Source organism: Microcoleus sp. SVA1B4 (assembly GCF_036700545.1).
Lineage (GTDB): Bacteria > Cyanobacteriota > Cyanobacteriia > Cyanobacteriales > Microcoleaceae > Microcoleus.
This window is the reverse complement of record NZ_JAUBPB010000042.1, coordinates 10,765-60,327: the sequence shown is the minus strand read 5'-3', so window position 1 is coordinate 60,327 and position 49,563 is coordinate 10,765. Positions and strand designations below refer to the sequence as shown.

Here is a 49,563-nt window from a genome sequence, read left to right as displayed (position 1 = left end):
GGGATTTTAAAATCCCAAAAGCCTTTCGACCCCAATTATTTGACTGCTACCCCTTGACAGGTCAAGACAGTATCTACGGCTAATTGAGAATGCTGCAATATCTCAGTTTAACCGGATTTTTAAATTAGCAATTAGCAATTACCCAATTAGGAAATATGCTGACTTCTACTAATTTTAGCGGCTTGTTAAATGAGCGGTTTTTCCAAAATTTATTGCCTGTTCCGGCGAGTAATGTTCTGAAGCTGGGACAGATGACGCCAGATTTTGAATTGCCGGATATTAATAATGGCAAATTGGTGCGGCTGTCGAATTATCGGGGCGATAGACCGGTGGTTCTGGCTTTTACGCGGATTTTTACAGAAAAGCAATATTGCCCTTTCTGTTTTCCTCACATTAAAGCTTTGAATGAAAACTGGGAAAAATTTGCCGATCGCAATATAGAATTATTGATGGTTGCCAGTACCGACGATCGCCAAAGCCAAATTGTGGTTAGAGATTTAGGCTTGAAAATGCCTCTGCTTTCTGATCCAGGCTGTCAAGTTTTTCGGGATTATCAAGTCGGTCAGGCTTTAGGTGCTCCTTTGCCCGCTCAGTTTGTTTTGGATGCAGATGGAAAACTCCTCTTCAAACATTTGTTTTCTTTCATAGACCACAATGCTAGTGTGGAGACTTTGTTGAAATATGTCGGTAAGGAAACCGCTGCTGTGTCCTAATTAGGAGTTTTTCACCGCTGATGCACGGGGGTTTAGGCCCATCAGCGGGATTTTTTCACCGGTTGACACTAGCTGCGACAGGTCTTTAGTAATAAATACTTATTGTGCCAATTTCGATGGCGGAATGTTGCCATGTTCGCTCGACATTAATCTAGGCTATAGCTTGAAGGTACTTAGTACAAGTTTAAGCCAATGTCGTCTCCCAAAGATCGATCGAGCAAAATTGAATTGAGCATCTTAGCGTCGCATCCTGAGTTGTTGACAGGTTTAGATGCGTGGCTGCGGCTAGGTTTACTTTCGCCCGCTGAAGTTGAGGAATTGTGCCGACAGTATTTAGTCTGCCCACTCAGAGATCCCGCTGTAGATTTTTCTGAAATTGAGAACCCGCGAGATCCTATTGCCGATCCAAAAGTACCTGCCTTATCAACACAAAAAGCAGTACCTAGCAGCCGTGAAAGCGTTGCTAGACCCACAGAAACTACTCAAACCCCTAATTTTATCGCTCAAATTTTGCACTCGCTAATGGCAGAAATTAGCGTGATGTGGCTGTTGTTTTTAGGAGTGTTCATGGTAGTTGTCTCCTCTGGAGTCTTAGCTGCCAGTCAGTGGGAAAGATTTCCTGCCGCCGGACAATATGGAGTTTTATTAGCTTATACTTTAACCTTTTGGGCGATTAGCAGTTGGGCAAACAGACAGCAGAATTTGCACTTGACTGCTCAAACTTTGCAAGAAGTGACGCTGTTGCTAGTGCCGATCAATTTTTGGGCAATGGATACTTTTGGATTGTGGCGGTATCCTTGGGATTGGGCGGTAGCAATTGCAGCGGCACTTATTTTGACATGGATAACTGCCCGGATTATCAAATATCAATATCAAAGCGGTTCAGGAAAAAACATCACTCGATCGATCGCCCTAAATCACTTGGGATTGAGTTATTTGCACTCTTGGTGGGCATTTGCCGGCTTTGCCCTTACTGCGGTTTATGTGGGTACAGTGGGAACTGCTGCTACTACAGTTTATCAAATTCAGCAACAACGATTGCAATCTATCCAAGGTGGGGGAAATACTGAAACATTCCCCGCTGGTTTCAGTTTGAGCAGAGATTTTCTGACTTACAAAAAAGCAGCTTTAGTAGCTTATTCGTTAGGGATTCTACTGGGTCGAGCGATATTTGTCAAGGATGTAAATATCGCTGAAATGGGTTTAGCTTTGGCGATTTGTGGCGTGCTTTTAGCATGGCTGGATTGGCAGCACCCCCTCACATCTGGGACTATTGAAAACAATATATCCGACCAGCCAAATCCCGGCAACTTTTTTAAATGGCAATTAGTGGGAGGGGGTTTGTTGGGTTTGGGGTGGCTGGTTTGTTTTCGCGACATTCCGCTACAGGCGATCGCCGTTAGCGGATTGGCTGTTTGGTTTTTTTATAACCGTTTAGTGCGGTTTTGGCAAAAGTTTGATTTGCTAATGCTGGAGGCGGTGGGACTTCAGAGTATTTGGCTGTTTTGGCGAGTGCTTCCTTTAGGGATTAAAACACAACTTGTGGCATTTTTAACTCAGCTTACCAACTCTCAGGAAACTCCTTGGGCTTTTTGGGGTGTTCTGCTGTTGCCTTATTTAATGTTAATGGTAAGTGTGGCGCAGTGGCTCTACCGCAAGCGAAAGTTTCAACTTGCCAGTTTTGGGGAAAAGGTTGCTCTCGGTTTGGGGAGCGTTTTAACTGTTATTAGTTTTGTCAATCCGTTTTGGCGATCGCTCAATTTATTAGTCTCTACTTTAATTTTAGGTTGGATCGCTTGGAAATACGTAATTCCCGATAATTCCCGGCGAGTTTCGAGGCCGGATTCTGCGGCTGAACAACCGGGAAATCCGGCAATTTTGGTTCCCATAACTCACATTATGGGTTTAGGCGCGATCGCATCTGCAATTGACTTATTTTTCCCAAACCTGACACCCAATATTTGGTCGGCAATATTATTAATATTCATGGCGAGTGAATGGGTATTTTTTGTCGGGATGAAAGCGGCAAATTTCCGAGAAAACTCTGCATTTTTTCGCTGGCATCCTGCATGGTTTCAAAGTTCGTGGTATCTGGGCTTAGTATTAGCAGGAGTCAGCTTTGTCTTGTTGCAAAATTATTTGATTGCGGGTACTGCCACTCATCGCCCTCAGTGGAGTTTACTCTGGCTGGCGACTCCTTTGGCTTTGACTGCTGTTGCTAAATATACTGAGGTTCCTCACAAACGAGTTGCTAGTACCTTTAGTACGATCGCCCTAATATTTGCCCAATTTCTAATTTTTACTTTTCCGGGATATCGGTTAATTGGTTTTGGTTTTGCCGCCGGATTAATGTTGGTCAATACTTACTATTTAGTAGAGCTACCAGCGGCTGCGATTGGAGTGGGATTTGGCTTGAGTTTCGTAGCTGCGGCGATTTATGAATTAGGTTTTGTTTCGGGTTGGGATTGGGGAATTGCCGGGGCGATCGCTCTTTTGTGTCTGTGGTTGCTTCGCAGCATGATTGTTCGTTTTTCCAGCCGTTTGCCTGAATCTTCTCAATTAGCTCAAATTTACGATCGAGCTTTAGATGGGTGGGCAATCTTACTCGCAGGCTTACTGTTAACAACTATTACTTTTTATTCCTATGAACTCTACGCAGCCAGTAGCTTGAGTTTCCCGCCCTCGGCTGAAGTTTTGGCTGCTATTTTGGTGATAATGGCTGCGATTATTTTCCGAAGTTTACGGCAACTTTCCCCTCTGGCAATTTATGCCTTGGCTTGGAGTTTGGAGTTGTTGACAGCAGTGGGTTTAAGTTTTGTCGATCGCACTACAATTAATTTGGCAGTTGCTAATATCGCTCTCGGATTGTTTACGCAATTGTTGGGGGATTGGTGGCGGCGCCGTCACCCCCATCCAACAATCTTACCTAGCATTCATGTTATACCTTTGGTTTATGGGGTATTGGGTTTAACTTTCCGATCGCACACTTTGACAAATTGGACTGGTTTAACTGTGTTGGGGGCGTCTTTAATTGCGATCGGCATTGGTAGGCGGGAACCAGAATTCAAACCTTTGGTTTATTTAGGATTAATTGGCGTTTCCGTTGCTGCTTACGAATCGCTACTATATCAAATTTTTCAAACACCAGGAGGAGCTTTTGGAGACGGCTTAATTGTCCTAGCCACTCTCGGCACAAGTTTAACATATATCTATCGCATTTTATCTCCTTGGCTCAGCAATTATTTACATTTAACTAACGCAGAGTTAAAAATATTTGCTCACCTGCACTGGGTTTTGAGCAGTTGGCTGCTGATTTCAGCTTCTGCGAATGATATTAAGTCCGGTATAAGTTTAGGATTAGTCACTGGTGCTTTATTAGTTCAATATGCTTTCTTGCAAGGGCGAAATAATCTCGATCGCCAATGGGCAGAAATTTGGATTTACTTGGGCTGGCTAGAAGCCTTTGGCATCCGGCTTTATTGGATCAATACGCCTTTAGTTAAGTATATTTCCGGGCCGCTGGGGCCTTGGAAAGTTGCCCTCGCTTCTCTATTTGCCTATTTCATTTACATTTTGCCTTGGGAAAACTGGGGTTGGTCAAAAAAACCTTGGCAGGTAATTGCTTCGCTGATTCCAATAGTTACTATTTTGGAAAGTCCGGCTAAGTTTTATCCGATTAGCTTGCTGATAGCTACTACCTTCTATTTTTTCCTGGCTTGGGAAAGGGAGGAAGTCCGTTTTACCTATGTAAGTGTGGCGATAATTGACTGGATAATGCTGCGGTGGTTCTGGCAAATAGGATTGACTCAGCCAGAGTTTTATGTTACTCCTTTAGGACTTTCTTTACTTTACATTACTCAGTTCGTGAAGCGTAGCTATCCCGTAGGGAATCGCACTCTCAAATTACCAGCACAAAAACCGCTGCGCCACACTCTGCGAATGCTTGCAACGGCGCTGATTTGCGGGATGCCTCTTTTGACTCAGCAAAGCCACGGTTTAGTGGCGGCAGCTTTTAGTTTGGTGGCGATTGCAGCGGGTTTGGCGCTGCGAGTTCGGGCGTTTTTGTTTGTGGGAACGGCTGTATTTTTAATCAATGTTTTCTATCAGTTGGTGGTTCTGATTTTCGATTATCCGCTGATTAAATGGGCAATTGGTTTGGCTTTTGGCATTGCATTTATCTGGATTGCTGCTACTTTTGAAACTCGGCGCGATCGCATTTCTGCTGTTGTGCAGCATTGGGTTGTGCAATTACAATCCTGGGATTAGATTCATCGATAAGTTGCTTTTTTTAACTGGTATTTTTTAATTAAAAACCCGGTTTCTCACAGAAACCGGGTTTTCAATCAACAGTATTTATCCGTTGTTAGAGCCGATTAATGGCTCAATGCGAATTCGGGCAATTTCGGCTCAGATGAACCATCGGGCACTACCTTGACCTGACCGTTTTCATCCACATCAACGATCGCCTTTTGGCCGTCTTTCAGCTTCCCAGACAGCATTTCCTCAGCCAGTACATCTTCCAACAACCGCATGATTGCGCGGCGCAAAGGTCGAGCACCGTAGCTGGGATTGTAGCCTTCTGTAACTAACAAGTCCTTGAACCGGTCTGTCACCGACAAAGTAATACCCTGTTCGGTTAAGCGGCTGAAGACTTGCTGCAACATAATGTCCGCAATCTGCTTCACTTCTTCCCTGTTCAACTGGCGGAAGACGATAATCTCATCCAAGCGGTTGATAAATTCGGGACGGAAAAACTGTTTCAGTTCTTCGTTTACCAAGCTGCGAACGCGGTTGTACTGAACGTCTGCTGCACTGTCAGCAAACTCGAAACCGAGACCGCCGCCGCCTTTTTCAATTACTCGCGAACCGATGTTTGATGTCATGATCAGTAGTGTATTCTTAAAGTCTACTGTCCGACCTTTAGCATCAGTTAAGCGGCCGTCTTCCAAGATTTGCAGCATCATGTTGAAGACATCTGGGTGAGCTTTTTCGATTTCGTCGAACAAGATGACTGTGTAAGGACGGCGCCGGACTGCTTCTGTTAGTTGGCCACCTTCGTCGTACCCAACGTAACCCGGAGGCGAACCGATGAGTTTGGAAACCGTGTGGCGTTCCATGAATTCGGACATATCTAACCGAATCATGGCTTCTTCTGAACCGAAGAAATATGTTGCCAGGGCTTTTGTAAGTTCCGTTTTGCCGACGCCTGTGGGCCCGGAAAAGATGAAACTGGCGATCGGGCGATTCGGATTTTTCAAGCCTACCCGCGCGCGACGGATAGCCCTAGAAACTGCGCTGACAGCTTCTTCTTGACCGATCAAGCGCTGGTGCAAAGTATCTTCCATGTGCAGCAGCAATTCCGATTCGGATTCGGTCAGCTTGCTGACTGGTACTCCCGTCCAATTAGCCACGATGTGGGCGATGTCTTCTTCGGTGACAATGGGAGAAGTTTTGAGTTGGCTTTTGTTGATCGTAGCTTCGGCGATTTCGGCTTCAATTTCTAATTCGCGATCGCGCAATTTTCCAGCTTTGTCGAAGTCTTGCTCGCGCACTGCTGCATCTTTTTCTTTTGTTACAGCAGGCAGTTGCTTTTTGAGCTCTTTAACTTCGGGCGGGGTTTGCGAATTCATCACGCGGACGCGGGAACCTGCTTCGTCAATTAAGTCGATCGCCTTGTCTGGCAAAAACCGATCGTTAATGTACCTGTCTGACAGTGTGGCCGCTGCTTCTAAAGCTGCGTCGGAAATTGTCAGTCTGTGATGCTGTTCGTAAGCCGATCGCAACCCGTACAATATTTCTATGGTTTCAGCCACGCTCGGTTCACCGACTTTTATCGGTTGGAAGCGCCGTTCTAAGGCAGCGTCGCGCTCGATGTGTTTGCGATATTCGTCCAAGGTAGTGGCGCCGACACACTGCAATTCGCCTCTAGCAAGGGCGGGTTTGAGCATATTGGAGGCGTCCATGCTGCCTTGAATTGCGCCTGCACCGACTAAGGTGTGAATTTCATCGATTACCAGAATGATGTTGCCTGCAGCGCGAATTTCGGCCATGATTTTCGTCAGCCGTTCTTCAAATTCGCCTCGGAACTTTGTACCAGCAATCAGCGAACCCATATCGAGGCTGATTACTTGTTTGTCTTCTAAAATTTCCGGGACGTTTCTATTAACAATTCGCTGGGCTAAGCCTTCGGCGAGGGCTGTTTTGCCGACTCCCGGTTCGCCTACTAACACTGGATTGTTTTTCGTGCGGCGGCCGAGCACTTGGATCACGCGCTCGATTTCATTTTCGCGGCCCACCACGGGATCGAGTTTGCCGGCTGCGGCTAACTTGGTCAAGTTTGTGCCGAATTCTTCTAAAGTTGGGATTTTGCGATCGCCGCTATCTCCCCTACCTCCGGGTACCGCCGCGACTTCTCCGACGGCACGAATTACCTGCGTGCGGACTCTCTGGCGATCGATTCCCAAGTTTTGCAGCACCTTCGCCGCCACCCCTTCATCGTCCTGAATCAGCCCCAGCAGGATGTGCTCGGTGCCAATGTAATTGTGGCCTAACTGCCGCGCTTCGTTCAGGGCAGTCTCAAAAATGCGCTTGACGCGGGGCGTAAAAGGAATTTCTGGCGGGAGGAACCCGGAACCTCTACCGATGATATTTTCGATTTCATTGCGCGCCTCTTTCAAGTTGAGGCCCATATCCAGTAATACTTTTGCAGCGATGCCAGTGCCTTCGCCGACGAGCCCCAGAAGAATTTGCTCGGTGCCTACAAAATTGTGACCGAGGCGCCGCGCTTCCTCTTGGGCTAGCATGATTGCTTTAATGGCTTGTTCTGTAAAGCGTTCAAACATATTTTTTCTATCCTACTGTCTTGGCGAGGGCTGTATCGCTGCTGGTGAGGAGCGATTTGGAACACTACACAAATTATAGATGTAAATTTTTGTGTATTTCCTTCTATAACAATGTATCTTGCTAAAGGGGTAGGGACAGTGGGGAGAGCCGAATAGTAGGGGTGTGGTTGCCGTCAATCGATTTTAGATTTTAGATTTTAGATTAAAGGATTGAAGCATTGATCCCACGGATAAATACGTTCGGCAAGTTTCTCGGATACAGGTTTTTTATTTCTGGACGGATGAATCCAGGGGCTTGTATCCTGGATGCTTGATTGTCAATAATCATGCTATCTGCTGTGCCTCAATTTACTTTCCCACGGCCACTCTGTCAAGCATTCTCTCAAATAAAGCCAGCGAAACTGCTTCGATCGCGAGCGAGGAATGCTTTTGTTTGCAATGACGCGCGGCGATGCAGAGTATTTCGCCCCAAAGCCATTTTATTTTAACAGATTAAGGGACTTCTGGGATCTCCGGCTCGCAATGGCAAAATTGGCCACGTTTTTCAATTGCTATTATTTACATACTTGCCGGAGAAATTACCCGGAGTTTAGCCGCCTGTTTTTTTCTGCTTTTAACTTTTTTAAGCCTGACAATTTTATCTTCTTTTAAAACAATTTTATGGTATATGACTGCGAATAGATTCGAGCAGGTGCACGAGGTTTCCATCGTCTCCCACCATAACTCGATCTAGCAAAGGTAGGGTGCGTGACTTTAAATAGATTCGAGCAAGTGCACAATGTCTAAACAGTCACGCACCATAACTCGCTCTTCACCTGTGGCTCGCATACTTGCCGGAGAAATCATAAAAAACTTAAGAAATGTACTTTTTTGGTGCTTTTGCCTTTTTAACTATTACACTTCGCTACTTTTAAAGCCATCGTGAAAGCAACTGTTCAATTACTTTCACAAAGCCGATCGCAATTTGGATCAATGGCCAACCCACCAAACAAATTAACACCGCCCAGCGAGTTTTAATATCCAAACCTTGGCGAACCGCCACAATTACAGCTAGCAAACTCCACACAGCTAATATCCGCTCAATTCCTTCTCCCAGCAAAGGAATTAGCGTTAAGAAATTCAGCACTTGGGGCGCGTAGGCAAAGCCGATCGGAACCAGCAACTCCTCATAAGTTACGTGACCCGGTTTCAGCCACTCCCCGATTTTAAAGATAGTGAAAGTCCAAAAATAATAACCCCCCGCGACTGCCAAACCATCTATCAAAAGTCCTAGAAATAATACTGATGGCTCAGTTCGGTTGATCAACAAGATGGCAGCACTACCCAACACGCGGGACAGCGCAGCTAAAATTACAATTGTTAAAGCTATTCGCTTAGTTCTGCGAGTGTAGGGAGTTTTTTCGTAAAAATTGCCGTTCAAAGAAAGTGCGTTCCAAAGCGTTGCGCCCAAACCTGCAATTGAATCTTCTCCTTTCACGTTGAACTCCTGCTCCTCAAGATAGTTGACAACTTTTACAAAATAAGCTCTAATACAGCAGAATTACCGAAGTATTTCTAGGTAATTAAGTAATTAATTGGCATTCTACCAGATTTTATTAAATGCTAAGATTGATTTTACGGATACTTGCATGGCTGCGCGGGGGAAGTTTAAATTTGTTGCTTATCGCCGGTGTGATCCTGATAATTTGGGGCATTCTTTCGCCGGTGGGAACTGTTATATGGTGGCTGAATCAAAGTGCCGAAACTTTTGGTCTCAAGAAAAATCCGCCGGAGATATTGCCACAGAACAACGGCAATCTAGAAGCGCGTAAGTCTTCGCCACTCAATTGTTATATCATCTTTTTAACGGGAGTTGGCGATTTTTCGGGGGACGAATTAACCCCTGGTGAAGAGTTGTTTCTCAAGCGTTTAGTTAAAAGTCATCCGCAGTGCGTAGCAGTGGGCGATGTTTTTCCTTATTCAGCTTCTAACAAAAGTTTAGGAGGAGAGCGCTGGCTAGCTCCTTTTTGGCGGTTTGCAGAACAGGCAAAAAAAGGGCCGATTGCGGGGAATATATTCATTAAAATTCGCAATCTATGGAGGTTTGCAATTTCTCTAGATTATCGCTACGGCTTTGCATACAATCAGGGAATAGCTAATGCAATTATCGAGCGGATGAATGCTCAATCTCCCATTTCAGTTAATTCTCAAAAACCTGTGAAAGTTATTTTAATTGGCACTAGCGGCGGAGCACAAGTTGCTTTGGGTGCTACTCGCTATCTTAAAGAATGGCTGAAGGCAGAAATTACGGTTGTTTCGGTTGGGGGCGTGTTTTCGGGAGAAAATGGTTTTGCAGAAGCCGATCGCATTTTCCACTTTCGCGGCACTCGCGATTCAGTTGAGGATATTGGCGGCATAGTTTTTCCCAGTCGCTGGTACTGGTACGCGACTTCTCCTTTCAATCAAGCTCGTTTGCAAGGCCGCTATGCAGCAGCTTTTAGCGGCCCTCACAAGCACGACGGCGATGAGGGATATTTTGGGGAAAATCTGGCGGCGGATGGTAAAAAGTATGTAGATATAACCCTGGACAAGATTAATCAATTGCCTGTTTGGTCTGAGGGCGCGTCTGATTGATAAATTCTTGCGTATTCGATAGCCATTAGTTATTAATTGTGTCATTGTTGGTTGTGCGTTGCTTGAAGCTTGGCCTTGTTGCCTTCCAGTCTCTACATCCAATGCCCAATGCCCAATGCCCAATTCCTAATTCCTAATTCCCCATTCCCTATTATCAATGTCTAGACCAACATTATATATTGCCATCACGAATCACGGATTCGGTCACGCTGTCCGAGTTGCGTCCGTAGCTGCAAAAATTCAAGAATTAAATCCAGATATTTTACTAATTATCACAACAACAGCACCTCGCTGGCTGCTAGAATCTTACATTAGTGGCGACTTTATCCACCGTCCCCGCGCTTTTGATGTGGGTGTGGTGCAAGCTGACAGTTTGAATATGGATAAAGACGCGACGCTGGAAAAATTACGGGAAATTCGGAAAAAGCAAAATTCCCTAATTGCCAGCGAAGTTAATTTTATCAAGCAAAATCGGGTGGGTTTGGTGCTGGCAGATATTCCTCCTTTGGCAACGCGAATGGCGGCAGCGGCTGGGGTTCCTTGCTGGATGATGAGCAATTTTGGGTGGGATTTTATCTATCGAGATTGGGGCGGGGAATTTGTAGAAATGGCAGATTGGATTGGTGAGTGTTTCGGAATGTGCGATCGGCTTTTTCGTCTTCCTTTGCACGAACCGATGCCAGCTTTCCCAAATATTCAAGATGTTGGCTTAACTGGCGGCAACCCTCGCTACAGTAACGATAAAGTTCGGGAAGTATTCGGAATCGAAACACCGCTGGAAAAAACTGTATTGTTGACTTTTGGGGGACTGGGTTTAGAGGAAATTCCTTATCAAAATTTACAGCAATTTAGCGACTGGCAATTTATTACTTTTGATGCGGGAGCACCCGATTTGCCGAATTTGATTTATGTCAAAAATCAGGACTTTGCAAAATCTTTCCCGATTTTACCGCGTCCGGTTGATATTATGCCTGTCTGCGGGCGCTTAGTTTCTAAACCCGGATACAGCACTTTTGCGGAAGCTTTGCGCTTGGAAATACCTGTTGTTTCTATCATGAGAGAAGGTTTTGCAGAAGCTGCGGTGTTGCTGGAATGGCTTCAAAATTATGCGGAACATCAAATTGTGACGGCGACGGAGTTTTTTGAGGGGGATTGGAAGTTTTTGCGACAACCGCTGCATCCGCCCCGTTTGTCGGGTAAATTGGATAAAAATGGTACCGAGGCGATCGCCCAAGCTGTTGTAGACTATTTTTATTAGACCTCGACCGAATAGTAAGTTTTGAACAGGCATCCTGCTTGTTCCACAATAATTATTGGAGAGGTCTAATATACCAGTAGTAGTGGTAGTAGTGGTAGTGGTAGGTTGGGCCCGTGGAACGAAACCCAACATCCAATTAATGAGTGTTGGGTTTCGTGCCTCAACCCCAACCTACATAATAAAAAAGGAAGAAGTAAGATGTAACAATAGGAGAATATTTTTGCAATAGTTTCTTTGAAAATCCCAAATCTCAAATCCCACATCCCAAATCCTATGACTCATTACCAACAAATATTCAAAATTAAAACTACAGGGAAGTCTTTGTGTAAAATTACCGATCAGATAGAAGATGCGGTGGCGACTTCAGGTATTAAAACGGGACTTTGTAGTTTATTTTTGCGCCATACTTCTGCTAGTTTGGTGATTCAAGAAAATGCTGACCCGGATGTACTTAAGGATTTGGCTAACTTTTTAGCTAAACTGGTACCGGAGGGCGATCGCTACATTCACGATGCGGAAGGCCCAGACGATATGCCGGCGCACATTCGCACGGCGCTGACTCATACTTCCGAACAAATCCCGATCGATCGCGGCAGGTTGCTGTTAGGAACTTGGCAGGGAATTTACCTGTGGGAACACCGCCAGCGGGGTCACATTCGCGAATTAGTTGTTCACGTCAGCGGCACTTGATCGGAATTTGTACCTCGCTGATTTTAGTTGCTTCCGGCGTCATCGGGGAATTGTAAAAAAAACGGCGCGGCGGCCCGACTATTTCGTATTCAGGATGTTCTTGAAGCCAATCTTTGAGTTTCTGGAGGTTATTTTCGTAGCTTTCCCAAGTGTAGGCCCCGCCCACGCCAATGCTGACAACCGTCATCGGCGAAGTATCCGTGATTTCTACAGCGGAGTTAACGCTGCTGGGGGCGATATTTGGTGTGGGATAGAGGAACGAAACTTCAGCTTGGGGAACAGCATCGATTGCCTCGGAAGTTTCCGTATAGCGCGCTTCTACTGGCGTTGTCATCGCAATTTGGTTGTTGCTGATGTGTTGAAATAAAGGATTGAAGGCGATGCCAGTTGCTTGTCGCAAATCGCCCGCGTGGGTGTAGGTGACAGCGCGGTACTGAGGATATTGCTTCACTTCTATCACCCCAATCTGTGCGGGTTCAGGGAATCCAGTAGGTAATACCATTTGAGATTTAAAAGTTGAGATTTTACATTGAAGAATGGGGAAAGACTGACTCCGCAAGGGTTTGGAACTTGCTTGCAGTTGCATGGTTTTTGGCAACTGATATAAATAGGCTGAGATTGTTTGCAGACAATCGTTCAGGTGGCACAATTAGTTTAGCAGTTATTTAAGGCGCTGCTAACTATCGATCGCCTAGAATTAGTTGAGAGATTATTAATTAACCTCGTAATAATACGGACGGCACTGACTAAGCAGAGAAACATTAATCTAGTTGTGCTTGAAAAATTAGCGTTTTTCAGGTGTTTGCTATTTGTGTCGGAAAATATTCGGCTGTTGGGCCCATCGATCTGTGCGTTCTCAGTTATTGGGACGCTTATCGCGTTCAGTAACGCCTATCAATTATACCGCTTTCAGGGAATGACGTATGAAAAAGATTCTAGTGATTGAGGACGAGCAAGTAATTCGGGAGAATATTCTCAAACTCCTCAAAGCTGAAGGTTTCGACGTGACGGGTGCAGAAAATGGATCGCAAGGTTTATATGCGGCGGTGTCAAATCTTCCCGACGTGATTATTTGCGACGTGATGATGCCAGAACTTGACGGGTATGGGGTGCTGATGGCCTTGCGCTCTAATCCTGTTACTGCTACAGTACCTTTTGTTTTTCTCACCGGTAAAGCCGATCGCTCTGAAATGCGGCAAGGTATGGAATTGGGGGCAGATGATTACCTGACTAAACCTTTTAGTAAAGCTGAACTTGTGGGCGCGATATCGAGCCGCTTGAAAAAACAAGAAGCTGTTGCTGAACAGTACAATACTTTGCGATCGCAAAGCAGCGAATTTATCCAAAAGACTGCCGACAAACTAGAGCAGATCAAAACTCGTTTGTGCAACGCACTGGAACGAGAAGAATTCCAAGTTTACTATCAGCCGCAGGTCAATGTCCAGACTGGTAAAATTATGAGCGCAGAAGCTTTAGTGCGCTGGGTACATCCAGAAAAAGGGCTGATTTCGCCCGCAGAATTTATTCCCCATGCCGAAGAAACTGGCTTCATTGTAGAGTTAGGTGAGTGGGTTTTGCAGACAGCTTGCAAGCAAATGCAAGTTTGGCAAAATGCTGGTTTTTCGGGGCTGCGGGTAGCGGTGAATCTGTCGCCGCGCCAATTTCACCAACCGGATCTCAGCAGCAGAGTTGCCCAAATTTTAGCAGAAACTGGTTTGGAAGCGAGCAGTTTAGAATTAGAGCTGACAGAAAGTTTGATGGTAGAGGATGCCGAAAGTGCGATCGCGACTTTGCAACATTTGAAAAATTTGGGAGTTTGTATATCTCTTGACGATTTCGGCACTGGGTATTCTTCTTTAAGCTATCTGACGCAATACCCATTCGATACTTTAAAAATAGACCGATGTTTTATCAGCAATATTACCGATGGTTGCACAAATGCAGCGATTGTGAAAGCTATTATTGAAATGGCGCACAGTCTCTGTCTTGAGGTAATTGCCGAAGGAGTTGAAACAGAAGCAGAAAAAGATTTTCTCTGGCGCTATAAGTGCGATATAATGCAAGGATATTTGTTTAGTCCTCCTTTGGCTGCAGCGGATTTTGAATACTTGTTAATGACCGGAAAATAAAATATCTATAAAGTCAATATAGAGCAGATAATTAAGTGCCATAGTCGGGGTAAAATAGGGTTTTATAATCTACCAGTAACGTTGACTAAATCAAATCAAGCAATACAATAAATAAGGAGGTTTACATAGCTGTTAAACTAGCTCGATAGTATTTTTAGCTATTTTGTCCAAATTCCTTGTCATTGTCAAGCTCGGAGAACGGGGCGTGCTGATGCAGTTTGGTAAAGTGCAATAACACTTAGTCGTAGAAGAAAATCACGTAATAACCCCCACAGTTTATACTGTAAAAAAGTTGAGCGTCAGGGTGCAAAAACAGGAAAGTTCCGCTGAAGCTTTTTCAAAAAAATTGCAATATTTTTTCACATCTGTAGCGCTAAACAGGCACATTCTATTAGAATACCAAGCTATTTTTAAACAAATAGATGATGAAAAATAAGTCATTGCTCGCATTATATATCCGGCGGTTGAAGAAGTATTAAAAGGAGTAATGGCTAAATACACGGCTGAAGAAATTATTACTAACGGGGAGAACTTAAAGCCGGAGTTGATATTTTTTTACCTCCAAAAGGAAGAACCGATCCTCCGATTTAGAGCCACAAGACATCGTTACCAGGCACAAGCCTGGTAACGATGTGGCAACAGTGTTTTGTAGGAGATACTCGATAGTATTTTGAGTAAGATGCCGCCACGGATTTAAGCTGAATAAGCAGGGAAAGTCATCGCGTGTTTGGCCTTGACGTAAACTTGCTGATCTTGCTTGAGCTGTAGATAATCGAAGCGATCGCGACTTACGTAAGCTGTTACTACCTGACCCGATTCTAACAATAACTGGGTTTGAATTTCGCGTCCTACATGAATGATGCGGCTGACTTTTGCTAATGCAAAACCAGACTCCGGCTTAGTTTGAATTTCCACGTCATGGGGGCGCCAAAATACTAATTCACAATGAGCCGCTCCATTATTTTGAGCCGCTGTACCGTTGCTCGCGAACAAACCCGCAGCATTCGGCAACACATTGACAGGCCCAATAAAAGTCATCACAAAAGCTGTTGCCGGTTTGTCGTAAATTTCAGCAGGAGTGCCAACTTGTTCGACTCTACCTTGGTTCATCACCACAATTTCATCGGCTACTTCCATAGCTTCTTCTTGGTCGTGAGTCACAAAAACTGTGGTGATATTAACTTCTTTGTGAAGGTTGTGCAGCCACGATCGCAATTCTTTGCGGACTTTAGCATCTAATGCTCCAAAAGGTTCGTCTAGCAGCAGCACTTTCGGTTGAACTGCTAGAGATCTCGCCAAAGCAACCCGCTGCCGCTGACCCCCGGAAAGTTGCGAAGGATAGCGATCGCCCAAACCTTTCAACTGAACTAAATCTAAAAGTTCATCAACCCGCCTGCGAATAGAGTCTTTAGGAACTTTGCGAATTTCCATCGCAAAAGCAATATTTTTCCGAATAGTCATGTGTTTGAACAAAGCATAGTGCTGAAACACAAAACCAATATTCCGTTCCTGCACCGACTGGTGGGTAGCATCCTCGCCGATCAGGTAAATATGACCCGTGTCCGGCGGTTCGAGTCCGGCAATCATCCTTAGCAGAGTCGATTTCCCCGAACCGGAAGGCCCTAAAAGCGCGACTAGAGAGCCGTTTTTTATTTTCAAACTCACGTTGTCAATCGCGTGGAAGGAGCCGAAGTGTTTCGATACGTTCTCAATTGTAATGCTCATGACTTTGTGTACCTATTTTAGGAGTTGATGGTATTAACTCCATATATCTGACCGATTTACAGTAGTATATCCTGAAATTAATATTTTGCAAGGTCTGTAACTTTTTGTATTGTATTTCGAGCCATCCTGATGGGGACGGCGCTTGGAAGTTGACGCTGGCGGGCCGTCTGAGTTAACCCGCGAGGGTTTTCAGATGTGGCTTTAGCCGTAAAGGCGATCGTCGGAGAATAAGCCATGCTGAAATTACGTAGAAACCGGGTTTGATGGACGAAAATACTGCATCATAACCTTTAAAACCTTTAATCCCGGTAAAAAACCCGGTTTCTTTGCCGTCGCTCTATCTATATTTTACCGCTGCCGACAATTCCCCGACTCCCGGCGATATTAAAGATTTCATGTACAAATTGCTCAATCTGAGGTGCGATCGCACACAATTTAGATCACAATAGTTAATTCAGAAGCCCGCCAGCTTCACCTTTGAGAAACGGACAGAATAGTAAATTCTAACCAGAACACCACTATGGGAAAACCAACAGGCTTTATCGAATTCTTGCGCGAACTGCCCTCCGAACTCTCACCAGTCGAGAGAGTCCACAACTGGGACGAATTTCACCTACCGATGGATGAGGACAAACTCCGCAGCCAAGGCGCGCGCTGCATGGATTGCGGTATTCCGTTTTGCCACACGGGCACAATTATCAGCGGCATGGCCAGCGGTTGCCCGATTAACAACCTCATCCCCGAATGGAACGACCTAGTATATCGCGGACTGTGGAAAGAAGCCCTTGACAGACTCCACAAAACCAACAACTTCCCTGAATTCACCGGCCGCGTCTGTCCCGCCCCCTGCGAAGGCGCTTGCGTGCTCGGCATCAACAACCCGCCAGTCACGATTAAAAACATCGAAGCCTCGATTATCGATAAAGGCTGGGATGAAGGCTGGATTGCCGCCGAACCACCCGCCAAACGCACCGGCAAAAAAATCGCCGTCATCGGTTCCGGGCCCGCCGGTTTGTCCGCCGCCGCGCAACTAAATAAAGCCGGTCATTGGGTAACAGTATACGAAAGAGCCGATCGACCAGGCGGCCTGCTAATGTATGGCATCCCCAACATGAAGCTAGACAAAGAACAAGTCGTGATGCGCCGCCTCAAAGTCCTCGAAGACGAAGGCGTGACATTCGTCTGCAACACCGAAGTCGGCAAAGACTTGCCAGCAGAACAACTGCTAAAAGAATACGACTCCGTTGTGCTCTGTACCGGCGCCACCAAACCCCGCGACTTGGGCATCCCCGGCCGGGAATTAAAAGGCATCCACTTCGCAATGGACTTCCTGACTGCGAACACCAAAGCAGTTTTAGACAAGAGCACCAACGGCAACTTCATCTCCGCCGAAGGCAAAGATATCGTGATCATCGGCGGTGGCGACACCGGCACCGACTGCGTGGGCACATCCATCCGCCACGGCTGCAAAAGCCTCGTACAGCTAGAAATCCTGCCCAAACCGCCCTCGGAACGCGCGGCCAACAATCCCTGGCCTGAATGGCCAAAAGTCTACCGTCTCGACTACGGCCAAGAAGAAGCCGCAGCCAAATTCGGCGATGACCCCCGCGGCTATCTCACCACGGCGACAAAGTTCGAGGGCGACGAAAACGGCAATGTCAAAGCTGTGCACACCGTTGAGGTGGAGTGGGCGAAAAACGAGAAAGGGCAGTTTATTCCGAACCACATCCCCGGCACCGAAAAAGTGTTGCCGGCACAGCTTGTTTTGCTAGCGATGGGCTTCCTCGGCCCGGAACAGCCCTTGCTGGATGACTTGGGATTGGAACGTGACGCCCGCAGCAACGTGAAAGCCGAGCACGAAAAATATACAACCAGCATTCCGGGAGTTTTCGCGGCTGGTGATTGTCGCCGGGGACAAAGTTTGGTGGTTTGGGCGATTAACGAAGGGCGGGGCGTGGCCCGGGAGTGCGACCTTTATCTGATGGGGAGCACTGATTTGCCTTAGTTGGTAGGTGTGGGTCGATCGAGATTGTTTAATTTCCCATAATTTACAGCTTATTCCATGTAGATGTAGATCGCGATCGACCGGGTTTCGAGCAACAGAATCAGTAATGATGCGAGAACTGTAAAGAAACCCCTTGACACTCCCCGAGCTGAAGCTACGGGGATTCTTAAGACAACAATTGGAGTCTTAAAGGCGATGCCAAAGCACCTCTACCGATTCCACTTAGATCGAGTCCAAGCATTATCGCTACTTTTCTAGCAATGTTCGCACAACCGTTACAATCTGCATTGATTAACCAACCTTGAGCCGTTCGGTACAAACCGCGTTTAACTCGTTTACCACTAGGAAGCCACCCTTCGGGTTTTTCGCCAAATTTAGGTAGCAAATCCTTGTCAACAAACGAAGCTTTAGAAGAATACGATTCTTCTGTTTCAACGAACCTTAAACCGTATTGCTCGCACAGTTGAGCTATTCTGTCTTTCAGTCTGCCCGTAGGGATTTGTACAAACTTTTGATTAGTTTTGCTTCCCATATTGGTAGACTCTTTTTGTCCTTTATTCCAACCAAAAACAACTGTTCCAATTTTGTTGTCTAAACAGTGCTGAATTACTTTCCTTGCTGCTTTGTTAACAGCGTCTCGCATTTGGCGATTCCGTTTTTCAGTTAATCCTGCCAACCGTTTAGACCAGTAGCCGTTAGATTTCCCCTCCCTAAGAAAAGCAACCCGTTTATTGTATCCTTGGTTGAGGGACTTGAGATGCTTGCCGTCAACAATAAAACTTGTGCCTACATTGCTCACGCAGGTTAGCCAGTTGTCTATTCCGTGGTCAATTGCCAAGCATTTAGCCTGGTCTACATTTGCTTGAACATCCTCTGTTTTGTAAATTAACTCCAAGTAGAAACAGCCATTTCGAGGAAGTATGCGATATTCTCGAATAATCTTAAAATCCAGATTAGATGGCATTGGTAGGAAAAACGCATCTAACCCAAACCACGCCTTAACCTTGCTTCCCAGAGGAAATCGCAGCATCCCATTCTTAAGTTTTACGGATCTTCCTGTAAATGTCACAAGTGCCATTCCGCCTTTACGGTATCCCGGCAATTTAGGACACTGCGTAACCGTTCCATCCTTAACTCCTCTGAGTAAGCCCATAAAAGACTTAAAAGATTCTGCTACCCCTGTTAGAATTTGCTGAGCTGTATCTGAATAGAACGCTTGATAGTGCAAGTTTCTATTTTCATTTCCCAAGACTTTATGTAGCTTGGCACGGTTCGGGATTTTCCCAGTTTTAAAGTATACCTGGCGAGCATAATAGATACCGCAATTAGTAAGCTTTGCTGATTCAGAACACAGATATTCTAAGATTGATTGAGTACCTGAACTAGCTCGAATTAGATGTTGCTGACAGCCGAACATTGCTAAACCCTCCTGTTATTTAGAGTACAGCAAACAACAGAACAATCTATTAATAAATGTTTCGATTCTGAACGCAAAAAGACGAAACAAAGCCGTCAAGCGAAGGACGGGGCTTCAGACCCAATTATTTGGTGAGAGCGCGGTGTACTTCATAAACCTGGAATACGCTGTATTATGCCCGTAGGGGCGGATTCGCCAAGATTTTGATTTAAAAACCCAAAATGTTGTAAACCCGCCCTTTGTACCTTGAAATAGGTAGATTGCGATTTACCGTTGGGTGGGGGCGGGTTTACGAAATTATGGATTTTAGGCAAATATTGTTGGTGAAACCCGCCCCTTGTATCTTAGGAATCAAAAATAAATAAGTTGATGAGTTATCGGTTATAACTGACATCTTGCAGCAATATCAATAAGAGGATTTTTCGTGGGGTCGGGCGGGTTTATAGAACCTATTTGCAAGCTTTAAGGCTGTTGGCGAACCCGCCCCTACGGCTAATTGAGAATGGTGCAAGATATCAGTTATAAGGAAAAAATTTTAAGATTACAATCTTCACTCCTACAGAGATCAACTTACAACTGATTTTTCTCTTTAACTATTCTAATTTACTTTTAAATCGATGTCTGATTCTAATTCACTTGAGTCAGAAATGAAAAACGGTTCTTCCTTACTTGGTATGCTAAATCAATAGCTAAATCAGTCAAATAAATTGAGGTTAAAAATATGTGTCCCAATCTTGCAGAAAGGCATAAATTACAAGAAAATTTCCGAGAAATATTTGAGTAAAAAAAACAAATTGGTTGAGGGCATTGTTTAGAATTGGTATCTGCCAGGAAAGAACTCAACAATATTTTCCAGATACTGTTAAGACTATTACTAATTGGTTTGACGAGATAATTGCTTACTTTGATAATAGGACAACAAGTGGTATTGTTGAAGGTATTAACAACAAGCTTAAGTTAATAAAACCTTCTGCATATCGCTTTATAAATTTTGAAAACTACAAAAATAGATGTTTGCTTACTTGGTATTTTAATTATTAGTTTGGCATACCAAGTAAAGAAGAACCGGAATTATTTATAATGAAATAGCCGTGCTTCTTGTTGGGTAGACAAAGCGTTTTATCAGGTTTAATAGCAGGTGTTTTCTTATTGTGGATTCAAAAAATTACCTAATTAATTTTATAAATTTTCGATAAATTTAATTTTAATCTATTAAAATATCAAAAAAATTTGGGCTATTAAACTACTAAAATAAGATAATTTACTTGCTAATCGCTAATCGCCCCAAAGCAATTAGCAATTAGCAATTTTACTCAAATTATCACATTTTGCTGATAATTCTTTGCAGGATTTCCACGCCTGTTAACGCTTGCCAGCCAAACAGCCCCAAGAGCACAACATTCAGAAAGATGTGAGTGTTTCTCGCTAAATCATTGCCTTTTTGCATCAAAGGTGTCAGCGAGGCAGAAATGGCAATTATTGCCGTCATTCCCAATCCTGCTACTAAGTGCGGGGCGACAAATAGTTTGCCGTTGTTGATGTAGGTGACAGCCATTCCGCCCACTGCACCCGTTACCATCAAGGCTAGCAGCAAAGAACCCATCTGGTGATGCTTGATGTTGAATTTGCCCTTAATTAACTCTTTTTTGACTTCGCCTTCGGCGCTTCTGGTACGTCTGATTTGCAGGCCGAGATACAAAGCATAAAATGAGATGGCCAGCAGTACCCACATTAAAACTGGGTGGAAGAATTGGCTCCAAACTTTCACTGACTGAGGAATTTCGAGATTCATAGTGTTCTGAGGATTAGCAAACATACTTCATAAAACTTAGCATACCAGTCAGGCCGTCTCGTGCGACGGTAAAAATATACGGTATGAGAGACTATTATGGCTGCCACTAAACAAGACGCTGTATTGATTCAAGCCGCCAAGACTGGCAACATTATTCACGTCCAAGCTTTACTCGCTAAGGGTGTTAACGCTAACGCCAAAGACTCTGAGGGGACGACGGCTTTGATGTTTGCTGCCCAAAAGGGCTATACAGAAATCGTGCGTACTCTACTAAACAATGACGCTAATGTCAACCAGGTGAGCAGGCGTTTTGGGCTGACGGCTTTGATGCTGGCGGCGGCTCACAAACAGGCTGACTCTGTGCGACTGTTGCTGGCGGCGGGTGCTGATGTTAATGCTAAAAATGATGATGGAAGTACGGCTTTGATGGCGGCTTCTCTCAAGGGCGATATCAATGTTGTGCGGATGTTACTTGATGCTAATGCTGATGTAAATGTCCGAGATAAAGATGGAGATTCTGCTCTGAAAATAGCTGCTTTATCGGGTCACGAAGCTGTTGTCAAAGCTTTGGTGGATGCGGGTGCGGTTGCTGACAATTCTATGCTGTTTTTAGCTGTCCGTCAAGGTAGCGCTGAAATTGTGCGAATTTTGCTCAAGTGTGGGGCGGATGCTAATGTTAGAAATCTAGAGAGCAAAACTGCTTTGATGCTGGCTGCGACGGCGGGAAATTTGGCTGTTGTCGAGGCGCTGTTGGCTGCTGGTGCTGATGTCGAAATTCCCGACAAAAACGGAGAAACTGCTTTAACTTTGGCTGCGGATTCTGGCAATACTGATGTGGTGCAAACTTTGCTTGGTGCGGGTGCTAATGCGAATGTAAAAAATGGAGATGGGGGCACGGCTTTGATGGCGGCTGCTGCTGGGGGAAATGCGCCGATCGCCCATATCTTACTCGATGCTGGCGCGGATATCAACGCTAAGGATAAAGATGATGAAACTGCTTTGAATTTTGCGGTGGTTGAAGGCTGCGAAGATGTGGTGGAATTGCTCTTAAACCGAGGTGCTAGTGTCGGTGCTAGAAATAGGTTGGGCGATACGCCTTTACTGGTGGCGGCTGTTCACGGCCACAGTGCGATCGTATCGGCTTTGCTGCAAAAAGTAAACTCAAATCGGGATGAGTTTCTGAATGCTAAAAACTTTGGGGAGACGGCTTTGACGCTGGCTGCTTTTCACGGACATACCGAGACTGTGAAGGCTTTGCTTGAGGGCGGTGCTGATCCGAATGTCCCGGCGGATTTGGGGAAAACGGCTTTAATGAAGGCGTGCGATCGCGGTTATATGGCGATCGTCCAATTATTAGTCGAAAAAGGTGCCGATGTCAACGTGCTGGATGATTCGGGCGCAACTGCTTTAATGTGGGCCGCACATCGGGGTTATCCTGATGCAGTAAAGATTTTAATTGATGCTGGTTCAGAACTAAACCACAAAAATCCGGGAAATTATACAGCTTTAATGCTGGCTGAGTTTAAGGGTTATTCTAATGTGGTGAAATTGCTCAAAAGTGCTGGAGCACTGGAGTAAGAATGAAATAGTTTTGAGTAAGGTAATTCTGTAATTCTGAGGGTAGGCTTTGGGAAGTGAAGAATCTCCTACCAAATTCATAAAATAGCGCTACATATCTACCCCCCCCAACCCCCCCTTATTAAGGGGGGGAGTAAAACTTTCTATGTAGCATAACTTTATGAAATTGGTATCAGATATCGGGACTTACCCATTGTAATGGTGTGGCAATAATTTGAGATTCTTCGCTTCACTCAGAATGACATAATTAGGTGATTAGTGCGTCCCGGACAATGAATTATATCATGTCCGATCGATTAACCATAATATCCCGGTCGGGCGGGTTTTTGAGATTGTCAATTATTGGCGATTATGGTTGGTGGAACCCGCCCCTACAAAAATCGCGGTAGCTCGACCCGACATGATATTAACCTCAATTTGCTTTACGTACCCAGCCGTTAATAGTAAAGCGGCTATCAGCAAAAGCTTTTGAGGGACAGCTAACTCGCAAAACTTCGTGCATATAGCGACTCAGAAAAAATACTATGCTGTTATTGCGAGGTTCAACAGTTCTGAATGTCTTGTCTGCAACATAAAAATTGTTCTCGATTTTGCTGTCATAAATTTGCAACTCGCCACCGGAAAAAGCCTTGGGTTCTCGATAGAAATAGTAAACGTAAGTAAAAAATCGGCTGGCGGTATCTGGCGAGCCACTGTCGTTGTGAAGTTTATAAAAGTTGTTGTCATTGTGCATGGTTAACTGAGCTTCTATCTCACCAAGCGGAAATGAGGGAATATTTAATTTTTGCAGCACGTCGGGGAGAATTGCTTTGATGCGATTAACCATCAGTTCGGAAAATTCGGGGAACGAGTGGAGTACCATCGAACGGCGGTAATCTTCGGCATTGGTTGAGGTGCTGGTAGTCACAAATTGTGATTCTTTTGCTAAGACATATTTAATGAGTTTGTTTTTTTCAGCAGGTGTCAAAAAGTTGTCTATTTGGGCGTAGCGAGATATTAAGTCGTCATTTACCGGCGGCGCAGGGGCAGGAATTTCTGCGGGAATTTCTGCGGGAATTTCTACAGGAGTTGCAGGCTGCTGCGGTTGCAGTTGCTGCAAGTAAATTGGGGGTTCTGTGACTAATCCGACTAGGTGTTCGCCGGGAAAAGAAAGGGCGGAACGCCCGTCGTCTATGGGGATTTGAAATAAGGGCGAAAAACCGAGTGTTTGTTGAGTGCGATCGACTAATGTTTTGATCAGGCTGTGCAATAATGGTGTATCAGATTTGAGGGTGACGGTGCATTGATGTCCCCCGGTGAGCAGGATTTTGACTTTTATGTCTTGGGGTTTAATTTGTGGTTGAATTGTGCTAGTCATAATTTTTGAAGGACGCAACTGGGAATTTGGTACGACATAACAGTGTTGATTGGTGTCATAGCCTTCCCGATCCCCCCTAACCCCCCTTAAAAAGGGGGGGACAAGAGTGTAAAAGTTCCCCTTGTTAAGGGGGAGACAAGAGTGTCAAAGTCTCCCGTCTTAAGACGGGAAAGGATTCTTCTCAAAGTCCCCCTTCTTAAGGGGGATTTAGGGGGATCGAGACTTAGAGTAAAACCAGAGATACAAATAATTTCCGACTTAAGTTAAGACCAATAAACACTATTGTATCCCTACAATATGGCACACAATTGAAAATTGCTTTAGGTCTTATTCCTAATGCAAGAAGTGGCGGATATCAGTGAAAACCATTGTGATTCCGAGTTGGTTGGCCGCTTCAATGGAATCTCGATCGCGCATACTTCCTCCCGGTTGGACGATCGCAATTATTCCAGCCTCAGCCGCAGTTTTGACTGAATCATCGAAGGGGAAGAAACCGTCACTGGCCAAAATCGCTCCTTTGCTTTTGTCTCCTGCTTGTTCCAATGCTAGTTTAACCGAACCCACGCGATTCATTTGTCCGGCGCCGACACCGATTGTAGTGCGATCGCGCGTCACAACGATCGCATTTGATTTGACGTGTTTCGCTACTTTCCAAGCAAACAGCAATTCTTCCAACTCTGCAGCCGTCGGCTGTTTCTCAGTAACAACCCGCCATTTGCTAGTTTCTTCTACTACATTATCTGAGTCTTGCACCAGCAAACCGCCTGCAATGATTTTAACAGTTTGTGGCGGCCCTTGAGTCAAATCTGGCAAAATTAATACTCGAACTTTTGCCTTTTTCTTGATAATTTCTTCTGCCTCTGGTTCGCACCCCGGCGCGACAATACATTCTAAAAATGTTTGAGTTAACGCCGTTGCGGTAGCAGCATCAATCGGGCGATTGAGGGCGACAATTCCACCGAAAGCTGAGACTGAATCGGTGTCGAAGGCTTTTTGATACGCTTCAGAAATAGTTGTTCCCAAGGCTGTGCCGCAAGGATTTGTATGCTTCAGAATAGCGGCGGCAGGTGTGTCGGGGAATTCTACGATTAGCCGCCTTGCTGCTTCTAAATCTACTAAATTATTGTAGCTTAATTCTTTGCCTTGCAGGATGGTGCTAGTCGTCCAGCCTGTCGGTGTAGTTCCGCTTTGATACCAGGTGGCGGCTTGATGGGGATTTTCGCCGTAGCGGAGAGTTTGCAACTCTTTTCCTGATAAATTAAACTCGTCTGGTAGCGAAGATTTTTCAGCGGATTGGCTGCTGCTGAGATAAGTTGCGATCGCGCGATCGTAGTTGGCTGTATGTTTAAAGGTTTCTAGAGCGCATTTTTGCCGAAACTCTAAGGATGCTTCGCCACCATTTTCCCGCAGTTCTTTTAAATAAGTATTGTACTGTTCTGGGTCGCACAAAACTGTCAAATGAGCGTGGTTTTTGGCGGAAGCTCTCAACATGGCCGGCCCGCCGATATCTATCTGCTCAATGGCGTCGGCTAGAGTAACTCCTGGTTTAGAAATTGTCTCTTCAAATGGATACAGATTGACTACAACTAGATCGATCGCCCGAATTTGATTTGCGGTTAAATCTGCGAGGTCTTCCGGTACGTCGCGGCGTGCTAAAATGCCACCGTGGATTCGTGGGTGAAGTGTTTTGACTCGCCCTCCCAAAATTTCGGGGGAACCAGTATATTCTGCAACTTTGGTGACTGGGATGCCTGCTTCTTTGAGAGCCGTTGCTGTCCCGCCACTACTAATTATGTCAAATTCAAATTCTTCTACTAGACTGCGCGCTAAGTCGATTAGTCCGGTTTTATTGGATGTGCTCAGAAGTGCTAGACGTGCCATTGGTTTGAAGTTGCGATCGCAAAAATAGATAGGTTATATTCTATACCAAATCGGCCCGCAGGGAGATGATTTGGTCATGGCTAATTATGATTATTTTTAATAATCAAAGATGAGTTCGCTTATTTGTGACCATATTTTTTGTCAAATTTATATAATATTTTATACTGACCAGTGGTTTCTAGATATCTAGAACTTGCGCGTGGAACTGATTATTTTGTGAGTGCGAGGGGGATTGAAGCCATATCCAGCTTGCACAGTTCGTGTCGCTACGTAAGTGTCAATGTTGTTGAAATTACTTAATAAAACTTAATAGATAATTATAGGGCGATCGCTCTTGAATTTTAACGATGTTTTATGATGAATTCTAAAAGTAATGTGCTAGCATCGGGTGTAAATTGCTCTCTCCCTAAATTTCCCGAAAAATAGGGCGATCGCCACACATTAATCTAAACAATAATTTGGTAGGGTTAACATATGTTTTTTCAAGAAGCAGATCCAGAAAATAAGCTCAGTAATATTAGCAGGAATCATAAACAAACTGCTCCCAATCTGACTAATAGAACAGGCTACCAACAGATTTCAAAAAAAAGAATCCAGAATTCACCAGAGACCAATATTTCCGAAGCTTATAGTGTTAGTTTGTGCGAATTGCAGCAGATGGAGCGAGCAATGGAACAGCTAAAGCAGGATTTGAAAGCTAGCGAATCTCGGTTTAGGAATGTGATAGAAAAAAATGCCGACGGCATCGCAATCGTTAACAAGCGAGGACTTGTCTGTTTTGCCAACCAGTCAGCAGAAGCGCTGTTTAACTGCACGGCACAGGAACTTTTAGGTCAAGCATTTTTTGGCAATTTAGTAGTAGAAGTTTCAGCTTGCGACCTGGAGATGGCGACGGATATTATTCCCCAAGTTGGAAAAACAGAAGCACCAGGAACTCGCGTCGTGCAAACAGAAGTTGAAGCTATTCGCAAGCAAAAAGCAAATGCTGTAGTAGAAATGCGGGTGGTGGAAACGGAATGGGATGGAGAAATGGCTTATTTAGCTACGCTACGGGACATTACCGATCGCAAGCGCGCAGAAGAAATGCTTTGGTTGTACGATCGAGCTATCGCAGCTACTAGCACCGGAGTTACGATTTCTGACGCCACTGACCCCGAAAATCCAATTATTTATTGCAATCCAGCATTTGAAAGCATGACAGGTTATCGGCGGCAGGAAATTATCGGAAAAAACGGCCGATTTTTGCACGGAAGCGATACGGATCCGGCGGCAGTAGAAATAATTCGCCAAGCCTTGCAAGCAGAAAGCGAATGCAAGGTAATATTAAAGAATTACCGCAAAGACGGAACCGCTTTCTGGAATTGTTTCTCCATATCTCCCGTGCGCGATCGAATGGGCCAATTAACTCATTTTATTGGCGTACAGAGAGACATCACTGAGCGCAAACAAGCCGAAGAAGCCTTGCATAATTCCGAAGCACAAAGCCGAGAACAAGCAGCTCAACTAGCAGCCACACTGGAGCAACTCAAAGCCACTAATTCCCAATTAGTTCAAAGCGAAAAAATGTCTAGTTTGGGATTGCTACTTGCGGGCGTCGCTCACGAAATTAACAACCCAGTCAGCTTCATTTACGGCAATCTCGCTCATCTGACAAATTATACTCAAGACTTGTTTGATCACCTCGAACTCTATCAACAGCACTATCCTAATCCAGTCGCGGAAATTCAAGAGGAAAGAGAAAAAAATGATCTCGATTTTTTAGCTGAAGATTTACCTAAAATACTATCTTCAATGAGCGTTGGTGTCGATCGCATTTGCCAGATTGTGCAGTCGCTGCGGAACTTTTCGCGGCATGACGATTCACAGATGAAACCCGTTAACCTCCACGAAGGTATCGACAGCACGCTGTTAATTCTCAATCACCGTTTGAAAGGGAACGGAGAAAAGCAGCCAATTCAAATTGTAAAACACTACGGAAAATTGCCGACCGTTGAGTGTTTTGCTGGGCCGATCAATCAAGTTTTTATGAATATCCTCAGCAATGCGATCGATGCTTTAGAAGATGCGAACAGTAGGCAAAATTGTCGAGAAATGCTAGAAAATCCCAGCCAGATTATGATTGGTACGGAAGTTGTCGGCAATTTTGTAGAAATTAAAATTGCCGACAACGGGCCGGGAATAACTGAGGAAATCAAACAGCAGATATTCGATACATTTTTTACTACCAAGCCCATTGGCAAAGGCACGGGAATGGGTTTGTCAATTAGCTATCAAATTATTGTAGAAAAACACAAAGGCGAATTATCTTGTAATTCGGAATTGGGGAAGGGCACGGAATTTATTATCAGAATTCCGATCGCACATTAGCGCGGAATGTGCAATCTGCACCTTACCAACTTGATATATAGGCAAGCAAGCGAGCGGGATGCTCGCACTCCTACAAAACGAGAAAAATCGTTTTTTCTCGTTCCCAGACTCTGGCTGGGAACGCATACTTAAAGGCTCTGCCTCCCCATTCTAGAAACAATTTCAGGGTGTTTTTCTGCTCACTTTACCCGCATAAATAGGGAATTAAAAAACCTCCGCACCCTCCAACTTCTTAAAAGTTTCAACCTTAGCCCTCGCCGCTTCGCCGCAAGTCTTCGGCGTCGGAAACATCTTCCCAGGATTCGCCAAACCTTTCGGATTAAACACCTGACGCACCCACTGCATCGTCTCCAAATCTACCTCCGAAAACATATCCGGCATAAAACACTTCTTGTCAGCACCGATGCCGTGTTCCCCCGAAAGACTTCCCCCAACTTTCACACAAAGCCTGAGAATTTCCCCCCCCAATTCTTCCACTTTTTCCAGCGCACCTTTTACCGAGTTATCGTACAGAATCAGCGGGTGCAAATTCCCATCTCCCGCGTGAAATACATTGGCAATTCGATAACCGTATTTCTCGCTCAAGCCCTCAATTTCTTTCAAAACATAAGCCATTTGCGTTCGTGGAATTACGCCGTCTTGCACGTAATAATCCGGGCTGAGATGACCCGCCGCCGCAAAAGCAGCTTTCCGCCCTTTCCAAATTTTTAGGCGCGTTTCCGGGTCAGTTGCCGTGGTGATATTTCGCGCTCCGTTATGCTTGCAAATATCAGCAATCCGCTGTTTGTTTGTGGCAACTTCCACTTCTAAACCGTCGATTTCTACCAGGAGAATTGCCGCCGCATCGCGGGGATAACATCCAGTTGCCACCACATCTTCCACAGCATTGATGCTGATGTTATCCATGATTTCCATGCCGCCGGGAATAATGCCAGCGCTGATAATATCGGAAACTGATTCGCCCGCTGCTTCTATACTGGAAAAATCCGCTAGGAGAACGCAAATTGATTCCGGCGCTTTGAGAATTCGCAAAGTAACTTCTGTGGCGATTCCTAAAGTGCCTTCGGAACCGACAAATACACCAGTTAAATCGTAACCGGGCATTTCGGGAATTTCGCCACCGACATCGACAATAGAACCGTCGGGAAGTACCAATTTTAATCCTAAAACGTGATTCGTTGTGACTCCGTATTTGAGGCAGTGAACGCCACCAGAATTTTCGGCAACGTTGCCGCCAATCGAACAAATAATTTGACTGGAAGGATCGGGCGCGTAGTAGAAACCGGCGCCGCTAACTGCTTGCGTTACCCAGTTATTAATTACTCCCGGTTGCACGACTACTTGCTGATTTTCTAAGTCTACTTTTAGGATTTTTCGCATCAGGGCAGTGACAATCAGCACGCAGTTTTCTACAGGCAAAGCGCCGCCGGAAAGGCCGGTTCCTGCGCCTCTAGCCACCCAGGGAATTGAGTTGCGATCGCATATTTTGACCAATTGCGCCACTTCCTCCGTAGTTCGAGGCAATACCACCACGGCGGGGCGCTGGCGGTAGCTGGCGAGTCCGTCGCACTCATAGACAATCAATTCTTCGCGACGCTGCACTACGCCATTTTTGCCGACTACAGCCTCGAATTCTTTAATAACGGGTTTCCAGTTGCGTTCTGTTTCTACGGCTATCATTAGTGATTTTTATTAGGGAACTATCAATAATATTGTTGCAAATTTTACTAAGTTTAGCCAATTATTTTTCTAAGGGTTGCAATATTGACACAGGGAAGGATCGGCAGTCTCTCGACCGTCGGGAAATAGTTTTTCTTTAGTATAACCGCAGTTTTTGCATTTATAGATTGCCGATCGCGCTAGCTGAGTCGGAAAATAGCAAAGTTCGCAGGGCAATCCGATTTTCGTCTCAGCTATATCGAATCCCGGCCAAGCGCACTCCGGGCAGAATTGCTTGAATTTTTTAACTAAATCGAGAGTTGCATTTTCGATGTTTTTCATCCGAGTTGGATTGTACATCGCCCGCATATCTGTTTCGATGTGAACTCGACCGGTTGACGATTTTTTTAAGCCTGCTGTCACAGCATCAAAAAGTTGTTTTTCTGTCCTAATGCCCTTGAGAATTTCGCCGTTACCGATGGCAGCGTCGCCAACTATAACCACCAGTGCGTGTTCGGGAAATCCAGCTTTTTTCGCAAAATCCTCTGCTTCTTTTATACTGGAAACTAACTGGTGACTGTAGTTAGTTTCAACGGAGAAAGAGTCCCCAATTAATTCTAAATTGTTGGCTCGATCTAATAAAATTACGATTTCTCTGTTCGCTGGCAGATACGGCATCATTGGATGAGGGCCGAAAGTACCTTCGCTGGCAAAGGCAAGAGTTTCGCCCGCAATTTCTAGGGCTTTTTGTGCTTTCTGGCGTGCTGCTTCTATTTGTGTTCCTAAGCGTTTAACTTCTCTGGTGAAGGTGCCGAAACTGTCTGTGTCAAGTGCCGCAGGTACTAGGATATTTACGCCTAATTCTCGTTCCAAAACGGGAGCCATCACCCGTTCTTTTTGGTGCATGGTAGCAAGAACTGCAGTGCGATCGCTCAATAATTGATTGGGATTCACAGGCTCAGAAATATTAGACATACAGCAGCATTATTTTAGGAAAAAAAACTCACATACACCCTTTCCACCGCCCCACAACCGATAGAAACCCTGACTTAACTTCCGAATATAAATTTTAGAACTCAGTTAAATATCCGTGATATTCACCTGTGGACTTAATTTAAAATTCTCCAATCGTCAATCTAAAATCTAAAATCTAAAATCTAAAATCGTATTAGTTGCCTCCAGTCACTCCCCCAGCTTGACCTCTGAGTACAAAAATTACTCCCGTCATAATTAGCGCCACGCCTACCAACCGCAGCGGCGGCAAAGGCTCGTGAAATATCAGTTTGCCACCTAAAACAGTAAATAGGTAACTAATTGACAGTAAAGGCGAGACTATGCTAAGGTTTGCCCGCGACAAAACTACAATAAAGCCGATCGAAGAAATTGCATACAAAGAAAGACCAGTTACTATCAACGGCTGAGTAGCCATTGCTATAATTTTTTCTATTAAATTAGCAGCGCCAATGGGCCCTAATATTTTAGCTCCTGCCTTCAGACTAAATTGACCTGCGACGCCGCACAATATTGCAGCAAGCAATAACAAAAACACGCTTCTATTCATAAATTTACTAACCTATAGTACAATCAAAAATTGCCGTTCCCAAAAACCTGAAAAACTTTAATTAAGTTTGGCTAGGTTTTATTCACCACTAATATTTTAAGCAGAGATACGGGAAAATCAAGTATGGTCGATCGCGATCGAGAGTGGAACAAATATATGGCAGAGCAGACCAACCCAAGCGGAGAATATACTCTAGAACTATCGATACTCATGCCTTGTCTGAACGAAGCAGAAACTTTAGAAATCTGCATCGAGAAGGCGCAGAAGTCCCTGCGCGAACTTGATATTGCCGGCGAGGTCATCATAGCAGACAACGGTAGCACTGACGGTTCTCAAGCTATCGCTACCAGAATGGGAGCGAGAGTCGTACCCGTAGCAGCCAAAGGCTACGGCAGCGCCCTGATGGGAGGCATCATCGCAGCGCGCGGAGTTTATATTATCATGGGCGATGCTGACGACAGCTACAATTTTTCCAACCTCGGCTTTTTTGTCAACAAATTGCGAGAAGGTTTCGACTTAGTAATGGGAAACCGGTTTCAAGGGGGCATCAAACCGGGTGCAATGCCGCCGCTGCACAAATATTTAGGAAATCCGGTGCTGACATGGGTTGGGCGGCTATTCTTTGCAAGTCCCGTCGGCGATTTTCACTGCGGACTCAGGGGTTTTAGGAGAGACTCAATTTTGAAACTCGACTTGCAAACAACGGGGATGGAATTTGCTAGCGAAATGGTGGTCAAGGCCTCTGTATACAAGCTGCGGATAACTGAAATCCCAACCGTACTTTCTCCCGACGGCCGCAGCCGTCCGCCGCACTTGCGAACTTGGCGAGATGGCTGGCGGCACCTCCGCTTTTTGCTGCTTTACAGTCCTCGGTGGCTGTTTTTGTATCCGGGTACTGCGCTGATGATTTGGGGTCTAATTGTTAGCATTTGGCTGTTGCCCGGTACTCAAAAGATTGGTAGTATCAGCTTTGATGTACACACGCTGCTTTATGGTGCGATCGCAATTATCATCGGTTTTCAAGCAGTAACTTTCGCTTTTTTCACCAAAATTTTCGCCATCAGCGAGAAATTCCTGCCCGAAGACCCTAAACTCAACAAAATATTTCGCTATTTCACCCTAGAGACAGGATTGATTGTCGGAGTCACGCTGATTTTAATCGGAATAGTTGGCTCGTTCTTGTCATTAACTATCTGGAGCGAAACGGCTTTCGGGACTCTCGACCCTTCTAAAACTCTGCGTTTGGTTATTCCCTCGCTCACTTGCCTGACTGTCGGTTTGCAGATGGTTTTGTCAAGCTTTTTTCTCAGCGTGCTGAGCTTGAAGCGTAGGTGATAACATTAAAGTTACTGCCAACATTCCTCAAAACTAAATCGCAATGCAGGGGAAGCTCAGGGCGATCGGAATGCAGGCAATATGGGGGCGATCGCACATTTATTCACTGCTTTTTACGTGATGTTCAACATAAGAACGCAGCACAGCGTTCATTAGAGATTGATAGCCTTTTCCTTGGCTTTTAAACCAATCTAATACATCGCTATCAACTCTTAAAGAAATAGCTTGTTTTGTCAGTGGTGTTACGAGTTTTGCTTTTTCCCAAAAATTCGCATCTAATTCAGGAATATCAGAGGTATCGATTGCAGATTCTGGAATATTCTCTAATTCTTCAAGTCGTTTGCGCGAGATAGTCATAGTAGGTATTTTTTTCTTGACGAGTGGCTTTTCTTGCAGAGATGATGCGGATAGCTCCATTTCTTTCAGTATGCGCTACGGTGACGATAACGACACCTTGTATGGCACCAATACTGATTTCTCGGATTTCTCCGTAGTCAAAACGCTCATCAATGGCATTAAAAACGATTCCGTCAAAGATTTCTTGAGCTTCTTCAAAGCTAATGCCATGTTTTTTGAGGTTTTGGGCGTTTTTATTTTCATCCCATTCAAACTGCATGATTGTGTATATACAAAACGTATATACTTATAAGATAGCATAACCGGATCGCGCTTTGGGAAGATAAGGGCGATCGCACTTCCTTCGATCCTAAATTGCTATAATGACAATCAGCTAAAAAGTCTCCACATAAGGCCTATGTCTACTTATAGCGAGGTACTGAGTCAGGTTCTAAGACTTGCACCAGATGAGCAACTGCGACTCATCTCTAAATTATTAGTATATGTTCGTCACCGGGTTCAGGCTAAACCTAGGCGGAGCATTTTAGAATTAGAAGGGTTGGGTGAAGAAATTTGGAATGGAATTGATGCTCAAGAGTATGTGAATCAGGAACGAGATTCATGGAATGGATAGCTCAGTTACAGATACAACCGTACTAAAGTTGCTATTATTTATTGATAATCCTACAGACTAGGAGATTAAGATGCAAGTCAAAGACATGACAGTTGACCAATTGCGGGACTTAATTCGGCATACCGTGGAACAGTGTTTAGAAGAATATTTGGGCGATCCTGATGCAGGTTTAGAAGTTAAGGAAGAAGTCAAGCTGAAATTGTTAGAGTCAATGAAGCGCAAACAAGCAGGAGAAAGTAGCGTCGAACCTGGGGAAGTTTCTCAAAAACTCGGCATTAAATCGTAATGAGCTATTCGGTTGAGTTGACAGCAGAAGCTCTGGTTAACCAAGAAAGATTGACCCTGGCTGTGCAGGAGCGTATAGGTAATAAAATCAATTGGTTGGCTGAAAATTTTGAACAAATTACTCCTATGCCGTTGTCGGCTAATCTGGCAGTTTTCTTTAAGTTAAGAGTGGGTGATTATCGGGTAATTTATTCTTTTGATGATGATTTAAATGTGATTACTATTCACCAGATTGGACACAGGAGAGAAATTTATGATTAACTGAAGTGCGATCGCGCTTTGGGAAAATTAAGGGCGATCGTATTTCCCCGAATCCAGAATTGAGATATAATAAATAACAAGCAAAAAAATCAACGAAATTTAGTGTAAGTTAAGATAGCTTATGTGGACTATTGAACAGATAGAAAATGCGATTCTCCAACTTCCGCCCAACAAGATTGGAGAGTTGTTAGAGTGGTTTCTAAAGTTGGATTACCAACGATGGGATGTTCAGTTAGAGAAAGATATTGCTGAGGGGAAACTGGATGCTTTAGCAGCCGAGGCGAACGCAGATTGTGAGAGTGGTAATTATCGAGCGATTTAATGCACTATACGAAGGAGAAAGTTTTGGGATTGTTACAATGCTTTGCCATCAAATGTACAAGCTACAGCAGATCAGTGTTATGAGTTGCTGAAGGCAGATCCGTCTCATCCTTCTCTGCATTTTAAGAAGGTTGGTAAGTATTTGTATTTAAGGGCCGGACAAGCTTATCGGGCGTTGGGTATTGAAATTAAAACAGGTATTTTTTGGTTTTGGATTGGTACTCACGCAGAGTACGATCGGCTGATTGGTAAATAAGGGCGCTGGTAAAAAATCCAGGTTGCGATCGCCTACCTGATGACTTAAAATAGAAGAGACATATAGCTCTGTGGTCAAAATGGACAGAATCTCCGTCAACCCTCAAATTCACTTCGGTAAGCCTTGCATAATGGGTACGCGCATTACTGTACAGAGCGTTCTCGAATTACTAAATGAAGGGCTTTCTTTTGGAGAAATTATCCGAGACTACTATCCAGATTTGGAAATGGATGATATTCGAGCGTGTTTGCGTTATGCGATCGCACTGGTGGCGGCTGAAGATGTGCATTTGGCCTTAGCTTAAATTATGAAATTTCTGATTGATCAAGATGTATATGCTGTCACCACAAAGTTTTTGATTGATGCAGGACATGATGTAATTGTTGTCGCTCAAATGGGTTTAACGCAAGCAAGTGATGAAGAAATACTGAGAGTAGCCCAAGCAGAAAATCGCATCCTGGTTACGCGAGACAGAGATTACGGAAATCTTGTTTTTGTGAGGGCGATCGGAACAGGTGTGATTTACCTTCGAGTCTTACCTAAAATGGTGAATGAAGTTCACAAGGAACTAGCAGGAGTTATAGAAAATTACTCTGAAGCAGAACTAAAAGGGGCATTTGTGGTTGTAGAACCCGATGGACATCGGTTTAGAAAACCGCTTATATAGGGTGTTAATTAGTTTGGTGTTGGAAAGCAAAGGGCGATCGTACTTTAGGAAGAAAAGGGCGATCGCGCTTTAGGAAGATAAGGGCGATCGCCTGTGATTCTATTTCAACTACGCAAACATCAAGCGACCTTTCGGTTGAGGAATAGGGCGACCCAGTGCGTTAGCCGTTTCTATCCACTCCTGCATCATAATTTCTAGATTTTGCAGTGCTTCTTGATAATTTTCCCCATCCGCAGCACATCCCGGCAATTCTGGTACTTCTGCAATAAATGCCTGGTCTTCCTCACTCCAGTAAATGATGACTTCGTACTTCATTAGGGAATTTCACCTTACTCAAAAAGGTCGCTAGGGTTCCTGTCCTAATTCTTTGCAAAACTCTAGATAATCATCGATGGAGTTGTGGAATTCTTGGCGAGCTTCTTCAATAGTTTGTGCCTTAAAAGTCACTACGTCATTAATATCGAGGACTCGCCCGAAAATAATTTCCGCTTCTAAATCTACTTCAATGCTAGCACTGTAACCTTTGTAAGTCATCATGGTTGTAATACTTCTTCCTTTTAACAAAACTCTAAATAATCATTCCTAATCACTGACATATTCGATACTCCAATCGTCTTCTGAGATCCCAACTGCTTCTAGAAAACGACGACAAAATTTTCTATGATCCTTCGCAGGTTTGTGTAAATTAACCCAATATCCATTTGTTAACTTCTGCCATTCATTTCCATCACTATTTTTATCCGGGCGATTCTCTTGGAAATGAGGTTTAAGTAAATTTCTAGCCTTTTCAAAGCGATCCGATCTATTTTTAATCACCCACTCACAGCATTGAATTGTAACTTGTCGCCAGGTTTGCTTAGGAAGTGGAATTTCGTCACCACAGATTTTAATCAAGCTTGGCTTACCGGATGTGCGAGTAGGAAATACTTCATGTTCTCCAAGAGATGGCCAAATTTCGATAAACTTAATGCTGAGAAAATTAGCTCGTTCGAGAATAGCTTTTTCATCCCATCGGTTAATAATTTGAGAAAAATAGTCACTATTAATTCGCAAAGCGTGTTCAGCCAGTTTTTGCTTTTTCACCAGAAATGATGAATTAGAAAGTTGTGAATTCCACTCAGGAGTAACTAAAGTTAAATTCCCCAAGGTATGTAAATAATCTCGGTAGATTTGTTGAAATTCACCTCCAAGTTCATTCTCCCAATCTTCGCTTGACGTTTGTGGCAAAATATGCTCAATAGTTGATTTTTGATCAAGGACAGTAAACCCACCTTTTCCCTTAGACAAGTGGCGATTAATTGTTTCTATAACAAGACATATTTTGTGAGTGTTTTTCTCATAAAGTTGACGGCTTTTAATTGATTGTCTAACATCATTATCATTAGGATATTGCTTGGCAATCAAAACTTTTTGCAAAGCTTCTGGCAAAGTGATTTCTTCATCTTCATTTTTCATTGCTTCTACATCTTTCCAAATGGAGGGGAACATTTTATTAAGATAGTTTGTTTGTTTTCCACAAATATACCGACGAACCAAATAATTTTCTAGTGATTTTAAGCATTCGATAAACTCCTCACGATCAATCTTTTGAGATTTATACTCATTATAGAGCGTTAATAAAAACGGATAAGCAGTAGAAAGGTCGAAAGTATTGAGGCGCAATAATACTATTTTAATATTTTCGTTGTCTTCATTGTCAGGTCGCAGTAGTTTGTCATAATATTCAGCAAATTTTAGGAGATTAGCAATTTCTAGGACAAATGCTTGGTCATCTAATTTTTTACAATAATCACGAAATCGTGCATAAATATGGGATTCGGCACAAAGATTTCTCGTTTCCATTGCTAAATAATGCCGAAGAAAAGCCGTTAATTCACCCATCCCTGATTTCCCAACTATTCGTTTTTCTTGCAATAATCCCTCAATTTTTTCCCAATATTTAGTAAAAGCATTTTCTTGCTGAGATGTTGGTAACATCATCGCCATATAGTTGCGGACTAAATCTGCCTGAGTTAACGGTTTGCCTTTGGCATTCAGACTTTCAAAAATATGATAAGGATTTTCATCTTTATTAAGTTCTATGAAAACAAGTTGAAAACAGTTCTGTAATACTGTAAAAAACTTACCAATATCTAGTTCACCTTCTTTAACTTTAGATTCGATTTCGGGAAGAAAATAATTATAAGCTTTAGGTATGCCAGATTCAGTAAATTGCTTATAATTTCCTTCTAAAATAATCGCTTGATAAGCTTGGCGATCGCCATATTTATTGGTTGGTAAAAGTTTAAAATAAACATCACCTTCGCCTTCTTCATCTGAATTGACTACAAATTTATTGATTTTCTTAGCAAGCTTTTGATCGGTGGGCTTGATAATATCCCGCAAAACAAGAAATAGTAAGGATAAGGTTGTCAAACGTTGCTGGCCATCAACCAAGTTAAAAGCTGTCATTATGCCGCGTGTTCCATCATTGATGACTACCAGAGATCCTATAAAATGTTCTGGTTCTTTTTCGGGATCGTATTCATCATAAATTGCGATCGCATCCTTTAATAACACTTCCCATTCAGTTTTTTCCCAACTATATTGGCGTTGAAAGTGGGGCATAACATAATGAATTTCACCACCGGAACTGAAAACTTTGGCAATTTTCCAACTATCTGCTTTCATTGCCAATCACTCCAAATATATCTAAAGATTTGTTCGTCACTTAAGCCACAGGTATCGCTACCAAGTGGAATATTCTAATCATAGTCAAGAGGCAGGCCCAAAAGCCTGCCCCAAACTATCCTACTCTACCCCCTCAATCCGGTCTTCCACCTCCTGATAAAGTTCACGCAGACGATCCAAATTGTTCTCCGAAGTCTCCCAATAACCCCGGCCATTCACCTCAAGCAAAGTGCTGACAATCTTGCGGAAAGAATGAGGATTTAAGTTAAGCAAACGCTTCTGCATCTCCTCATCTTGGATAAACGTAGTGTTGACATCCTCATACACCCAATTATCCACAGCGCCCGCCGTCGCACTCCATCCAGTTGTATTCACCAGACGCTTAGAAATCTCCCGCACGCCTTCATAGCCGTGCGACAACATCCCCTCGTACCACTTCGGATTCAGCAGCTTAGTCCGCGAATCTAAACGCACGGTTTCTGATAGCGTCCGCACCTGCGCGTTGGCTGTGGTGGTATCAGCAACAAAGGATGCTGGTTTCTTCCCATCTGCGCGCAAACTGCCGATCAATTTAGTCGGATCAGAGTCGAAATAGTGCGACACGTCGGTTAGGGAAATCTCGGCAGAATCTAAGTTTTGGAAGGTGACTTCAGCAGTTTTCAAGGATGATTCAAAAATCTGCCGATCTTGTTCCATTGTTCCCGGATTGTCGGAAGAAAAGGCGAAGGATTTGCGAGTTAAGTACATTTCCTGCAACTCGGCTTCGCTTTCCCAAGTGCTGTTTTCCACCGCCAAGTTGACGTTAGATGAATAGGAACCAGAAGCATTGGAAAATACGCGGGTTGCTGCTTGTCGCAGGTTAATTCCCATTTCTTCCGCTTGCTTCAGGGCGTGTTTGCGAACGAAGTTCATCTCTAACGGTTCGTCGGCTTCCGCTGCCATTTTCACGGCTTTATCTAACAAATTCATTTGGTTGATGAACAAGTCGCGGAATACGCCGGAACAGTTAATTACTACGTCGATCCGAGGGCGTCCCAACTCTTCTAAAGAAAGCAATTCGAGTTTGTTTACCCGGCCCAATGCGTCGGGTACTGGCTTCACTCCCACCATCCACATTACTTGGGCGAGGGATTCGCCGTATGTCTTGATGTTGTCGGTTCCCCACAACACAACGGCGATCGTCTCTGGGTAATTTCCGCCGTTATCAACGCGCTGTCTTTCTAACAGCCGATCGACTACAACCTTAGCAGACTTAATCGCCCCTGTGGTGGGGATTGACTGCGGGTCCAAAGCGTGCATATTCTTCCCAGTCGGCAAAACATCCGGGTTGCGAATCGGATCGCCGCCTGGGCCAGGGATAATGTATTCGCCTTCTAGGGCGCGCAACAAAGCGCCTAATTCGTTATCGGCACAAACTTGCTGCAAGCAGAATTCCAGATACTCAAACAGCGGTTTAATCAGTTCTGGATCGACCTTTTTATAACCGGCGGCGTGCAGCGCATCAATCCAAGGTGTTTTCTTGCCCATGTTGAAGAAATTCAACTTAGAAACCAGGGAAACTCTACCCTCAGCATCGGTTTGTTCCTTCACCAAAGCGCTAACAGCATCGCGACAGGCTAAGGTGATGTTTTGCAACAATTCAACATCTGCTAAAATGCCTTTGTCGTTGTTGGTGTAGATATCGTCAATATTCCGATCGAGACTTTGAGCAATAATCCGCGACAAACTGATTAATCCGTCTTCTTCCCGGTCTAAATTGGCAATGTTAACCAAAGTTGCGATCGCCTCTTCAGCAGTCGGTGGCTTACCGATCACGTGCAAACCGCAAGGTAACAACCGCGACTCAATCTCCATCAACTTGCGGTAAACCAAGCCAACTAAATTATCCCGTTCCTCGGCAGTCATATCCGCAGCAACCCCTCGTTCTTGTTCGGGAGGTAACGCGATATCCTTATCCAAATTCACCAAACGGCATTTTTCGACGATCGCATCCACAATCGGCACACCGCGCCCAGTCTCTTTCAAAGTTTGATAAGAAGCAATTAACTCGCTGAGTTCCTGCAAACCTTTGTACAACCCAGCATTTTCAGCCGGAGGAGTCAGATAACTGATTGTTTCAGCATAACTGCGGCGCTTAGCAATTGTTGCCTCACTCGGATTATTAGCAGCGTAATAATAGAGGTTAGGAATCTTGCCGATCAAACTGTCAGGATAACAATCGACAGACATTCCCATCTGCTTACCGGGCATGAATTCTAGCGAACCATGAGTGCCAAAGTGCAGCACCGCATCCGCACCCCAAATGCGCTCCAAATATGTATAGTAAGCAGCAAAACCGTGGTGCGGGCTAGCAGAACGAGAGAATAACAACCGCATCGGATCGCCTTCGTATCCAAAAGTAGGTTGCACTCCGATAAACACATTGCCAAAATGTTTGCCAAAAATCAGCAAATTTTGTCCGTCGCTGTTCAAATGTCCCGGAGGCGGCCCCCAATTTTCTTGCAACCGTTCCGAGTAAGGAGTGAATTCTTCGTATTCAGCTACGGACATCCGGTAAGCAATATTTAATTCGGGACTTTGGTATTGGGCTGTTGCGTCGTGGATGACTTCTTGCATCAGTTTCTCGGCGGAATCCGGCAATTCTGGCAAGTCGTAACCGTTACCTTTTAAGGCTTTCAATACTTCGTAAATCGAGCCGAAAACGTCCAAGTAAGCGGCTGTTCCGACGTTGCCTTTGTCTGGCGGAAAACTGAAAACTGTGATCGCAACTTTTTTATCTAATTTTGGTTTGCGGCGCAGCATTGCCCATTTCATGGCGCGCTGGGAAATGGCTTCGATTCTATCTTGCAGGGCGATCGCCTTGCCAGTTGCGCCATCGCGTCCCGACACAATAATCGGTTCGATCGCACCATCCAACTCAGGAATCGCAACTTGCAGGGCAACTTGAATCGGGTGCAAGCCTAAATCGCTATCTTCCCATTCTTCTGTCGTTTGGAAAACCAGCGGCAAAGCCACCATGTAAGGGCAGTTTAGCTTTTTCAAAGTCTCGATCGCCTTCGGGTGATCTTGTTTCGCCGGGCCGCCCACCAAAGCAAAACCAGTCAGAGAAACCACCGCATCAACAATCGGCAGAGGTGTCACACCTTTTGCCCCGACTTCCAAGAAAAAAGTTTCCACTGGTTTCGAGAAGTCCAAACCGCCGGCAAAAATCGGTACAACTCGCGCCCCCATTGCCTCCAATTCCTGCACCATTGCTACATAGTGCGCGTCATCTCCGGTGACTAAGTGAGTGCGTTGCAACACTAAACCAATGCAAGGTGCGAGGGGATCTTTGAGATCCGCAGAAATATCTGTACGGGCATTAAACCAGGTCAGATATGCTTTTACATCTTCAAACATCGACGATGCCAAAGGATGCCAAATTCCCATGTCTGGGTAGACAACAGGTTCTTGGAAAGTAGGCTGTGACTGGCCTTTGAAGACATATTTATGTGACAGCATCAGCAAGAAGTTTTCCAAGTTTTCTTGGGAACCCCCCAGCCAATACTGGAAACTCAGCATGAAGTTGCGGGCATCTTGGGCTTTGTCGATGGGCAAATATTTCAGCACTTTCGGCAAAGTTTGCAGCAGTTTCAGCATTCCGTCTTGGAAGGAACTCCCGGATTTTTCCTTCCGTTTTTTCATGAATTCGCCGATCGCACTTTTGCTTTGTCCCAACTGTGCCATCGAGAAACTGCCCATTTTATTGAGGCGCATCACCCCTGGCATTGACGGGAAGACGACGGCGACATCCAAGCTGTCGCGCAGCGGTTCCACTGCCGCTACCACTTTTTCTGCCAAATCTTCGATGAAAATTAGAGAAGCAATAAATACATTGGCATCCGCCACATCCCGCTTGAAGGCTTCGTAATTTTCCGGGCTGCGAAGTTCCTCGATCAGGTAGCCGCTGATTTCTATTGCCAAATTCGGATTTTTCTGGTTTATCGATCGAACCGCTGCCGACAGGGCGCTTTGATACTGCGGTTCCAGTACGACATAGACCACCTTCATGAGCGATCGCCCCTGCAAGTTTTCCGGCACGACGTGGCGAATGGTGGGCTTGACGTGAGTGAACATCCGGTTAGGCTCCTTTAAGATGCTGTTTTCGGGAATCGGGAATTTTTTTATCCCATAAGCATTTTTACCAGAAAACGCTTGCCATTAGGCGATTTGAGCCTGCACATGACACAATTCGACAAATTTAGGTCAACTTTTCGTTACATTTTTTTATAAATTCCTTGAGCAAATACTCCAATTTTTATTTACAAAAATTTACTTGACTTTATTGAAAATATGTGTATACGATTAATTATTAGGATAAAAATAATTTAAAATTAACAAAAAATTGAGAAAAAAATCCTGAAAAAAGTTCCCACTTTTGTAGAATTGATCACACTTGCGATAGAGCAATTAACTGAGGGGAAAAAGGTATAATTTTTGAAGGCAGAATGTAGCCTTCGGATAATTGCTGAGTCACAAAAAGTGATATTTGCCAGGAACTTAAAACCATTTTATAACGTCCGTTTGGTGTAAATTCCTGATCGGCGCTCCAGTTCATCGAAAACTAATGAATATTCACGATCAAACTCATCAAAACTTTAGGGGAAAAACATGGCTAACTACGCAATTTTCGACGAACAATTCTACCTGGCTTCATATCCTTGGGTCAAACCAGCCATTGACGCCGGAGTCATCTCATCTGGGAGAGAACACTTTGAAAAATTTGGTCAAGCCGGCAGTCTAACCAAAGTATCGCGTTATTTTGACGAAAATGCTTACCTTGCTGGGAATCAAGACCTCGCAGCCTTTGTCCGCACAGTCAACCCAAACGCACCTTTTGCTACAGGCCTCGATCACTTTATCCAGTTCGGTTACGATGAAGGACAGCGCCGCGCCCAAGTATCACCCGAATACAACGAAAGCTTTTATTTAGCAAACAACTCTGAACTCCAACCGTTTATTCAAAACGGAACTTTCAAATCAGGCTACCAGCATTTCATTCAATTCGGGGCAAAAGAAGGTCGGTTTGGGACTTCATTTTTTGAACCGGAATACTTAAAAGAAAACCCCGACATCGTGCCGTTTGTCAACTCTGGAAACTTGAAAACAGGGCGCGAACACTTTTTCAATTTTGGACAATTTGAGCCTGCCCGCGACGCGACTTTTGTCGGCACCCGTACCAACGATGTTTTAACTGGTGTGGGCGTGGGCGATGTCGAACTTGTGGGAGTGGAAGTAGGTATTGATCCCCAAGGCAATCGGCAGTATGAAAGCTTTGGCACAAATGAATTCGATGTCCTGATTGGTGGTCCGGGAGCTGATAGATTCGTACTCGGAGTTCCTGCTACAGCCGGGAATGTCACCCCGACACCGCTGTATTTGGGTAACGGTCAAGCTACCATTCGCAACTTCGACATAGAAAACGATTTTATCCAACTGCAAGGAACTTCTTTAAACGGCTACAGCCTGACTCCGGTTGGTAGCAATTTGTCAATCCAGCGTTTTGGAGACGTGCTAGGCGTGATTGAAGGAGGAGCAAGCTTGGGTTTAAGCTTCCAAGAATCTAACGGTAATGGTACTTTCTTGATTGGATAGTCATTGGTCACTGGTCATTAGTCATTGGTCATTAGTCATTAGTCATTAGTCATTAGTTATTAGCTAATGCTGATGATTAATGATTTTTTATTGATGGTGAGCGATGGTTTTATAAAAAAGTACGATCGCACTTTACTTTAAACAGCCAACTATGAATTACGATATCTTCGACGAACAATACTACCTTTCGCAATATCCGTGGCTGAAACCAGCCATTGATGCAGGCATCATCAAATCTGGAAGAGAACACTTTGAAAAATTTGGTCAAGCCGCCGGCCTCACAAAAATATCGCGGTATTTTGACGAAGAAACTTACCTTGAGGGAAATCCAGAGCTTAAACCCTTTGTCCGCACTCCTAACAATCCAAATGCGCCTTTTGCTACAGGCTTAGATCACTTTATCCAATACGGTTACGAAGAAGGTCGCACTCGCGTATCGCCTGAGTATGACGAAGCGTTTTATGTAGCAACTAACCGAGATTTGCAGCCGTTTATTCAGAATGGAACGTTTAAAAATGGCTACCAGCATTTCATTCAATTCGGGGTAAAAGACGGTCGGTTGCCTACTTCTTTCTTTGAACCACAATTCTTCAATAACGAGGCCGCTGGGCTGATCATATCTGGAACCTTGAAAACCCCTCGCGAATACTATTTCAAGGTTGGGCAATTCGATCCGACCGGTCGGCCGGTGACTTTTGTCGGAACTTCCGGCAATGACATCCTCACTGGTTTAGGGGTGGGGAAGGTCGAATTAATTGGAGTTGAAGTAGAAGCCCCTAGGGGCCTTCGACGGTATGAAAGTGACGGCAGCAATGAATTCGATACTCTAATTGGCGGTAGCGGTCGCGATACATTCGTGCTCGGCGACTTGTCAGAGTTGCCACTAGGCACGATGGGGGGCTTGTCGAACCTCCAACAGTTCTACATCGGGCCGGGTTTTGCGACAATTCGGAACTTTACCCAAGGTCAGGATAATATTCAGCTAGTAAGGACTTCCTTAGAGGAATTATTGGTGTTTCCCATTAACAATAATCGAGATTTAGCTATTCAAACCAACGGCTTGCCCGTCGTTAAAAATGGAGTTACAGAAATTAGTAGCTTTGACACGCTGGCTGTTATTGAAGGTGGCGGAAATCTCAAGTTGAATCCATTACCAGACTCTAGTTTTTTTAGAGCTTTACTTGGGTAGAAATATCGAAGGTATTCAGGATTTGCCTGATTGCTGCTGGGGAGTGCGATCGCACTTTCCTATGCCAACAACTCGCATTCCGCGATCGCACTTTACGTTCTCCAATAAAAAACGATGAATTACGACATCTTTATAGAGCTTAAATGAGATTTGACTGACAATTGGAAAAAATCACCCGATCAGGTAATTGTCTCAGTTCTGGATTATTGATAAATTGCATAAACAGCTCATTAAAGCCGCAGTAGGAAAACATGGCTAGTTACGCAATTTTTGACGAAAAATACTACCTTGCTCAATATCCTTGGGTGAAACCAGCCATTGATGCAGGAGTTATCCAATCTGGAAAAGAACACTTTGAAAAATTCGGTCAAGCCGGGGGCTTAACTAAAGTATCGCGATATTTTGACGAAGCTACTTACCTTGCGGGCAACCCCGACATCGCTACCTTAGTCCGCACCCCCAACAACCCAAATGCGCCTTTTGCGACCGGGCTAGACCACTTTATCCAGTTCGGTTACGAAGAAGGTCGCACTCGCGTATCCGCTGAGTATGACGAAGCGTTTTATGTAGCAAATAACCGACAGTTGCAGCCGTTTATTCAGAATGGAACTTTTAAAAATGGCTACCAGCATTTCATTGAATTCGGCATCAAAGACGGTCAGTTTGGGACTTCTTTATTGGAACCGGAATACTTACAAAAAAACCTCGACATTCTGCCGTTTGTAGAATCGGGAGCCTTGAAAACTGGTCGCGAACATTACGTCAATTTCGGCAAAAACGAGCCAAATCGGTCTGCTACTTTTGTCGGAACTTCCGGGAATGACATCCTGACTGGTTCCGGGATGGGGAAAGTTGAATTAATTGGAGTTGAAGTAGGTTTAGGTACAGGTAATGGCTTTGGTTCCGGTAGAAATTATGAAAGTGACGGCAACAATGAATTCGATACTCTCCTTGGCGGTAGTGGCCGCGATACATTTGTACTTGGTACACCTTTAGTAGGCAGTAAGGGGAACCCGGCCGGAATCGCACAGTTCTACATCGGGTCGGGTTTTGCTACTATTCGGAACTTTACCCAAGGTCAGGACAGCATCCAGCTAGCAGGGTATGATTTAGAGCAATTCTTGATTGTTCCGATCAACAATAATCGAGATTTAGCTATCCAAACGAACGGCTTTCCCACGGATTTTCAAAATGGAGTTACTCAAGTTAGTCGCTTTGACACGATCGCGGTTATTGAAGGTGGCGGAAATCTCAAGTTGAATCTATTACCAGAATCGCCTTTTGCCACACTTTTAATTGGATAGAATTATCGCACCTATTCGGGAGTGGCATTGGTGTGCTGTTGGTACGATCGCACTTTCAAAAAATGGGCGATCGCACTTGCCTATTCCGGCAACTCGCCGAAGCGATCGCGATATTGAGCTACCAATTCTTCAGCCGTCAAATACCTACTACCTCGTTCGTCAAACCAGTACAAAACCTCCAACGGTGTTTCCCCATCGCTGTAACGACCTCGACCAATGCCTAAACCCACTTCCGGCATCCAGAAAGGTTCACCAATTTGCTGTTCGTACTCGCCATTTACCAAACGATAAACTTCAAACGGTTGATGTTGGTCTCGTCGCCAGTAGTAGGGATTGTAAATCACATAGTACAGCACGCCCAACCGGGCATAAATATCAATTTTTTTATCGTATTCACCGCCGTAAGTTTGAGAAACAATCTCTAGGGCAAAAATCGGGGGAATATTATTTTCTTCCCACAGGACGTAACTAAGGCGCAAAGTATCGCCTTTGAATCTTTCGACACCCAAACTCAAGAAGCCGTCAGGAACAATTGGAACCAGATGACTTACTCACGTCGTGTGATAAACTCCCATATCCACGGCAAAAAACCAGTCGTTCCGCTGCAGCCAGTGAAATTTGAGCAAGAATAACAGTAAGTTGGGAAGAAAGTTTTGATTTTCGTTATCCACAGGAGTATCATCCGAAGAAGGAAGTTCCGCGCTAGTTGGCAAACGCATTTCTCGATCGAATAGTACCATGATAGGAAAAGGGCAAATTTATTCATTAATTGTACCCTCCAGAAACCGGGTTTCTCGAATAAACCCGGTTTCTAAGTTTTTAATATATTATATCTGGCAAAAGTCAAATTCACCCCCCTTAGTCCCCCCTTATTAAGGGGGGAAACAAGAATAATCTTGCCCCCTCCCCTTACTAAGGGGAGGGTTGGGGTGGGGTGCATTGTATTTTGGCAATAGTTCTAATGCCGATCGCGCGCTAGCTTCAAAACCTCAACCGCATCTTTGTGGCCCTCCGAAGACGCCCAAATTAAGGCAGTCCAAGTATTATTATCATACGCTTTGATATCAGCTCCTTTATCGATTAAAAATTCCACAACTTGAGTGCGCCCGCTACCTGCAGCACTCATCAAAGCCGTCAAACCAAAATTAGTTTTAGCATTCACATCCGCCCCCGCCTCCAGCAAAAGCTGTACAATCTCCGTATGTCCGGCAGCAGCGGCACTCATTAACGGCGTCCACCCGTCATTATCCTGACTGTTGACATCCGCACCAGCCGCCAGCAATTTGTTGACGATCGCCGAATTGCCAGCCTCAGCCCCAGTCGTCAAAGCCGTCGCACCTTCCTCATCTTTAGCATTGATATCTGCACGCTGTTCGATCGCACTTTCTACAGCCGCCATATCACCCGTCTTGACGGCATTAATTAAATCTGTCATAAAATCTCCGTTGCATCCTTTCAAATCTTAAATCCTATGGCAGTAGATATTTTAATCCTCTCCAACGGCCCCGGAGAATTGGCAACTTGGGTGCGTCCCGCCGTGCAAGCTTTGCGCGAGCAATTGGGGAATGTGGGCACTCAAGCGCGCATCTCTGTGGTGCTGTCCCCCTGTCCGCACGCCACCGGGAAAGAAGCACAAATCGCATCTTCCTACCCAGAAGTTGACAGAGTGCAAGCACCGGAGCATTTTTTTCCATTCTTATTATCCGGCAAAACTGCTGAAAATTGGGATTGGTATGAAACAGGAGTTGTTTTGTTTTTAGGCGGCGATCAATTTTTTACGGTTGTTATTGGCAAAAGGCTAAAATATCGCACTGTTATTTATGCTGAATGGGACGCGCGGTGGTATCGCTGGATTGATAAATTTGCGGCGATGAAACCGGAAGTTTTTGCTAAAATTCCCCAAAAATATGCTAATAAATTTACAGTTGTTGGAGATTTAATTGCGGAAGTAGCTCGTTCCCAGGCTATGCCTGGAAACGCATATCCAGAGGCTCTGCCTCGTACAAAAATAGAATTAATTGGATTGTTGCCCGGTTCTAAAGCGGCTAAATTAGCTTTAGGTGTACCGTTATGTTTGTCGATCGCCCAATCCATCCATCGCCTTCGCCCTGAAACTCGCTTTGTAATTCCCGTTGCTCCTACCATAGATGTGCAAACTTTAGCACGTTTTGCCGACCCGGAACAAAATCCTTGCCTGAATTTATTTGAGAACGCTAGCGCCGAACTTCAGTTAACAGAACGACCGTTTTTGCAGACAGCAAATAACTTACAAATAGAACTTTGGACGCAGACACCCGCCTACGATTTGCTATCAGAATGCAGCCTGTGTTTAACTACTGTGGGAGCGAATACTGCCGAATTGGGTTCGTTAGCCGTACCGATGATTGTTTTGATTCCGACGCAGCAATTGGATGCGATGAAAGCTTGGGATGGTTTGCCGGGATTGCTGGCCAATTTGCCGTTAGTCGGTTCAGTTTTTGCGACGGTGATTAATTGGCTAATCTGGCAATTGGGAAAGGGAAAGCTTTATGCTTGGCCGAATATTTGGGCACGGGAAGAGATTGTGCCGGAGTTGATTGGGAATCTGGAAGCGGAAGTAATTGCTCAATTGGCGATCGACTATTTGAGCCATCCTGATAAATTAGCACAAATGGGCGATCGTTTGCGTGCGGTTCGAGGAGAATCGGGGGCGGCGAAAAAAATTGCTGAATTGGTTTGTGAAGAAATTGAGGTGCAATAATCAATAAAACCTCGTAGGGGCGGGTTCACCACAAATCTCTGACGGTAATTCATCATTTAAATAAACCCGCCCCCACCCAACGGTAAATCTCAATCTGCATTATTCCCGTATTTTATAAATAAAATAGGAAATAATTTGATTTGTATCGTAGGGGCGGGTTCACCACAAATCTCTGACGGTAATTCACGATCTAAATAAACCCGCCCCCCCAACTCAATCTGCATTATTCCAGTATTTTATAAATAAAATAGGAAATAATTTGATTTTTATCGTAGGGGCGGGTTCACCACAAATCTCTGACGGTAATTCACGATCTAAATAAACCCGCCCCCCCAACTCAATCT

Annotated in this window: 42 protein-coding genes; 22 read left to right on the top strand and 20 right to left on the bottom strand. The window is 44.5% G+C overall.

What is annotated here, in order from left to right; genetic code table 11:
- The first annotated feature begins 155 nt into the window (after positions 1–155).
- A complete protein-coding gene (locus QT987_RS19035) occupies positions 156–713 on the top strand; it encodes a redoxin domain-containing protein (RefSeq protein WP_333242889.1) in 558 nt (185 codons plus the stop codon).
- 192 nt (positions 714–905) lie between these two features.
- Positions 906–4,979, top strand: a complete 4,074-nt coding sequence (locus QT987_RS19030; RefSeq protein ID WP_333242886.1) for a hypothetical protein — start codon at positions 906–908, stop codon at positions 4,977–4,979.
- Positions 4,980–5,086: 107 nt separating this feature from the next.
- On the opposite strand, the gene QT987_RS19025 is transcribed toward QT987_RS19030, so the two are convergent.
- Positions 5,087–7,555, bottom strand: coding sequence for an ATP-dependent Clp protease ATP-binding subunit (locus QT987_RS19025; protein ID WP_333242883.1), 2,469 nt, complete (start codon positions 7,553–7,555; stop codon positions 5,087–5,089).
- Positions 7,556–8,465: 910 nt separating this feature from the next.
- Positions 8,466–9,032 (bottom strand): hypothetical protein, encoded by a 567-nt coding sequence (locus QT987_RS19020; protein ID WP_333242880.1) that lies wholly within the window; start codon positions 9,030–9,032, stop codon positions 8,466–8,468.
- Positions 9,033–9,154: 122 nt separating this feature from the next.
- On the opposite strand from QT987_RS19020, the gene QT987_RS19015 reads away from it, so the two are divergent.
- The 3 genes from QT987_RS19015 (at position 9,155) to QT987_RS19005 (ending at position 12,116) form a co-directional block, all read left to right on the top strand.
- A complete protein-coding gene (locus tag QT987_RS19015) occupies positions 9,155–10,168 on the top strand; it encodes a hypothetical protein (RefSeq protein ID WP_333242877.1) in 1,014 nt (337 codons plus the stop codon).
- A gap of 157 nt (positions 10,169–10,325) precedes the next feature.
- Positions 10,326–11,426, top strand: a complete 1,101-nt coding sequence (locus tag QT987_RS19010; RefSeq protein ID WP_333242874.1) for a glycosyl transferase — start codon at positions 10,326–10,328, stop codon at positions 11,424–11,426.
- A 273-nt stretch (positions 11,427–11,699) separates the two neighbouring features.
- On the top strand, positions 11,700–12,116 hold the full coding sequence (locus QT987_RS19005) for a secondary thiamine-phosphate synthase enzyme YjbQ (RefSeq protein WP_333242872.1): 417 nt from the start codon (positions 11,700–11,702) through the stop codon (positions 12,114–12,116).
- Here the strand turns inward: QT987_RS19005 and QT987_RS19000 are convergent.
- Positions 12,103–12,618: a heme-binding protein gene (locus QT987_RS19000; RefSeq protein ID WP_333054040.1), complete on the bottom strand. Its 516-nt coding sequence runs from the start codon at positions 12,616–12,618 to the stop codon at positions 12,103–12,105. The two genes, QT987_RS19005 and QT987_RS19000, sit on opposite strands and share 14 nt — an antisense overlap.
- A 421-nt stretch (positions 12,619–13,039) precedes the next feature.
- Between QT987_RS19000 and QT987_RS18995 the strand changes: the two genes are divergently transcribed.
- On the top strand, positions 13,040–14,245 hold the full coding sequence (locus tag QT987_RS18995; protein WP_333209458.1) for an EAL domain-containing response regulator: 1,206 nt from the start codon (positions 13,040–13,042) through the stop codon (positions 14,243–14,245).
- A 693-nt stretch (positions 14,246–14,938) separates the two neighbouring features.
- Here QT987_RS18995 and QT987_RS18990 read toward each other — a convergent pair.
- On the bottom strand, positions 14,939–15,970 hold the full coding sequence (locus QT987_RS18990; RefSeq protein ID WP_333242868.1) for a sulfate ABC transporter ATP-binding protein: 1,032 nt from the start codon (positions 15,968–15,970) through the stop codon (positions 14,939–14,941).
- Between the two features lie 520 nt (positions 15,971–16,490).
- On the opposite strand from QT987_RS18990, the gene gltD reads away from it, so the two are divergent.
- The gene (gene gltD, locus QT987_RS18985) at positions 16,491–17,975 is read left to right on the top strand and encodes a glutamate synthase small subunit (RefSeq protein WP_333054045.1); all 1,485 of its coding nucleotides are present in this window, start codon (positions 16,491–16,493) and stop codon (positions 17,973–17,975) included.
- Positions 17,976–18,141: 166 nt separating this feature from the next.
- On the opposite strand, the gene QT987_RS18980 is transcribed toward gltD, so the two are convergent.
- Positions 18,142–19,392, bottom strand: a complete 1,251-nt coding sequence (locus QT987_RS18980; protein WP_333242865.1) for a transposase — start codon at positions 19,390–19,392, stop codon at positions 18,142–18,144.
- Between the two features lie 798 nt (positions 19,393–20,190).
- On the opposite strand from QT987_RS18980, the gene QT987_RS29990 reads away from it, so the two are divergent.
- Positions 20,191–20,433 (top strand): transposase, encoded by a 243-nt coding sequence (locus QT987_RS29990; protein ID WP_445299655.1) that lies wholly within the window; start codon positions 20,191–20,193, stop codon positions 20,431–20,433.
- A gap of 280 nt (positions 20,434–20,713) precedes the next feature.
- On the opposite strand, the gene QT987_RS18975 is transcribed toward QT987_RS29990, so the two are convergent.
- Positions 20,714–21,184, bottom strand: coding sequence for a DUF4079 domain-containing protein (locus QT987_RS18975; RefSeq protein ID WP_333242862.1), 471 nt, complete (start codon positions 21,182–21,184; stop codon positions 20,714–20,716).
- A gap of 96 nt (positions 21,185–21,280) precedes the next feature.
- Here QT987_RS18975 and QT987_RS18970 point away from each other — a divergent pair, with 96 nt between their 5' ends.
- Positions 21,281–22,762, top strand: coding sequence for an ankyrin repeat domain-containing protein (locus QT987_RS18970; protein WP_333242859.1), 1,482 nt, complete (start codon positions 21,281–21,283; stop codon positions 22,760–22,762).
- Between the two features lie 412 nt (positions 22,763–23,174).
- On the opposite strand, the gene QT987_RS18965 is transcribed toward QT987_RS18970, so the two are convergent.
- On the bottom strand, positions 23,175–24,119 hold the full coding sequence (locus tag QT987_RS18965) for a 2OG-Fe(II) oxygenase (protein ID WP_333242856.1): 945 nt from the start codon (positions 24,117–24,119) through the stop codon (positions 23,175–23,177).
- Positions 24,120–24,452: 333 nt separating this feature from the next.
- Positions 24,453–26,000, bottom strand: coding sequence for a bifunctional phosphoribosylaminoimidazolecarboxamide formyltransferase/IMP cyclohydrolase (gene purH / locus QT987_RS18960; protein WP_333242853.1), 1,548 nt, complete (start codon positions 25,998–26,000; stop codon positions 24,453–24,455).
- 474 nt (positions 26,001–26,474) lie between these two features.
- On the opposite strand from purH, the gene QT987_RS18955 reads away from it, so the two are divergent.
- Positions 26,475–28,367 (top strand): PAS domain S-box protein, encoded by a 1,893-nt coding sequence (locus QT987_RS18955; protein ID WP_333242850.1) that lies wholly within the window; start codon positions 26,475–26,477, stop codon positions 28,365–28,367.
- A 204-nt stretch (positions 28,368–28,571) separates the two neighbouring features.
- On the opposite strand, the gene glcD is transcribed toward QT987_RS18955, so the two are convergent.
- The 3 genes from glcD to QT987_RS18940 form a co-directional block, all read right to left on the bottom strand.
- The gene (glcD, locus tag QT987_RS18950; RefSeq protein ID WP_333212363.1) at positions 28,572–30,047 is read right to left on the bottom strand and encodes a glycolate oxidase subunit GlcD; all 1,476 of its coding nucleotides are present in this window, start codon (positions 30,045–30,047) and stop codon (positions 28,572–28,574) included.
- A 69-nt stretch (positions 30,048–30,116) separates the two neighbouring features.
- Complete coding sequence (locus QT987_RS18945) at positions 30,117–31,001, bottom strand: DUF6671 family protein (RefSeq protein ID WP_333242847.1); 885 nt, start codon at positions 30,999–31,001, stop codon at positions 30,117–30,119.
- A gap of 193 nt (positions 31,002–31,194) precedes the next feature.
- On the bottom strand, positions 31,195–31,587 hold the full coding sequence (locus QT987_RS18940; RefSeq protein WP_333054053.1) for a transporter: 393 nt from the start codon (positions 31,585–31,587) through the stop codon (positions 31,195–31,197).
- Between the two features lie 123 nt (positions 31,588–31,710).
- On the opposite strand from QT987_RS18940, the gene QT987_RS18935 reads away from it, so the two are divergent.
- A complete protein-coding gene (locus QT987_RS18935) occupies positions 31,711–32,922 on the top strand; it encodes a glycosyltransferase family 2 protein (RefSeq protein ID WP_333242844.1) in 1,212 nt (403 codons plus the stop codon).
- 99 nt (positions 32,923–33,021) lie between these two features.
- Here QT987_RS18935 and QT987_RS18930 read toward each other — a convergent pair whose 3' ends face one another.
- Together QT987_RS18930 and QT987_RS18925 are read right to left on the bottom strand one after the other, a co-directional pair.
- Positions 33,022–33,279, bottom strand: a complete 258-nt coding sequence (locus tag QT987_RS18930) for a BrnA antitoxin family protein (RefSeq protein ID WP_333227602.1) — start codon at positions 33,277–33,279, stop codon at positions 33,022–33,024.
- Positions 33,254–33,538 carry a BrnT family toxin gene (locus QT987_RS18925; RefSeq protein WP_332945908.1) on the bottom strand — a complete coding sequence of 95 codons (285 nt, stop codon included), beginning with the start codon at positions 33,536–33,538 and terminating at the stop codon, positions 33,254–33,256. The genes QT987_RS18930 and QT987_RS18925 overlap by 26 nt, the downstream gene beginning before the upstream one ends.
- Before the next feature lie 138 nt (positions 33,539–33,676).
- Between QT987_RS18925 and QT987_RS18920 the strand changes: the two genes are divergently transcribed.
- From QT987_RS18920 to QT987_RS18890, 7 genes are all read left to right on the top strand, one after another.
- Complete coding sequence (locus QT987_RS18920; RefSeq protein ID WP_333242841.1) at positions 33,677–33,892, top strand: hypothetical protein; 216 nt, start codon at positions 33,677–33,679, stop codon at positions 33,890–33,892.
- A gap of 70 nt (positions 33,893–33,962) precedes the next feature.
- Positions 33,963–34,178: a hypothetical protein gene (locus QT987_RS18915; RefSeq protein WP_333242838.1), complete on the top strand. Its 216-nt coding sequence runs from the start codon at positions 33,963–33,965 to the stop codon at positions 34,176–34,178.
- A complete protein-coding gene (locus QT987_RS18910; protein ID WP_333242834.1) occupies positions 34,178–34,438 on the top strand; it encodes a type II toxin-antitoxin system RelE/ParE family toxin in 261 nt (86 codons plus the stop codon). Before QT987_RS18915 ends, QT987_RS18910 begins: the two co-directional genes overlap by 1 nt.
- Before the next feature lie 121 nt (positions 34,439–34,559).
- Entirely contained in the window at positions 34,560–34,760 is a 201-nt protein-coding gene (locus QT987_RS18905) for a hypothetical protein (protein ID WP_333242831.1), read from the top strand.
- Positions 34,761–34,802: 42 nt separating this feature from the next.
- Positions 34,803–35,015, top strand: a complete 213-nt coding sequence (locus QT987_RS18900; RefSeq protein ID WP_333242828.1) for a hypothetical protein — start codon at positions 34,803–34,805, stop codon at positions 35,013–35,015.
- Positions 35,016–35,094: 79 nt separating this feature from the next.
- A complete protein-coding gene (locus tag QT987_RS18895) occupies positions 35,095–35,319 on the top strand; it encodes a DUF433 domain-containing protein (RefSeq protein ID WP_333031785.1) in 225 nt (74 codons plus the stop codon).
- A gap of 3 nt (positions 35,320–35,322) precedes the next feature.
- Entirely contained in the window at positions 35,323–35,682 is a 360-nt protein-coding gene (locus tag QT987_RS18890) for a DUF5615 family PIN-like protein (RefSeq protein WP_333242826.1), read from the top strand.
- 108 nt (positions 35,683–35,790) lie between these two features.
- Here the strand turns inward: QT987_RS18890 and QT987_RS18885 are convergent, their stop codons facing one another.
- The 4 genes from QT987_RS18885 to QT987_RS18870 form a co-directional block, all read right to left on the bottom strand.
- Complete coding sequence (locus tag QT987_RS18885) at positions 35,791–35,997, bottom strand: type II toxin-antitoxin system HicB family antitoxin (RefSeq protein WP_333242823.1); 207 nt, start codon at positions 35,995–35,997, stop codon at positions 35,791–35,793.
- 30 nt (positions 35,998–36,027) lie between these two features.
- Positions 36,028–36,219, bottom strand: a complete 192-nt coding sequence (locus tag QT987_RS18880; RefSeq protein ID WP_333242820.1) for a type II toxin-antitoxin system HicB family antitoxin — start codon at positions 36,217–36,219, stop codon at positions 36,028–36,030.
- A 45-nt stretch (positions 36,220–36,264) separates the two neighbouring features.
- On the bottom strand, positions 36,265–38,352 hold the full coding sequence (locus QT987_RS18875; protein WP_333242818.1) for a DUF262 domain-containing HNH endonuclease family protein: 2,088 nt from the start codon (positions 38,350–38,352) through the stop codon (positions 36,265–36,267).
- 120 nt (positions 38,353–38,472) lie between these two features.
- A complete protein-coding gene (locus QT987_RS18870; protein WP_333242814.1) occupies positions 38,473–42,468 on the bottom strand; it encodes a magnesium chelatase subunit H in 3,996 nt (1,331 codons plus the stop codon).
- 534 nt (positions 42,469–43,002) lie between these two features.
- Here QT987_RS18870 and QT987_RS18865 point away from each other — a divergent pair.
- From QT987_RS18865 to QT987_RS18855, 3 genes are all read left to right on the top strand, one after another.
- A complete protein-coding gene (locus QT987_RS18865; RefSeq protein ID WP_333242811.1) occupies positions 43,003–43,986 on the top strand; it encodes a calcium-binding protein in 984 nt (327 codons plus the stop codon).
- A 151-nt stretch (positions 43,987–44,137) separates the two neighbouring features.
- Entirely contained in the window at positions 44,138–45,175 is a 1,038-nt protein-coding gene (locus tag QT987_RS18860) for a calcium-binding protein (protein ID WP_333212321.1), read from the top strand.
- A 251-nt stretch (positions 45,176–45,426) separates the two neighbouring features.
- Positions 45,427–46,479, top strand: a complete 1,053-nt coding sequence (locus QT987_RS18855; protein ID WP_333242808.1) for a calcium-binding protein — start codon at positions 45,427–45,429, stop codon at positions 46,477–46,479.
- 80 nt (positions 46,480–46,559) lie between these two features.
- Here QT987_RS18855 and QT987_RS18850 read toward each other — a convergent pair whose 3' ends face one another.
- The 3 genes from QT987_RS18850 to QT987_RS18840 form a co-directional block, all read right to left on the bottom strand.
- On the bottom strand, positions 46,560–47,012 hold the full coding sequence (locus QT987_RS18850; protein WP_333242893.1) for a Uma2 family endonuclease: 453 nt from the start codon (positions 47,010–47,012) through the stop codon (positions 46,560–46,562).
- A gap of 18 nt (positions 47,013–47,030) precedes the next feature.
- Complete coding sequence (locus QT987_RS18845; protein WP_333054079.1) at positions 47,031–47,219, bottom strand: hypothetical protein; 189 nt, start codon at positions 47,217–47,219, stop codon at positions 47,031–47,033.
- Positions 47,220–47,437: 218 nt separating this feature from the next.
- Positions 47,438–47,914 (bottom strand): ankyrin repeat domain-containing protein, encoded by a 477-nt coding sequence (locus QT987_RS18840; RefSeq protein WP_333242805.1) that lies wholly within the window; start codon positions 47,912–47,914, stop codon positions 47,438–47,440.
- A gap of 36 nt (positions 47,915–47,950) precedes the next feature.
- Between QT987_RS18840 and QT987_RS18835 the strand changes: the two genes are divergently transcribed.
- Complete coding sequence (locus QT987_RS18835; RefSeq protein ID WP_333242802.1) at positions 47,951–49,219, top strand: lipid-A-disaccharide synthase; 1,269 nt, start codon at positions 47,951–47,953, stop codon at positions 49,217–49,219.
- The last annotated feature ends 344 nt before the right edge of the window (positions 49,220–49,563 follow it).

Coding starts and splice junctions, on each gene's coding strand:
- QT987_RS18915 (WP_333242838.1), top strand. CDS start 33,963: ATGCAAGTCAAAGACATGACAGTTGACCAATTGCGGGACTTAATTCGG.
- QT987_RS18845 (WP_333054079.1), bottom strand. CDS start 47,219: ATGGTACTATTCGATCGAGAAATGCGTTTGCCAACTAGCGCGGAACTT.
- QT987_RS18955 (WP_333242850.1), top strand. CDS start 26,475: ATGTTTTTTCAAGAAGCAGATCCAGAAAATAAGCTCAGTAATATTAGC.
- QT987_RS18980 (WP_333242865.1), bottom strand. CDS start 19,392: ATGTTCGGCTGTCAGCAACATCTAATTCGAGCTAGTTCAGGTACTCAA.
- QT987_RS18930 (WP_333227602.1), bottom strand. CDS start 33,279: ATGACTATCTCGCGCAAACGACTTGAAGAATTAGAGAATATTCCAGAA.
- QT987_RS18925 (WP_332945908.1), bottom strand. CDS start 33,538: ATGCAGTTTGAATGGGATGAAAATAAAAACGCCCAAAACCTCAAAAAA.
- QT987_RS19000 (WP_333054040.1), bottom strand. CDS start 12,618: ATGGTATTACCTACTGGATTCCCTGAACCCGCACAGATTGGGGTGATA.
- QT987_RS18880 (WP_333242820.1), bottom strand. CDS start 36,219: ATGATGACTTACAAAGGTTACAGTGCTAGCATTGAAGTAGATTTAGAA.
- QT987_RS19005 (WP_333242872.1), top strand. CDS start 11,700: ATGACTCATTACCAACAAATATTCAAAATTAAAACTACAGGGAAGTCT.
- QT987_RS18970 (WP_333242859.1), top strand. CDS start 21,281: ATGGCTGCCACTAAACAAGACGCTGTATTGATTCAAGCCGCCAAGACT.
- QT987_RS18935 (WP_333242844.1), top strand. CDS start 31,711: ATGGTCGATCGCGATCGAGAGTGGAACAAATATATGGCAGAGCAGACC.
- QT987_RS18835 (WP_333242802.1), top strand. CDS start 47,951: ATGGCAGTAGATATTTTAATCCTCTCCAACGGCCCCGGAGAATTGGCA.
- QT987_RS18990 (WP_333242868.1), bottom strand. CDS start 15,970: ATGAGCATTACAATTGAGAACGTATCGAAACACTTCGGCTCCTTCCAC.
- QT987_RS19035 (WP_333242889.1), top strand. CDS start 156: ATGCTGACTTCTACTAATTTTAGCGGCTTGTTAAATGAGCGGTTTTTC.
- QT987_RS19030 (WP_333242886.1), top strand. CDS start 906: ATGTCGTCTCCCAAAGATCGATCGAGCAAAATTGAATTGAGCATCTTA.
- QT987_RS18920 (WP_333242841.1), top strand. CDS start 33,677: ATGTCTACTTATAGCGAGGTACTGAGTCAGGTTCTAAGACTTGCACCA.
- QT987_RS18995 (WP_333209458.1), top strand. CDS start 13,040: ATGAAAAAGATTCTAGTGATTGAGGACGAGCAAGTAATTCGGGAGAAT.
- QT987_RS18855 (WP_333242808.1), top strand. CDS start 45,427: ATGGCTAGTTACGCAATTTTTGACGAAAAATACTACCTTGCTCAATAT.
- QT987_RS18865 (WP_333242811.1), top strand. CDS start 43,003: ATGGCTAACTACGCAATTTTCGACGAACAATTCTACCTGGCTTCATAT.
- QT987_RS18940 (WP_333054053.1), bottom strand. CDS start 31,587: ATGAATAGAAGCGTGTTTTTGTTATTGCTTGCTGCAATATTGTGCGGC.
- QT987_RS19025 (WP_333242883.1), bottom strand. CDS start 7,555: ATGTTTGAACGCTTTACAGAACAAGCCATTAAAGCAATCATGCTAGCC.
- QT987_RS18895 (WP_333031785.1), top strand. CDS start 35,095: ATGGACAGAATCTCCGTCAACCCTCAAATTCACTTCGGTAAGCCTTGC.
- QT987_RS18875 (WP_333242818.1), bottom strand. CDS start 38,352: ATGAAAGCAGATAGTTGGAAAATTGCCAAAGTTTTCAGTTCCGGTGGT.
- QT987_RS18945 (WP_333242847.1), bottom strand. CDS start 31,001: ATGTCTAATATTTCTGAGCCTGTGAATCCCAATCAATTATTGAGCGAT.
- QT987_RS18975 (WP_333242862.1), bottom strand. CDS start 21,184: ATGAATCTCGAAATTCCTCAGTCAGTGAAAGTTTGGAGCCAATTCTTC.
- QT987_RS18890 (WP_333242826.1), top strand. CDS start 35,323: ATGAAATTTCTGATTGATCAAGATGTATATGCTGTCACCACAAAGTTT.
- QT987_RS18840 (WP_333242805.1), bottom strand. CDS start 47,914: ATGACAGATTTAATTAATGCCGTCAAGACGGGTGATATGGCGGCTGTA.
- purH (WP_333242853.1), bottom strand. CDS start 26,000: ATGGCACGTCTAGCACTTCTGAGCACATCCAATAAAACCGGACTAATC.
- QT987_RS18870 (WP_333242814.1), bottom strand. CDS start 42,468: ATGTTCACTCACGTCAAGCCCACCATTCGCCACGTCGTGCCGGAAAAC.
- gltD (WP_333054045.1), top strand. CDS start 16,491: ATGGGAAAACCAACAGGCTTTATCGAATTCTTGCGCGAACTGCCCTCC.
- QT987_RS19015 (WP_333242877.1), top strand. CDS start 9,155: ATGCTAAGATTGATTTTACGGATACTTGCATGGCTGCGCGGGGGAAGT.
- QT987_RS18885 (WP_333242823.1), bottom strand. CDS start 35,997: ATGAAGTACGAAGTCATCATTTACTGGAGTGAGGAAGACCAGGCATTT.
- glcD (WP_333212363.1), bottom strand. CDS start 30,047: ATGATAGCCGTAGAAACAGAACGCAACTGGAAACCCGTTATTAAAGAA.
- QT987_RS18860 (WP_333212321.1), top strand. CDS start 44,138: ATGAATTACGATATCTTCGACGAACAATACTACCTTTCGCAATATCCG.
- QT987_RS18905 (WP_333242831.1), top strand. CDS start 34,560: ATGTGGACTATTGAACAGATAGAAAATGCGATTCTCCAACTTCCGCCC.
- QT987_RS18910 (WP_333242834.1), top strand. CDS start 34,178: ATGAGCTATTCGGTTGAGTTGACAGCAGAAGCTCTGGTTAACCAAGAA.
- QT987_RS18965 (WP_333242856.1), bottom strand. CDS start 24,119: ATGACTAGCACAATTCAACCACAAATTAAACCCCAAGACATAAAAGTC.
- QT987_RS19010 (WP_333242874.1), top strand. CDS start 10,326: ATGTCTAGACCAACATTATATATTGCCATCACGAATCACGGATTCGGT.